Source organism: Serratia sp. 2C06, assembly GCF_050037615.1.
Taxonomy (GTDB): domain Bacteria; phylum Pseudomonadota; class Gammaproteobacteria; order Enterobacterales; family Enterobacteriaceae; genus Serratia; species Serratia ureilytica.
In genome coordinates this window covers 3181855-3239525 of record NZ_CP188299.1, presented here as the reverse complement: position 1 = coordinate 3239525, position 57671 = coordinate 3181855, and the positions used below count along the sequence as shown (strand labels likewise).

51 protein-coding genes (2 of these 51 only partly in view) are annotated in these 57671 nt (G+C 61.1%); 28 read left to right on the top strand and 23 right to left on the bottom strand.

Features of this window, described 5'->3' with window-relative positions; all coding sequences use genetic code 11:
* On the bottom strand, positions 1-1713 hold the 5' portion of the coding sequence (kup, locus tag ACP3TA_RS16065) for a low affinity potassium transporter Kup (protein ID WP_206195931.1). 156 nt of this gene lie to the left of the window's left edge; only the first 1713 of its 1869 coding nucleotides appear in the window; it begins with the start codon at positions 1711-1713; its stop codon lies beyond the left edge, outside the window.
* Positions 1714-2044: 331 nt separating this feature from the next.
* Between kup and hflD the strand changes: the two genes are divergently transcribed.
* A complete protein-coding gene (hflD, locus tag ACP3TA_RS16060; RefSeq protein ID WP_033642780.1) occupies positions 2045-2671 on the top strand; it encodes a high frequency lysogenization protein HflD in 627 nt (208 codons plus the stop codon).
* Positions 2672-2693: 22 nt separating this feature from the next.
* A complete protein-coding gene (purB, locus tag ACP3TA_RS16055) occupies positions 2694-4064 on the top strand; it encodes an adenylosuccinate lyase (protein WP_033642779.1) in 1371 nt (456 codons plus the stop codon).
* 51 nt (positions 4065-4115) lie between these two features.
* Here the strand turns inward: purB and ACP3TA_RS16050 are convergent, their stop codons facing one another.
* The 3 genes from ACP3TA_RS16050 to ACP3TA_RS16040 form a co-directional block, all read right to left on the bottom strand.
* Complete coding sequence (locus ACP3TA_RS16050; protein ID WP_033642778.1) at positions 4116-4820, bottom strand: GNAT family N-acetyltransferase; 705 nt, start codon at positions 4818-4820, stop codon at positions 4116-4118.
* 15 nt (positions 4821-4835) lie between these two features.
* Positions 4836-5288 (bottom strand): GNAT family N-acetyltransferase, encoded by a 453-nt coding sequence (locus ACP3TA_RS16045; protein WP_033652064.1) that lies wholly within the window; start codon positions 5286-5288, stop codon positions 4836-4838.
* Positions 5289-5404: 116 nt separating this feature from the next.
* Positions 5405-6919 (bottom strand): PLP-dependent aminotransferase family protein, encoded by a 1515-nt coding sequence (locus tag ACP3TA_RS16040; RefSeq protein WP_069100058.1) that lies wholly within the window; start codon positions 6917-6919, stop codon positions 5405-5407.
* Between the two features lie 139 nt (positions 6920-7058).
* On the opposite strand from ACP3TA_RS16040, the gene ACP3TA_RS16035 reads away from it, so the two are divergent.
* The gene (locus ACP3TA_RS16035) at positions 7059-7823 is read left to right on the top strand and encodes a GntR family transcriptional regulator (RefSeq protein ID WP_426784374.1); all 765 of its coding nucleotides are present in this window, start codon (positions 7059-7061) and stop codon (positions 7821-7823) included.
* 21 nt (positions 7824-7844) lie between these two features.
* On the opposite strand, the gene ACP3TA_RS16030 is transcribed toward ACP3TA_RS16035, so the two are convergent.
* The gene (locus ACP3TA_RS16030; RefSeq protein WP_308342717.1) at positions 7845-8864 is read right to left on the bottom strand and encodes an ADP-ribosylglycohydrolase family protein; all 1020 of its coding nucleotides are present in this window, start codon (positions 8862-8864) and stop codon (positions 7845-7847) included.
* 377 nt (positions 8865-9241) lie between these two features.
* On the opposite strand from ACP3TA_RS16030, the gene phoP reads away from it, so the two are divergent.
* The 3 genes from phoP (at position 9242) to ACP3TA_RS16015 (ending at position 12582) form a co-directional block, all read left to right on the top strand.
* On the top strand, positions 9242-9913 hold the full coding sequence (gene phoP, locus ACP3TA_RS16025; protein WP_004941169.1) for a two-component system response regulator PhoP: 672 nt from the start codon (positions 9242-9244) through the stop codon (positions 9911-9913).
* Between the two features lie 5 nt (positions 9914-9918).
* Complete coding sequence (gene phoQ, locus ACP3TA_RS16020) at positions 9919-11376, top strand: two-component system sensor histidine kinase PhoQ (RefSeq protein ID WP_060440708.1); 1458 nt, start codon at positions 9919-9921, stop codon at positions 11374-11376.
* An 84-nt stretch (positions 11377-11460) separates the two neighbouring features.
* Entirely contained in the window at positions 11461-12582 is a 1122-nt protein-coding gene (locus ACP3TA_RS16015) for a JmjC domain-containing protein (RefSeq protein ID WP_426784373.1), read from the top strand.
* Positions 12583-12623: 41 nt separating this feature from the next.
* On the opposite strand, the gene ACP3TA_RS16010 is transcribed toward ACP3TA_RS16015, so the two are convergent.
* Both ACP3TA_RS16010 and pepT read right to left on the bottom strand, forming a co-directional pair.
* Positions 12624-13712: a malate/lactate/ureidoglycolate dehydrogenase gene (locus ACP3TA_RS16010; protein ID WP_426784372.1), complete on the bottom strand. Its 1089-nt coding sequence runs from the start codon at positions 13710-13712 to the stop codon at positions 12624-12626.
* Between the two features lie 90 nt (positions 13713-13802).
* Complete coding sequence (gene pepT, locus ACP3TA_RS16005) at positions 13803-15032, bottom strand: peptidase T (protein ID WP_342121277.1); 1230 nt, start codon at positions 15030-15032, stop codon at positions 13803-13805.
* A gap of 57 nt (positions 15033-15089) precedes the next feature.
* On the opposite strand from pepT, the gene ACP3TA_RS16000 reads away from it, so the two are divergent.
* From ACP3TA_RS16000 to potD, 5 genes are all read left to right on the top strand, one after another.
* Positions 15090-15362 (top strand): hypothetical protein, encoded by a 273-nt coding sequence (locus ACP3TA_RS16000; RefSeq protein WP_126179550.1) that lies wholly within the window; start codon positions 15090-15092, stop codon positions 15360-15362.
* Positions 15363-15387: 25 nt separating this feature from the next.
* On the top strand, positions 15388-16503 hold the full coding sequence (gene potA / locus ACP3TA_RS15995; protein ID WP_060419354.1) for a spermidine/putrescine ABC transporter ATP-binding protein PotA: 1116 nt from the start codon (positions 15388-15390) through the stop codon (positions 16501-16503).
* Positions 16487-17347 (top strand): spermidine/putrescine ABC transporter permease PotB, encoded by an 861-nt coding sequence (potB, locus tag ACP3TA_RS15990; RefSeq protein ID WP_049272004.1) that lies wholly within the window; start codon positions 16487-16489, stop codon positions 17345-17347. The genes potA and potB overlap by 17 nt, the downstream gene beginning before the upstream one ends.
* On the top strand, positions 17344-18126 hold the full coding sequence (potC, locus tag ACP3TA_RS15985) for a spermidine/putrescine ABC transporter permease PotC (protein ID WP_033642769.1): 783 nt from the start codon (positions 17344-17346) through the stop codon (positions 18124-18126). Before potB ends, potC begins: the two co-directional genes overlap by 4 nt.
* Positions 18127-18352: 226 nt before the next feature.
* The gene (gene potD / locus ACP3TA_RS15980; protein WP_033642768.1) at positions 18353-19396 is read left to right on the top strand and encodes a spermidine/putrescine ABC transporter substrate-binding protein PotD; all 1044 of its coding nucleotides are present in this window, start codon (positions 18353-18355) and stop codon (positions 19394-19396) included.
* 44 nt (positions 19397-19440) lie between these two features.
* On the opposite strand, the gene cobB is transcribed toward potD, so the two are convergent.
* From cobB to lolC, 5 genes are all read right to left on the bottom strand, one after another.
* Positions 19441-20277 (bottom strand): Sir2 family NAD+-dependent deacetylase, encoded by an 837-nt coding sequence (cobB, locus tag ACP3TA_RS15975; RefSeq protein WP_069100062.1) that lies wholly within the window; start codon positions 20275-20277, stop codon positions 19441-19443.
* Between the two features lie 91 nt (positions 20278-20368).
* On the bottom strand, positions 20369-21286 hold the full coding sequence (gene nagK / locus ACP3TA_RS15970) for an N-acetylglucosamine kinase (RefSeq protein ID WP_047575741.1): 918 nt from the start codon (positions 21284-21286) through the stop codon (positions 20369-20371).
* A 53-nt stretch (positions 21287-21339) separates the two neighbouring features.
* Positions 21340-22587, bottom strand: a complete 1248-nt coding sequence (gene lolE, locus ACP3TA_RS15965; protein ID WP_004941124.1) for a lipoprotein-releasing ABC transporter permease subunit LolE — start codon at positions 22585-22587, stop codon at positions 21340-21342.
* Positions 22587-23291, bottom strand: a complete 705-nt coding sequence (gene lolD, locus ACP3TA_RS15960; RefSeq protein ID WP_004941120.1) for a lipoprotein-releasing ABC transporter ATP-binding protein LolD — start codon at positions 23289-23291, stop codon at positions 22587-22589. Before lolD ends, lolE begins: the two co-directional genes overlap by 1 nt.
* Positions 23284-24486 carry a lipoprotein-releasing ABC transporter permease subunit LolC gene (gene lolC, locus ACP3TA_RS15955; protein WP_033642764.1) on the bottom strand — a complete coding sequence of 401 codons (1203 nt, stop codon included), beginning with the start codon at positions 24484-24486 and terminating at the stop codon, positions 23284-23286. The genes lolD and lolC overlap by 8 nt, the downstream gene beginning before the upstream one ends.
* 38 nt (positions 24487-24524) lie before the next feature.
* Here lolC and ACP3TA_RS15950 point away from each other — a divergent pair, with 38 nt between their 5' ends.
* Both ACP3TA_RS15950 and mfd read left to right on the top strand, forming a co-directional pair.
* Positions 24525-24785, top strand: coding sequence for a hypothetical protein (locus ACP3TA_RS15950; protein ID WP_033642763.1), 261 nt, complete (start codon positions 24525-24527; stop codon positions 24783-24785).
* Positions 24786-24795: 10 nt separating this feature from the next.
* Complete coding sequence (gene mfd / locus ACP3TA_RS15945; protein ID WP_426784371.1) at positions 24796-28269, top strand: transcription-repair coupling factor; 3474 nt, start codon at positions 24796-24798, stop codon at positions 28267-28269.
* A 34-nt stretch (positions 28270-28303) separates the two neighbouring features.
* Here the strand turns inward: mfd and ACP3TA_RS15940 are convergent, their stop codons facing one another.
* A complete protein-coding gene (locus ACP3TA_RS15940; protein WP_089196952.1) occupies positions 28304-29404 on the bottom strand; it encodes a GGDEF domain-containing protein in 1101 nt (366 codons plus the stop codon).
* Positions 29405-29604: 200 nt separating this feature from the next.
* Here ACP3TA_RS15940 and ACP3TA_RS15935 point away from each other — a divergent pair, with 200 nt between their 5' ends.
* Entirely contained in the window at positions 29605-30090 is a 486-nt protein-coding gene (locus ACP3TA_RS15935; RefSeq protein ID WP_047567963.1) for a heme-degrading domain-containing protein, read from the top strand.
* Positions 30091-30322: 232 nt separating this feature from the next.
* Positions 30323-32011, top strand: a complete 1689-nt coding sequence (gene dauA / locus ACP3TA_RS15930; RefSeq protein WP_033642760.1) for a C4-dicarboxylic acid transporter DauA — start codon at positions 30323-30325, stop codon at positions 32009-32011.
* Positions 32012-32057: 46 nt separating this feature from the next.
* Here the strand turns inward: dauA and kdsA are convergent, their stop codons facing one another.
* Genes kdsA through hemA form a run of 6 tightly spaced genes read right to left on the bottom strand, consistent with a single transcriptional unit; the run spans position 32058 to position 37432 of the window.
* The gene (gene kdsA, locus ACP3TA_RS15925; RefSeq protein ID WP_004941087.1) at positions 32058-32912 is read right to left on the bottom strand and encodes a 3-deoxy-8-phosphooctulonate synthase; all 855 of its coding nucleotides are present in this window, start codon (positions 32910-32912) and stop codon (positions 32058-32060) included.
* A 58-nt stretch (positions 32913-32970) separates the two neighbouring features.
* Positions 32971-33780 carry an invasion regulator SirB1 gene (gene sirB1 / locus ACP3TA_RS15920; RefSeq protein WP_033642759.1) on the bottom strand — a complete coding sequence of 270 codons (810 nt, stop codon included), beginning with the start codon at positions 33778-33780 and terminating at the stop codon, positions 32971-32973.
* A complete protein-coding gene (locus tag ACP3TA_RS15915; RefSeq protein WP_033642758.1) occupies positions 33777-34175 on the bottom strand; it encodes a SirB2 family protein in 399 nt (132 codons plus the stop codon). The genes sirB1 and ACP3TA_RS15915 overlap by 4 nt, the downstream gene beginning before the upstream one ends.
* Positions 34176-34219: 44 nt before the next feature.
* The gene (prmC, locus tag ACP3TA_RS15910; RefSeq protein WP_060659644.1) at positions 34220-35053 is read right to left on the bottom strand and encodes a peptide chain release factor N(5)-glutamine methyltransferase; all 834 of its coding nucleotides are present in this window, start codon (positions 35051-35053) and stop codon (positions 34220-34222) included.
* Entirely contained in the window at positions 35053-36138 is a 1086-nt protein-coding gene (prfA, locus tag ACP3TA_RS15905) for a peptide chain release factor 1 (RefSeq protein ID WP_033652048.1), read from the bottom strand. The genes prmC and prfA overlap by 1 nt, the downstream gene beginning before the upstream one ends.
* Before the next feature lie 31 nt (positions 36139-36169).
* Positions 36170-37432 (bottom strand): glutamyl-tRNA reductase, encoded by a 1263-nt coding sequence (gene hemA / locus ACP3TA_RS15900; RefSeq protein ID WP_019454778.1) that lies wholly within the window; start codon positions 37430-37432, stop codon positions 36170-36172.
* A 468-nt stretch (positions 37433-37900) separates the two neighbouring features.
* On the opposite strand from hemA, the gene lolB reads away from it, so the two are divergent.
* The 3 genes from lolB (at position 37901) to prs (ending at position 40509) form a co-directional block, all read left to right on the top strand.
* Positions 37901-38524 (top strand): lipoprotein insertase outer membrane protein LolB, encoded by a 624-nt coding sequence (gene lolB / locus ACP3TA_RS15895; RefSeq protein WP_096242154.1) that lies wholly within the window; start codon positions 37901-37903, stop codon positions 38522-38524.
* Positions 38521-39387 carry a 4-(cytidine 5'-diphospho)-2-C-methyl-D-erythritol kinase gene (gene ispE, locus ACP3TA_RS15890; RefSeq protein ID WP_096242153.1) on the top strand — a complete coding sequence of 289 codons (867 nt, stop codon included), beginning with the start codon at positions 38521-38523 and terminating at the stop codon, positions 39385-39387. Before lolB ends, ispE begins: the two co-directional genes overlap by 4 nt.
* Before the next feature lie 174 nt (positions 39388-39561).
* A complete protein-coding gene (prs, locus tag ACP3TA_RS15885; RefSeq protein WP_004941061.1) occupies positions 39562-40509 on the top strand; it encodes a ribose-phosphate diphosphokinase in 948 nt (315 codons plus the stop codon).
* 185 nt (positions 40510-40694) lie between these two features.
* Here the strand turns inward: prs and ychH are convergent, their stop codons facing one another.
* The gene (ychH, locus tag ACP3TA_RS15880) at positions 40695-40973 is read right to left on the bottom strand and encodes a stress-induced protein YchH (protein ID WP_033642754.1); all 279 of its coding nucleotides are present in this window, start codon (positions 40971-40973) and stop codon (positions 40695-40697) included.
* A gap of 301 nt (positions 40974-41274) precedes the next feature.
* Between ychH and pth the strand changes: the two genes are divergently transcribed.
* Positions 41275-41865, top strand: a complete 591-nt coding sequence (gene pth / locus ACP3TA_RS15875) for an aminoacyl-tRNA hydrolase (RefSeq protein WP_004941053.1) — start codon at positions 41275-41277, stop codon at positions 41863-41865.
* Between the two features lie 37 nt (positions 41866-41902).
* Here pth and ACP3TA_RS15870 read toward each other — a convergent pair whose 3' ends face one another.
* Entirely contained in the window at positions 41903-43432 is a 1530-nt protein-coding gene (locus tag ACP3TA_RS15870; protein WP_096242152.1) for a SulP family inorganic anion transporter, read from the bottom strand.
* A gap of 334 nt (positions 43433-43766) precedes the next feature.
* Between ACP3TA_RS15870 and ychF the strand changes: the two genes are divergently transcribed.
* From ychF to ACP3TA_RS15850, 4 genes are all read left to right on the top strand, one after another.
* Positions 43767-44858: a redox-regulated ATPase YchF gene (gene ychF / locus ACP3TA_RS15865; protein WP_025302489.1), complete on the top strand. Its 1092-nt coding sequence runs from the start codon at positions 43767-43769 to the stop codon at positions 44856-44858.
* Between the two features lie 298 nt (positions 44859-45156).
* Entirely contained in the window at positions 45157-45741 is a 585-nt protein-coding gene (locus tag ACP3TA_RS15860) for a TetR/AcrR family transcriptional regulator (RefSeq protein WP_033642752.1), read from the top strand.
* 917 nt (positions 45742-46658) lie between these two features.
* Positions 46659-47825 (top strand): efflux RND transporter periplasmic adaptor subunit, encoded by a 1167-nt coding sequence (locus tag ACP3TA_RS15855; protein WP_232094503.1) that lies wholly within the window; start codon positions 46659-46661, stop codon positions 47823-47825.
* 10 nt (positions 47826-47835) lie between these two features.
* A complete protein-coding gene (locus tag ACP3TA_RS15850) occupies positions 47836-51162 on the top strand; it encodes an efflux RND transporter permease subunit (RefSeq protein WP_103682115.1) in 3327 nt (1108 codons plus the stop codon).
* Positions 51163-51216: 54 nt separating this feature from the next.
* On the opposite strand, the gene ACP3TA_RS15845 is transcribed toward ACP3TA_RS15850, so the two are convergent.
* Positions 51217-51645 carry a tautomerase family protein gene (locus ACP3TA_RS15845; RefSeq protein ID WP_426784370.1) on the bottom strand — a complete coding sequence of 143 codons (429 nt, stop codon included), beginning with the start codon at positions 51643-51645 and terminating at the stop codon, positions 51217-51219.
* Positions 51646-51811: 166 nt separating this feature from the next.
* On the opposite strand from ACP3TA_RS15845, the gene ACP3TA_RS15840 reads away from it, so the two are divergent.
* The gene (locus tag ACP3TA_RS15840; RefSeq protein ID WP_069100075.1) at positions 51812-52312 is read left to right on the top strand and encodes a winged helix-turn-helix transcriptional regulator; all 501 of its coding nucleotides are present in this window, start codon (positions 51812-51814) and stop codon (positions 52310-52312) included.
* Position 52313: 1 nt separating this feature from the next.
* On the opposite strand, the gene ACP3TA_RS15835 is transcribed toward ACP3TA_RS15840, so the two are convergent.
* Positions 52314-52997 carry a helix-turn-helix transcriptional regulator gene (locus tag ACP3TA_RS15835; RefSeq protein ID WP_226773005.1) on the bottom strand — a complete coding sequence of 228 codons (684 nt, stop codon included), beginning with the start codon at positions 52995-52997 and terminating at the stop codon, positions 52314-52316.
* Positions 52998-53372: 375 nt separating this feature from the next.
* Here ACP3TA_RS15835 and ACP3TA_RS15830 point away from each other — a divergent pair, with 375 nt between their 5' ends.
* From ACP3TA_RS15830 to ACP3TA_RS15815, 4 genes are all read left to right on the top strand, one after another.
* Positions 53373-53906 carry a fimbrial protein gene (locus ACP3TA_RS15830; RefSeq protein WP_033642747.1) on the top strand — a complete coding sequence of 178 codons (534 nt, stop codon included), beginning with the start codon at positions 53373-53375 and terminating at the stop codon, positions 53904-53906.
* A gap of 89 nt (positions 53907-53995) precedes the next feature.
* Entirely contained in the window at positions 53996-54718 is a 723-nt protein-coding gene (locus tag ACP3TA_RS15825; protein ID WP_273865495.1) for a fimbrial biogenesis chaperone, read from the top strand.
* Between the two features lie 20 nt (positions 54719-54738).
* Positions 54739-57273, top strand: coding sequence for a fimbria/pilus outer membrane usher protein (locus ACP3TA_RS15820; RefSeq protein WP_342179095.1), 2535 nt, complete (start codon positions 54739-54741; stop codon positions 57271-57273).
* A gap of 27 nt (positions 57274-57300) precedes the next feature.
* Positions 57301-57671 carry the beginning of a fimbrial protein gene (locus ACP3TA_RS15815; protein WP_033642744.1) on the top strand. The gene runs 970 nt beyond the window's last position, so 371 of the gene's 1341 nt are visible here — the first part of the coding sequence; the start codon lies at positions 57301-57303; the stop codon falls past the right edge of the window.

Genomic DNA, 57671 nt, shown 5'->3' with positions numbered 1-57671 from the left:
CATGAAGAACGAGGTCTCGTTCATGGTGAAACTCATCCCCTCCAGGCCGCAGCGATAAAGGATATCCGTCACGTTGGGCGTTTCGCGCCAGCCGTAGCTCGCCACCACCCGCCAAAAGCTCGTCGACAGCTGTTCGATCGCCACCCGCTGCACGTTGTGCACATACGGCATGTCGGTAGTCACGATAGTCAGCAGCACCACGCGCTCATGCAACACCTTGTTGTGCTTCAGGTTATGCAGCAGCACCAGCGGCACCGCATGCGGCGTGCGCTCCATAAACACCGCGGTGCCCGGCACCCGCTTCGGCGGCGCCTTCTCCAGCGACTCGATCAGCGCGGTCAGCCCTTCCTGGTTGTCGCGCAGCCGGCGGATCAGGCGCGAGCGCTCGGTCTTCCAGGTCAGCATGATCAGCAGAATGATCAACCCCAGCGCCACCGGCAGCCAGCCGCCGGTCGCCAGTTTGATCAGGTTGGCGCCGAACAGCGGCACGTCGATGCACAGCATGGCAAGCAGCATCAGCCCACCCAGATAGCGCGGCCAGCCCCAGTTTTTCACCGCCACGATGCTCAGCAAAATCGACGACAGCAGCATGGTGCCGGTCACCACGATGCCGTAAGCCGAGGCCAGGTTGCTGGAGTGTTTAAAACTGATAATCACGATCAACACCGCCGCGAACAACAGCCAGTTCACCACCGGAATGTAGATCTGCCCGGACTCCTGATCGGAGGTATAGATGATGCGCATCGGCGGCAGGTAGCCCAGCCGCACCGCCTGGCGCGTCAGGGAGAAGACGCCGGAGATCACCGCCTGCGAGGCGATCACCGTCGCCAACGTGGCGATCACCAGCAGCGGGATCAGCGCCCAGGTGGGCGCCAGCAGGAAGAACGGGTTATTGATCGCCGCCGGGTTGGCCAACAGCAGCGCCCCCTGGCCGAAGTAGTTCAGCACCAGCGCCGGCGCCACCAGCGTAAACCACGCCAGGCGGATCGGTTTTTTGCCGAAGTGGCCCATGTCGGCGTACAGCGCTTCGGCGCCGGTGACCGACAGCACCACCATGCCCAGCGCGAAGAACGACACGGCCTTGTACTCGAGGAAGAAATTCACCGCCCAGTAAGGGTTCAGCGCCCGCAGCACGCCGGGGTGATGCAAAATGCCGCCGATGCCGAGCAGCGCCAGCGTCAGGAACCAGATGACCATCGCCGGGGCGAACAGTTTGCCGACGCTGCCGGTGCCGTGTTTCTGGATCGCGAACAGCGCGGTCAACACCAGCAGCGACAGCGGCACGATAAAGCTGTCCAGCTCGGGGGCAATAATCTGCAGGCCTTCGATAGCCGAGAGCACCGAAATGGCCGGGGTAATCACCCCATCGCCATAAAAGAAGCTGCCGCCCACCAGCCCGACCAGCACCGCCGCCGGCACCCAGCGCGCATCCAGCTTGCGGATCGCCAGCGACATCAGCGTCAGAATTCCCCCTTCACCGTCGTTGTCGGCACGCATCACGAAGCAGACGTATTTGATCGACACCACCAGCGTCAACAGCCAGAAAATCAATGACAGAAAGCCGTAGATCGACGTCGGCGTCAGGGTGATCCCTTCTTCCGCCGTCAGGCATTCGCGCAGGGTATACAGCGGGCTGGTGCCGATATCGCCGTACACCACGCCGATGGCCGCCAGCGTCACCGCCGGCAGCGGCTGCTTGTTTTTTACGTGCATATAAAGGTCTTTATTTGAGGGGTCACGTTGGCAGTATAGATGCAGCCGCCGCACTTTATTTGCCGCCGCAACAATAAGTTCGTGCCGCGCCACCGGCGATTTTCGCCGTCTATTTGCGCAGTTCTGCGCCGCACGGCGCATCCGCCTCGCCACAGGCGTATTAGACGCTGGGTTTACCCTCAATTTTATGGCATGATCCGCGGCATTCGTTGTCATCGTTGTTACAGCCACGCCCGATCGTTACCGTTCGCGGCCGCCGCCGTTACCCTGGCGATACGCACAACCTTATACAGTAAGCCATGTACCGTTCACCGCGTTTACAGGAGTCATCGTGGCGAAGAATTATTATGACATCACGCTGGCCATGGCGGGTATCAGCCAGTCGGCGCGTTTGGTTCAGCAATTGGCCCATGAAGGGCAATGCGACCGCGAAGCGTTTCACACCTCGCTGAAAAGCCTGCTGCAGATGGACCCACCCTCTACGCTGGCGGTGTTCGGCGGCGAGGAGCGCAATTTGATGGTCGGCCTCGAAACCCTGATGGGCGTGCTTAACGCCAACAACAAAGGGCCGGGCGCGGAACTGACCCGCTACACCATCAGCCTGATGGTGCTGGAGCGCAAGCTCAACGCCAACAAACAGGCGATGAACACGCTCGGCGAACGCCTCGGCCAACTCGAGCGCCAGCTGGCGCACTTCGATCTTGAGTCGGACACCATCATCAGCGCGCTGGCCGGCATTTATGTCGACGTGGTCAGCCCGCTCGGGCCGCGCATCCAGGTGACCGGCTCACCGGCGATCTTGCAGAACCCGCAGGTGCAGGCCAAAGTTCGCGCCACGCTGCTGGCCGGCATTCGCGCCGCCGTGCTGTGGCAACAGGTCGGCGGCAGCCGCCTGCAGTTAATGTTTTCCCGTAATCGTCTGTTCAAGCAGGCGCAAAATATCGTTGCTCATTGTTAATCGATCCCAGGAGTTGCTACCGATGGAATTATCCTCACTGACCGCCGTTTCCCCCGTTGATGGACGCTACGGTGATAAAGTCAGCGCACTGCGCCCCATTTTCAGCGAATACGGTCTGCTGAAATTCCGCGTACAGGTTGAAGTACGTTGGCTGCAAAAACTGGCCGCCTGCGCAGAAATCAAGGAAGTTCCCGCTTTTGACGCCGACGCAAACGCTTTCCTCGACAAAATCGTCGCTGAATTCAACGAAGAAGACGCTCAGCGCATCAAAACCATCGAGCGCACCACCAACCACGACGTGAAAGCGGTCGAGTATTTCCTGAAGGAAAAAGTGGCGGCGGTGCCTGCGCTGCACGCGGTGTCCGAGTTCATCCACTTCGCCTGCACCTCCGAAGACATTAACAACCTGTCGCACGCGCTGATGCTGCAAAGCGCTCGTCAGGACGTGGTGCTGCCTTACTGGCGTAAAATCATCGATGCGCTGAAAGGGCTGGCGCTGGAATACCGCGATATCCCGCTGCTGTCGCGCACCCACGGCCAGCCGGCTACGCCGTCGACCGTCGGCAAAGAGTTCGCCAACGTGGCTTACCGCATGGAGCGCCAGTACCGCCAGCTGGAGCGTGTGGAGATCATGGGTAAAATCAACGGCGCGGTCGGCAACTACAACGCCCACATCGTCGCCTACCCGGAAGTGGACTGGCATCAGTTCAGCGAAGCGTTCGTGACCTCGCTCGGCGTCACCTGGAACCCGTACACCACCCAGATCGAACCGCATGACTACATCGCTGAGCTGTTCGACTGCGTAGCGCGTTTCAACACCATTCTGATCGACTTCGACCGCGACATCTGGGGCTACATCGCCCTGAACCACTTCAAGCAGAAGACCATCGCCGGGGAAATCGGCTCCTCCACCATGCCGCACAAGGTCAATCCGATCGACTTCGAAAACTCCGAAGGCAACCTGGGCCTGGCCAACGCCGTGCTGGGCCACCTGGCGGGCAAACTGCCGGTCTCCCGCTGGCAGCGTGACCTGACCGACTCCACCGTGCTGCGTAACCTGGGCGTGGGCCTGGGCTATGCGCTGATCGCCTATCAGGCCACCCTGAAGGGCATCAGCAAGCTGGAAGTGAACCAGGCGCACCTGCTGGACGAACTGGATCACAACTGGGAAGTGCTGGCCGAACCGATCCAGACCGTGATGCGCCGTTACGGCATCGAGAAGCCTTACGAGAAGCTGAAAGAGCTGACCCGCGGCAAGCGCGTGGACGCCGCCGGCATGCAGGCGTTCATCGACGGTCTGGCGCTGCCGGAAGAAGAGAAAACCCGTCTGAAGGCGATGACCCCGGCCAACTACATCGGCCGCGCCACCACCCTGGTCGACGAGCTGAAGTAAGCGCGTTAGACCCACAACGACAAGGCGGCCCGCGGGCCGCCTTGTTGCTTATTATTCGCCGCGCAACACCTGCAGCCGGGCTATCTGCCGCCCCTGCGCATCGAAGTTCTCGGCACTCAGCCAACGCGCCAGCGCCTGCCGCACCGTCGGCCAACGGTCAGCGGTGATGGCGAACCAGTCGGTATCCCGGCTGCGCCCCTTGACGATCACCGCAAAGCGGAAGTTGCCCTCGTAACGGAAACCAAAGCGCAGCGCGGCCTGGCGCGACGGCGCGTTGTGGCTGTCGCACTTCCATTCGCAGCGGCGGTAGCCCAGCGTATCAAAGGCGTAGCGCAGCAGCAGCGCGATGGCTTCGGTGGCGCTGGAGCGCTGTTTCATCAACGGCGACCAGCTGACGTGGCCGATCTCCAGCACGCCGTTGGCCTCGTCGATGCGCATCAGCGCCACCGTCCCCACCGGCGCGTCGCTGGCGGCGTCGAACACCGTCAGGTTGACCAGCGTCGGGTTGGCCTGCAGCGTCTCCAGATGCTGCAGCATCGCCGCCGGCGTATCGGGCCGTTCGATAGACAGATAGGTCCAGTCGCGGCCGTCCGGCGCCAGCTGGAAAGCATCGTACAGCGCGGCGTAATCCCGCTGCGGCTCGAGCGGCGCCAGTGAACAGAAACGCCCGCCGAGCGTTGCGCCGCCCGGGCGGCGAGCCGGCTGCCAATCCGGCATCGGTTCGCCAATCGGCTGACCATAACGATTCATTGCCATACGCGCCTCCTGCGGTTAACGGGTATAAACGATAAACGAACTTCTTCTGCCGATTTTGTCGTACAGCGAACGCGCCGGCGCGTTGTACTCCTGAGTCATCCAATAGACCCGATCGCTGCCGCGCGCCTCCGCCAGCCGATACGCCTGTTCGAACAGTTTTTCCGACACTTTATGGCCGCGCGCCTGCGGCGACACATAAAGATCTTCGATATAACAATAGCCCACCGCGCTCCAGGTGGACGGATGGAATACCAGGTTCATCAGCCCCAGCAGCCGGCCGTCGGCATCCTCCGCCACCAGCCCGTACACCTGTTCATCCTGCCCCAACCGTTCGAAGGTGCGATCGGTCACCTGCGGCGCCACGTCGGCGCGGTAGAAGTCGAGATAGCCCTGCCACAACGCCAGCCATTGCGCTCTGTCGTCGCCATTGATTCTGCGGATAGTCACTTCACGATTTGATGGGTTCATAGCACCTCACGGGGTTAAGATATTATTTCCATTAGGGAAATAACCGAATAGCGGCAGGATACACCGCGCAGCGACGGTGTAATACGGACCAATTCAAAACGCCGAGCAGACCAATTTTAACCGCCGTTTTCCCGCGGCAGCGCGTTGAACACCTGCGCCAGCGTGGCGATAAAGCGCACGATCTCGTCCGGCGCATAGGCCGAGAAACCGAGCACCAGCGCCCCGCGCTGCGGCGCGCCGGTGTAGAAATCCGCCAGGCCGTACAATCGTATTCCCCGCTCGGCCGCCGCCGTCACCAGCCGCCGCTCCGTCGCCGCATCCGCCAGCGGGCAAACCAGCTGCAGGCCACCCTGCGGCAAGGCCGGGCGCGTCCAGGGCGCGAGATGGCGATGTACCGCGTCGTACAGGACGTCCAGCCTCGCCTTGTACAGCGTGCGCATATTGCGCAGATGCTCGGCGTAGCCGCCCTCGTGCAGGCAGTGGAACAGCGTCATCTGCGCCAATGCCGACGTGTAGCCGTCCTGAAACTGCCTGGCGGCGACCAATGGCCGCACCAGCTGCGGCGGCGCGATCATGAAACCGATGCGCAGCCCCGGAAACAGCGTCTTGCTGAAGGTGCCGATGTACAGCGTGCGCCCGCCGCTGTCCAGCCCCTGCAGCGCCGCCTTGGTTTGTCGATCGTAGTTGAACTCGGCGTCGTAATCGTCTTCGATGATCCAGGCCCGCCGGCGCTGGGCCCACTGCAACAGCGCCAGGCGCCGCTCGAGGCTCAGCGAGTATCCCAGCGGGTAATGATGGGAAGGCGTGATGTAAACGCCCCGCCCGCCCCCCGAAGCCTGCATCAGTTGCCCGACGTCCAGCCCCTGCTCATCAATGCCGATCGGCCGCGCCTGCAGCCCCGCCGACTGCACCAGTTTTTTCGCCCCCTGGTAACCCGGCTCTTCGACGAATACCGCATCGCCGGGATCGAACAGCACCTGCGTGCACAGCGCCAGCGCCTGCTGAGAGCTGGTGACCACGATCACCTGCTCCGCCGTCGCCTTGACGCCCCGCTCCCGCTGCAAATAGTGCGCGATCTCCGCACGCAGCTCCGGCAAGCCCTGCGGATCGGCATACCCCAACAGCCGCTCGCCGTGCCGCCGCAGCGCCTGCTTTTCCCACTGCAGCCACGAATCGATGGGAAACGCCCGCAGATCAGCCAGCGAGGGCGTCAGCGACGCCTGACGGCTGGTGTGCGGCGTATGGCTGACCGCCAGCAACGCCCGGCCGCGATCGCTTAGCTCGCGTTCCGCCAGCCGCGCCTCCTGGCCCGCCTGCGTCGCCAGCAGTTCACGGCCGAGCAACGTATCGCAGCGATAGCGAACATAGCTGCCTCGCCCCACCGCCCGGCTGATGTATCCCTCCGCCTCCAGCCGCGCGTAGGTCTGCTCCACCGTATCGCGCGCCACCCCCAGCCGGGGCGCCAATGCGCGGCTTGGCGGCAGCTTCGCCCGCCACGGCAGTTCCCCGGCGGTGATGAGCCGCAACAGGGCCTGATGCAGCGCCGAACGTCGGGTCAGCCCCTGCTGACGCTGCTGGGTGAAGGCCGCCAGGATTGCCGCGTCGTCCGCGCAGGATGGGTGGTCACTCATGGGCTGTCTGTTTCTCCAAACTCGGGGCGATTGCACACTACTCTACCTTATTTCATCCCCTCGGCGGCGGCAGTTGCGCTGCCCGGCGAAATCCCCTTAAATAAGCCATTGCATTGAGGCTACAGGATTTCCGTCGGCTATGAGCAAGGAGACCAACCAGCGTCTGCTGGAAAAACTGCTGCAGGATCTGGCCAGCGCGGGCGCGATGCCGCTGTATCTGCGCTTTAACGCCTCGGTGCGCCAGGCCATAGAGCAAGGATTGCTGAACGCGGGGGATTTCCTGCCCAGCGAGCGTCTGTTTACCGAACGGCTCGGCATCTCGCGCATCACGGTGCGCAAAGCGCTGGCCTGCCTCGAACAGGACGGCATCATCGGCCGTTCGCGCGGTTACGGCACCTTTATCCAACCGCAACGGCCCGAGCCGAAGCTGTTCTATTCATTGGCGGACGTCAAAGGATTCTCGCGCGAGGTGATACAGCAAGGGCGCCGGCCGGACACGCAATGGATCAGCCGCGAACGGATGCCCGCCGGCGCTGAACTGGCTGAAAAGCTCCAGCTGGCGGCCGGTACGCCGATCTACAAACTCAAACGCATTCACTTGATCGATCGGCGGCCAATGTCGGTGGCGGTGTCCTACGTGGTGGTGACGGCAATTGCCAACGTCGACGAGATCGGCATTTCGCTGTACGACTACTTCCGGCGCAATAAGGTCGAGATGGGATCGCTGCGCAGCCAGGTCAGCGCGGCGATGGCCGACGACGATATCCGTCAGGCGCTGCGGCTCTCGGAGCCGATGCCGCTGCTGATTGTGCGCCAGACGCTGTTCGACCACCATAAAAAGCCGATCGAATACAGCGAAAGCTTCTGCCGCAGCGACATGTACGAATTTACCAGCGAAAGCTGATCCGTTGCGCCACGCGCTCGCTTACGCCTCGCCCTGTCGGCGGCGGCGAAAACGCGCGAACGCCTGAACGTAAGCCTCGATATCCAGCGGATTCACCCGTTTTAACTCCGCCAGCAATCCGGGTTCGATCGCTTCTGCGCCGTGCAGCGCGCCGCAAATCGCGGTGGCCATCGCGCCGATGGTGTCGGTGTCGCCGCCCAGATTGGCGCACAGCACGGCGCACCGGGTAGGATCGGTTTGCGCCAGCTGCACCATCGCCAGCGCCGCGGGCACCGACTCGATGGTGCTCACCCCGGCGCCGATCAGCTGATACACCCGTTCGGAGGCCTGCTCGGTGTCAGCGGCTTCATTCACCACCTGAAACGCCAGTTCGATGCGCGCCGCCAACGAAGGGCTGAACGTCGTCTCCTGCCGGCGCTGGGCATACTCCGCCACCTCCGGCAACGCCAAGCGAATCGAGGTCCAGTCCGCCCCCTCCACCGCCCGCGCGACGGCCCAGGCGATCGCCACGGCACCGGCGACGGCGATGTCGGATTTGTGCGTCGGGCTGGAAGCCAGCCACACCTGCTGGCAAAAATCCTCCAGCGGCGCGGAAGGCAGCACGCAGCCCAAAGGCGAAATGCGCATCGCCGCACCGTTGGTGATGCCGTTGTTTTCCAACTCGGCGATCGGCGTGCCCGCTTTCTGCTCGCTCAGCGCCAGTTTGGAACTGGGGCCGAGAATGTTCTTGTTGAAGGCGTCAAAACCGTCCACCCAGCGGATCACGTTGCGGGCTATCAGTTCCGGCACCACCTCGCCTTCCGCTTCCAGCAGCGCATCGGCCAGCGCCAATGCCATCGCGGTATCGTCGGTATATTGCCCGGCCTTGAAGTAGCAGGCGGCGGTGTTCTCCTTCGGCCCATCGAGAAAGCCGTCTATCCAGCCGAAGTGGCGCTTAACCCGCTCGCGCGGCCACAGCTCGGAAGGCATGCCGAGCGCGTCGCCCAGCATCTGTCCGTAAAGTGCGCCCGCTATGCGTTCTGCCTGGGTTAACTGCTTCATCCGTCGCTCCTGAAAAGTGTGCCGATACATCCATAATACCTTATTAGTACCTTTAAAGCTTTTCAAGCGGTCCGGTTCACCCTTCCGCCTACCGGCAATGCCCACCGCGTTTAAGGTGCGTTTAACGTTTCCCCGCCGCTGTTTATCCGACGTTTATCAGAGCTTGCCGATAATGTCGGCGAACAAATTGATAACGCTTATTTTAATACATTGCTTCGGCTCTCTTGCGGGCCGAGCGGGTTATACCTACCATAACCTCAGCATTTTTTGCCAAAATGGTTCAGGTGGCCGCGTTATCCCCTGACACGCCGCAGAGCGTGTTCCCTTTTATCGCGTGGGTGACAGGACGTTCACCCGCACAGTCACAGGAGTTCGCCATGCGAGTACTGGTTGTTGAAGATAATGGTTTGCTGCGCCACCACCTTTCCGTTCAGATGCGCGAGATGGGCCATCAGGTCGACGCGGCCGAAGACGCCAAGGAAGCCGATTACTTCCTGCAGGAACACGCGCCGGATATCGCCATCGTCGATCTCGGCCTGCCGGGCGAAGACGGCCTGAGCCTGATCCGCCGCTGGCGCGCACACCAGACCAAGCTGCCGATCCTGGTGCTGACCGCCCGTGAAAGCTGGCAGGACAAAGTGGCGGTGCTGGAAGCCGGCGCCGACGACTATGTCACCAAGCCGTTCCACCTGGAAGAAGTGATCGCCCGCATGCAGGCGCTGATGCGCCGCAACAGCGGCCTGGCTTCGCAGGTGATCGTGCTGCCGCCGTTCCAGATCGATCTGTCGCGCCGCGAACTGAGCGTTAACGATCAGCAAATCAAGCTGACCGCTTTTGAATACACCATCATCGAGACCCTGATCCGCAACGCCGGCAAGGTGGTGAGCAAGGATTCATTGATGCTGCAACTCTACCCGGACGCCGAACTGCGCGAAAGCCACACCATCGACGTGCTGATGGGCCGCTTGCGTAAAAAGGTGCAGGCGGAATACCCGCATGAAGTGATCACCACGGTACGTGGCCAGGGCTATCGTTTTGACGCGAAGTGAACATGATGTTCAACAAGAATAAAAAACCGTTTTCGCTGCGCGCCCGCTTCCTGATGGCGACCGCCGGGGTGATCCTGGCGCTGTCGCTCTCTTACGGTTTGGTGGCGGTCGTCGGCTACATCGTCAGCTTCGACAAGACCGCCTTCCGCCTGCTGCGCGGCGAGAGCAACCTGTTCTTCAGCCTGGCGCAGTGGAAAGACAACAAGCTCACCATCGCCATTCCCCCCGATATCGATCTCAACTTCCCGACGCTGGTGTTTATCTACGACGATAAAGGCAACCTGCTGTGGAGCCAGCGCAAAGTGCCGGAGCTGGAGAAACTGATCAACAAGGAGTGGCTGGAGGAGTCCGGCTTCTACGAAATCGACACCGACACCCGCGTCAGTAGCGAAGTGCTGGGGGACAACCCCAAAGCGCAAAACCAGCTGAAAGATTACGACGATACCGATCAGAACGCGCTGACCCACTCGGTGGCGGTCAACACCTATGCCGCCACGCCTCGGCTGCCGGCGCTGACCATCGTGGTAGTCGACAGCATTCCGCAGGAGCTGCAGCGATCCGACGTGGTGTGGGAGTGGTTCAGCTACGTGCTGTTGGCCAACCTGCTGCTGGTGGTGCCGCTGCTGTGGCTGGCGGCCTACTGGAGCCTGCGGCCGATCAAGGCGCTGGTCACTCAGGTGGGCGAGCTGGAGAACGGCGAGCGCGATCAGCTCGACGAAAATCCGCCCAGCGAGCTGCGCGGGCTGGTGCGCAACCTGAACATTCTGGTGCGCAACGAGCGCCAGCGTTACACCAAGTATCGCACCACCCTGTCGGATCTGACCCACAGCCTGAAAACGCCGCTGGCGGTGCTGCAAAGTACCCTGCGTTCGCTGCGCAGCGGCAAGCAGACTACCATCGAAGAAGCCGAGCCGATCATGCTGGATCAGATCGGCCGCATCTCGCAGCAGATCGGTTACTACCTGCACCGGGCCAGCATCAACTCCGGCCAGACGGTGTTGACGCGCGAGATCCACTCGGTGCCGGCGCTGCTCGACAGCCTGGTGGTGGCGCTGAACAAGGTTTATCAGCGCAAAGGGGTGGTGATCACACTGGACATCTCGCCGGAGGTGACCTTTATGGGCGAGAAGAACGACTTTATGGAAGTGATGGGCAACGTGTTGGAAAACGCCTGCAAATACTGCCTGGAGTTCGTTGAGATCACCTCGCTGCACTCCGAGAAAAACCTCACCATCGTCATCGACGACGACGGCCCGGGGATCCCGGAAAGCAAGCGCCAGCTGATCTTCCAGCGCGGCCAGCGGGTGGATACCCTGCGCCCCGGCCAGGGCCTGGGTTTGTCGGTGGCGGCGGAGATCATCGAGCAGTACGACGGCGAAATCGTCATCAGCGACAGCCCGCTCGGCGGCGCGCGCATGCAGGTGACTTTCGCCCGCCAGCACGACACCCACCACAACGAGTAAATTATGCCTTTGCGGCCCCGATCCACGGGGCCAAACTTCCGTTATAATCGCACTCAGGCTCACTCCTCTCTCCTGGAATAGAACATGGATTATCAATTAGACCTGGACTGGAACGATTTTTTGCAACGTTATTGGCAAAAGCGTCCGGTGATTCTGAAGCGCGGCTTCAAAAACTTTATCGATCCGATCTCCCCGGATGAGCTGGCCGGGCTGGCGATGGAAAACGAAGTGGACAGCCGCCTGGTCAGCCACCAGGACGGCCGTTGGCAGGTTGCGCACGGCCCCTTCGAGAGCTTCGACCACCTGAGCGAAAACAACTGGTCGCTGCTGGTGCAGGCGGTGGACCACTGGCATGAGCCTTCCGCAGCGCTGATGCGCCCGTTCCGCCAGTTGCCGGACTGGCGGATGGATGACCTGATGATCTCCTTCTCGGTACCGGGCGGCGGCGTCGGCCCGCACCTCGATCAGTACGACGTGTTCATCATTCAGGGCACCGGCCGCCGCCGCTGGCGCGTCGGGGAAAAAACGCCGCTGAAACAGCACTGCCCGCATCCGGATCTGCTGCAGGTGGAACCGTTCGACGCCATCATCGACGAAGAGATGGAACCGGGCGACATTCTCTATATTCCGCCGGGCTTCCCGCACGAAGGCTACGCGCTGGAAAACGCGCTCAACTACTCGGTGGGCTTCCGCGCACCGAACGGCCGCGAGCTGGTGAGCGGCTTCGCCGACTACGTGCTGGCGCGCGAGCTGGGCAGCAAGCGCTACGGCGATCCGGACGTTAAACTGCGCGAACACCCGGCGGAGATCCTGCCGCAGGAAGTGGACGCCTTACGGCAGATGATGCTGGATCTGGTGCAACAGCCGGAACACTTCCAGCACTGGTTCGGCGAGTTCATCTCCCAGTCGCGCCACGAGCTGGATCTGGCGCCGCCGGAGCCACCGTATCAGGCCGGGGAAATCTACGAGCTGCTGCAACAGGGTGAAGCGCTGCAGCGCCTGGGTGGGTTGCGCGTGCTGCGCGTCGGCGATCGCTGCTTCGTCAACGGCGAGCTGATCGACACCGACCAGCTGCAGGCCGCAGACGCCCTGTGCCAAAACTTTAGCGTCGATGCCGCCCTGCTCGGCGACGCGGTGGACGACCTGTCGTTCCTGGCGCTGCTGACCGCGCTGGTCAACAGCGGGTATTGGTACTTTAACGACTGATTGCCGTCACACGAACAAGCCACCCTGCCGGGTGGCTTTTTTTATGCCTGCCGCGCCTGCGCGCGATAATCCGCCAGTTCACCCGCCGCCATGCCCGCCTGCTCCGCCGCCGCACAAATCTGCCGCCAGGTATTGGCATCGATCGGGATGCCCTGCTCCAGCCGCGCCGCGCGGTTGGCCTCTTCCCACTCTCCCGGGACGGCGATCGGCTGTTCGCCGCTCGGCGGCGAAGCTTTCACCCAGCCTATAAAGGCTTCGGCCTCGGCCTGCATTTGCGGGGCGTCGAAGGCCTGAGGATCGAGGATCAGGGTCGTCATGCAGTTGAAGATGGCGTCGCTGTCGGCTTTCAGCGTGGCGTCGTGGGTGGTGCGGCCGCCGGAGAGCGCGCCGCCGAGGATTTCGCACATCGCCGCCAGCGCATAGCCTTTGTGCAAGCCGAACGGCAGCAGCGAACCGAACGGCGCTTCGTGCATCACTTTCGGTTCGGTGGTCGGCTGCCCGTGTTCGTCGATCAGATAGCCCGGCGCCACCGACAGCCCTTTGTTATAGGCCACCCGGGTCTTGCCGAAGGCGATACCGCTGGTGGCAAAATCCAACAGCAGCGGCGTGCGGCCCGGCCGCGGGAAAATGGCGCAGAACGGGTTGGTGCCGAAGCGACGATCGCTGCCGCCGAACGGCGCCACCATCGGATCGCCCACCACGTTGACGAAGTGAATCGAAATGAAACCGGCGCGAGCGCACTGCTCCGCCCAATGGCCGATACGGCCGATATGGTGCGCGTTGTGCAGCGCCACCGCCGCCAGGCCCAGCTTGCCGGCGCGTTCAATGCCCAGCGCCATTGCTTCGCTGGCCACCACCTGACCGAAACCACGCGCACCGTCGAGCGTCAGCACCGCGCCGGCGTCGCGCACCACCTCGGCATGCTGATTGAGCTGCAATTGCCCCTGCGCCAACGACGCCATGTAGCTGGGGATCATGCCGACGCCGTGCGAGTCGTGCCCGGCCAGATTGGCCTGCACCAGATGTTCGGCCACCAGCTCGGCTTCACGCGCCGTGCTGCCGGCCTGGCGCCAAATCTCCTGAACGAACTGCGCCAAATGCGGGCTGGCGATACGGTATTCGGTGCTCATCATGCGGTCCTTATGCGTGGGGAATAGGCTTCCACACTATGAGCAACGCCTTGTTACGGCAAGCGATTATGCCGATCGCAAGCGTCCCGTTTACCGCGCCCGCTCGGCGGCCAGCGCCGCGATGCGCATGATCACCGCCACCGCTTGCTCCATGCCTTCCAGGGTCACGAATTCGTGCTTGCCGTGGTAGTTGTAGCCGCCGGTGAACAGGTTCGGGCACGGCAGGCCGCGGAACGACAGCTGCGCGCCGTCGGTGCCGCCGCGGATCGGCTTCATCACCGGTTCGATGTCGCAGTCGCGCATCGCCTGCTGCGCCAGCGCGATCACATGCGGGTGCTCCGCCACCTGTTCGCGCATGTTGTAATAGCTGTCTTCGATGCTCACTTCGATATAACAATCGCGCGGCAGGCCTTTGCCGACCTCGCGGGCGATGTCCACCATCTTGCGCTTGCGCGCTTCAAACCCCTCGCGCTCGAAGTCGCGCAGGATATAGTGCATTTCGGCGCGCTCTACGCTGCCCTTGATGCTGCTGAGATGATAAAAGCCCTGGTAGCCTTCGGTGGTCTCCGGCGCTTCGTCCGCCGGCAGCGCCTGATGAATGCAGGTAGCCAGCGACAGCGCGTTGACCATCACGCCCTTGGCGCTGCCGGGATGCACGCTGTTGCCGAGGATTTTGATCGTCACCGAGGCGGCGTTGAAGTTCTCGCACTCCAGCTCGCCGACGCCGCCGCCGTCCACGGTATAAGCCCATTCGGCATTGAAGGCCGCCACGTCGAACAGCTGCGCCCCCTTGCCCACCTCCTCGTCCGGGGTGAAGGCCACGCGGATGTCGCCGTGCGGGATTTTGCGCGCACGCAGGCGCACCATGGCGGTGAGGATCTCGGCGATGCCGGCCTTGTCGTCGGCGCCCAGCAGCGTTTTGCCGTCGGTGGTGATCAAGGTCTGCCCCAGCATCTGGTGCAGGATCGGGAACATCACCGGCGACAGCACTTCATCGCCGATGCCGAGCGCGATGTCGCCGCCGCGATAGTTCTCGACGATCTGCGGATTGACGTGTTTGCCGCTGAAATCCGGCGAGGTATCCAGATGGGCGATAAAACCGACCGCCGGCACCGGCCAGGCGACGTTGCCCGGCCAGGTGCCCATCACGCAGCCGTGTTCGCTGAGCGACACCCGCTCGAAGCCGAGCGCGATCATTTCCTGCTGCAACGCACGCGCCAGCTTCAACTGCCCGTCGGTGCTCGGCACATGCTTTACGTTCGCTTTGGACTGGGTGTCGAAAGAGACGTAGTTGAAAAAGCGGTCAAGTAATTTGTCCATGGTAGCGGCCCCTCAGAATATCGCGTTTCATTATGCGGAACCGATCAGGATCAAATATTGCGTCAGGTCATTTTTAACCAGAATTCGCCAATATCATTAATCTTTGTGATGATTTCTGAGGGAAATAACACTGTCATCACAGGGTCATTTGTCGCTATCATGATGAAAAACGCGGCATCTGGGCCGGATCGGCTTTCAATTCCGGCATTCAGCGTCTATCATGCGCGCTCGAAAAATTTCCATTGGCGCAACTGGTTTGAGCTTCATTTGATCAGCGGGCATTCCGCAAGCTCCGGCAGTCTTTTCCAGTTGCGGTTCTATCTGCATTAGCCCACGGGATAGAGTAATACGATAAATGACTGAGACATCCTCTCTGACTCCCCTTGTTGAACTGCATGCCCTGAGCAAAGCGTTCGATGGCAAAACCATCATTGCCGATCTCGAACTGGCGATTAACCACGGCGAATTCCTCACCATTCTCGGCCCCTCCGGCTGTGGCAAAACCACGGTGCTGCGCCTGATCGCCGGTCTTGAAGACGCCGATCGGGGCCGCATCGTGCTCGACGGCCAGGACATCACCGCCATTCCGGCCGAACATCGCCACGTCAACACCGTGTTTCAGAGCTATGCCCTGTTTCCGCACATGTCGGTGTTCGACAACGTCGCCTTTGGCCTGCGCATGCAAAAGGTGCCGGCGGCAGAACTGACGCCGCGCGTCGAAGAGGCGCTGCGCATGGTGCAGCTGGATGCGTTCGCCAAGCGGCGGCCGGGCCAGCTCTCCGGCGGCCAACAGCAGCGCGTGGCCATCGCCCGCGCAGTGGTCAACAAGCCGAAGGTGCTGCTGCTGGACGAATCGCTGTCGGCGCTGGACTACAAGCTGCGCAAACAGATGCAGAACGAGCTGAAGGCGCTGCAGCGCAAGCTGGGCATCACCTTCGTGTTCGTCACCCACGATCAGGAAGAAGCGCTGACCATGTCGGATCGCATCGTGGTGATGCGTGAAGGCCGCATCGAGCAAGACGGCACGCCGCGTGAGATCTACGAAGAGCCGAAGAACCTGTTCGTCGCCAGCTTTATCGGCGAGATCAACATCTTCGACGCGGTGGTCTTGCAGCGCCTCGATGCGCAGCGGGTGCGCGCCAACGTCGAAGGCCGCGAGTGCGACATCTATGCCGATCTGCCGGTAGAGCCGGGCCAAAAGCTGAAGGTGCTGCTGCGCCCGGAGGATCTGCGGGTAGAAGAAGTGAACGACAGCGCGCAGCACGACGGGCTGATCGGCTACGTGCGCGAACGCAACTACAAAGGCATGACGCTGGAGTCGGTGGTTGAGCTGGAGAGCGGTAAAACGGTGATGGTCAGCGAGTTCTTCAATGAAGACGATCCGGACGTCGACCACTCGCTCAACCAGAAGATGGCGGTGACCTGGGTTGAAAGCTGGGAGGTGGTGCTGGCCGATGAAGAAATCGCGTAAAGTCTTCCAGAATGTGGTGATCGTCGGCGTCGTCGCCTGGCTGCTGCTGTTCGTGTTCATGCCGAACCTGATGATCATCGCCACCAGCTTCCTGACCCGCGACGACGCCAACCTGGTGCAGATGGTGTTCACGCTGGATAACTACCGGCGCTTGTTCGATCCGCTGTATGCCCAGGTGCTGCTGCACTCGCTGAACATGGCGCTGATCGCCACCCTGTGCTGCCTGGTGATCGGCTATCCGTTCGCCTTTATTCTGGCGCGCTTGCCGCAGAAGGTGCGGCCGCTGCTGCTGTTTCTGCTGATCGTGCCCTTCTGGACCAACTCGCTGATCCGCATCTACGGCCTGAAGCTGTTTCTCAGCACCCGCGGCTATCTCAACGACGCGCTGCTGTGGATCGGCGTTATCGACAAGCCGCTGCGCATCATGTACACCTCGGAAGCGGTGATCCTCGGCCTGGTATATATCCTGCTGCCGTTTATGGTGATGCCGCTCTACTCCAGCATCGAAAAGCTCGATAAATCCTGCCTGGAGGCGGCGCGCGATCTCGGCGCCAGCAAGCTCCAAACCTTTATCCGCATCATCGTGCCGCTGACCATGCCGGGCATTATCGCCGGCTGCCTGCTGGTGGTGCTGCCGGCGATGGGGCTGTTCTTCGTCGCCGATCTGATGGGCGGAGCCAAAAACCTGCTGATCGGCAACGTGATTAAAAGCCAGTTCCTCAATATCCGCGACTGGCCGTTCGGCGCGGCCACCAGCATCTGCCTGACGCTGGTGATGGGGCTGTTGCTGCTGGTCTATTATCGGGCCGCCCGCCTGCTGAACAAGAAGGAGGATCTGGCATGATCGGACGTCTGCTGCGCGGCGGCTTTATGACGCTGGTATACGCCTATCTGTATATCCCGATCGTCATCCTGATCGTCAACTCCTTCAACGCCTCGCGCTTCGGCATCAACTGGCAAGGGTTCACCACCAAGTGGTACAGCACGCTGCTCAACAACGACAGCCTGTTGCAGGCGGCGGGCCACTCGCTGACCATGGCGGTGCTCTCCGCCACCTTCGCCACGCTGATCGGCTCGCTGACCGCAGTGGCGCTGTACCGCTACCGCTTCCGCGGCAAACCGTTCGTCGGCGGCATGCTGTTTGTGGTGATGATGTCGCCGGACATCGTGATGGCCATCTCGCTGCTGGTGCTGTTCATGTTGCTGGGCATTTCGCTCGGCTTCTGGTCGCTGCTGTTCTCGCACATCACCTTCTGCCTGCCGTTCGTGGTCGTGACCGTCTACGCGCGCCTGAAAGGCTTCGACGTGAAGATGCTGGAAGCCGCGCGCGATCTCGGCGCAAGCGAGTTCACCATCCTGCGCAAAATCATCCTGCCGCTGGCGATGCCGGCGGTGGCGGCCGGTTGGCTGCTGAGCTTCACCCTGTCGATGGACGACGTGGTCGTCTCCTCCTTCGTCACCGGGCCGAGCTACGAGATTTTGCCGCTGAAGATCTATTCGATGGTGAAAGTCGGCGTCTCGCCGGAGGTTAACGCGCTGGCCACCATTTTGCTGCTGCTGTCGCTGACGCTGGTGATCGCCAGCCAGTGGGTGATGCGCGATCGCTCGCCCAAGGCCGAGTAATCCTTCCCGCCGGGCGCTGCGGCGCCCGTCTCTTTCATTGACCACAATGATATGAAAGCGGCCTTTGGTGATGGCTCTGACTCGGTTAACCCGCTGATTTGCCGCTGGGATAACCGCCTTTACCCACCCCGCCCCGGCCCCTATAATGGCCCCTTTCTGGGGTATGGCGCGGCCGAAAACGGCGGCTCATACGGGTTCGGCTCACTACTGCTGAAGGATACACTGCATGAAAAAGTGGTCACATCTGCTCGCAGCCGGGATGATGGCGCTGAGTTTCTGCTCTGCAAACGCCTCTGACGGCAAAACGCTGTATTTCTATAACTGGACTGAATACGTCCCGCCGGGGCTGCTGGAGCAGTTCACCAAAGAAACCGGCATCAAGGTGATTTATTCCACCTATGAATCCAACGAAAGCATGTACGCCAAGCTGAAGACCTACAAGGACGGCGCGTACGATCTGGTGGTGCCTTCCACTTACTTCATCGCCAAGATGAGCAAGGAAGGCATGCTGCAAAAAATCGACAAGAGCAAGCTCAGCCACTTCAAGGATCTCGATCCTACCCTGCTGAACAAGCCGTTCGATCCCAACAACGACTACTCCATCCCTTACATCTGGGGCGCCACCGCCATCGGCGTTAACAGCGACGCGCAGGATCCGTCCACCGTCACCTCCTGGGCCGATCTGTGGCAGCCGCAGTACAAAGGCCGTCTGCTGCTGACCGACGATGCGCGCGAAGTGTTCCAGATGGCGCTGCTCAAGCTGGGCTATTCGGGCAACACCACCGATCCGAAAGAGATCGAAGCCGCCTACCGCGAACTGCAAAAATTGATGCCGAACGTGCTGGCCTTCAACTCCGACAACCCGGGCAACCCGTTTATGGAAGGGGAAGTCAACGTCGGCATGGTGTGGAACGGTTCGGCCTTCGTGGCGCGCCAGGCCGGCACGCCGCTGGAGATCGTCTGGCCGAAGGAAGGTGGGATCTTCTGGATGGACAGCCTGGCCATTCCGGCCAACGCGCGCAACGTCGAGGGGGCGCTGAAGCTGATCGACTTCCTGCTGCGGCCGGAAATCGCGGTGCAGGTGGCGGAAACCATCGGTTACCCGACGCCGAACCTGGCGGCGAAGAAGCTGCTGTCGCCGGAGATCGCCAACGATCCGTCTCTCTACCCGGATAAGACGGTGATTGAGCACGGCGAGTGGCAAAACGACGTCGGCGACGCCAGCACGCTGTACGAAAGCTACTTCCAAAAGCTGAAAGCCGGGCGCTAACACGCCCGCCATCCCATCAGGGCGCGCATTGTGCCCTGATGTCTTTAGGGCTTATCGGCCCGCGCCACCTTGCCCACCAGGAATTTGTGCACAAAACGCGGCACCACTTCGCTGGCCAGGCCGTAGTGTTTCTCGTCGAACTGGCTTTCCACCTGACTCGGCTCCAGGTTCAGCTCCATCGCGTAGGCGCCGCCCAGCCGCGCCTCATGCACGAACCCGGCCGCCGGATAGACATGGCCGGAGGTGCCGATGGCGACGAAGAAATCGGCCTTGCTCAGCGCCTGGTAGATGTCGTCCATGCCCAGCGGCATCTCGCCGAACCACACCACGTGCGGCCGCAGCGGCGCCGGGAACTGGCAGCAGTGGCAACGCTCATCGACGCTGAGATCGCCGGGCCACTCGAACACCTGGTCCGACTGGGTGCAGCGCACCTTCAGCAATTCGCCGTGCATGTGCAGCACCCGCTTGCTGCCGGCGCGCTCATGCAGGTTATCGATGTTTTGCGTGACCAGCAGGAAGTTGTCCCCCAGCCACTCTTCCAGATCCGCCAGCGCGCGGTGCGCGGCGTTCGGGGCGATGTCCTCGGTCTGCAGCTGGCGGCGACGTTCATTGTAAAACGCCTGCACCAGCGCCGGATCGCGCTGAAAACCTTCCGGCGTGGCGACGTCCTCCACCCGGTGCTCTTCCCACAGCCCATCCGCAGCGCGGAAGGTGCGAATGCCCGACTCGGCCGAAATGCCGGCCCCGGTCAACACCACCACAAACGGCTTTTTCAGCTCGGCCGCCGCCATGGTGTCACGGTGAAAAATGCGTGAACGAAAGCGCTGATGCAGCACATGCTTACTCTTGCGAAACTGACACAGCCGATGGCGAGTGTGCATTAACTCTCTCCTTACTTTTCCCTGTTTACCCTTCTTACTGAACGTTGCGGCGTTGTTGGCTGTATACATTCACGCCTGGCCGCAACGCCCATTACGTTGGGCGAGTCAAATTGAGAAACGCTGCGCCGCGCACGCCGCCGGCGTCGCCATAGCGCGCCTTCTCGATGCGCGGCAGCCGAGCCACCCGCAGCAGGTGCGCCGGCAGCCGCTGCGGCAACGCCTGGTAAATGGCGTCGAAGTTCGACAGCCCGCCGCCGATCACCACCAGGTGCGGATCCAGCACCGTCAGCAGGTTACCCAGGCAGATCGCCAGCACGTCCATAAAGCGATCGACATGCGCCACGGCCTGCGGCTCACCCGCCTGATAATGCGCAATGATCTCGGTGGCAGGCAAGCGCCGGCCATAAAAATGGGCGTACATCCATTCGAAACCGCGGCCCGATATGTAATTTTCAATGCAACCCTGATGGCCGCACCCGCAGGCGACGCGAGGCACATCACGCCCCAGCACCTCGAGCGCGTCCACCGGCAGGCGCAAATGGCCGAACTCGCCGGCGATATAGTTGCGCCCGGGCATCGTCTTGCCCTCGACGATCAGGCCGCCGCCTACGCCGGTGCCGAGGATGATGCCCAGCACCGTCGGGTAGCGGCGGAACTCGTCGTCCCAGGCCTCCGACAGCGCAAAGCAGTTGGCGTCGTTATCGACCCGCACCTCGCGCCCGATCAGCGCCGCCAGATCGCGCGGCAGCGGCCGCCCCATCGCCGCTGGCACATTGGCGGTAAACAGCGTGCCATCATCGTCGTTGGGCAGGCCCGGAATGCCGATGCCGACGCTGCCGCGCCGGCCGCAAAACGCATCCGCCTCAAGGGTCAGCTCGCACAGCGTAGCCAGCAGTTGCCGATAATCGTCGCGCGGCGTCGGCACCCGCTTTTGCCAAATGCGCTGCAGGCTGTCGTCGAACACCCCCAGCTCAATCTTGGTGCCGCCCATATCGAAACCGTAGTACATAACCCATCCCCAGGCTAAAAAAACGGGGCGGCATCGCTGCCTCCCCGTGGGTTTTATTGTCCGCTCAGCACCCGCGCCGGATCGATGCGGCTGGCGCGCCTCGCCGGATACCAACTGGCCAACAGGCTCAGCACGATGGCGGTCGCCAGCACGATCAGCACATCCAGCCAGTGCAGCTCGGAAGGCAGGAAGTCGATGAAGTAAATATCGCCCGACAGGAAGGAGTGGCCGACCAGTTTCTCGATGCCCCGGATGATGTTGGTCAGCTGCAGCGAGGCGATCACCCCGATCACCACGCCGCTCAGGCTGCCCAGCAACCCGGCCAGCAGCCCATACCAGATGAAAATGGCGCGGATAAAGCCGTCTTTGGCGCCCAGGGTGCGCAGCACCGCGATGTCGGCGCTTTTGTCTTTCACCGCCATCACCAGCGTGGAGACGATGTTGAAGCAGGCCACGCCGATCACCAGCACCATCGCCAGGTACATGATGGCGCGGATCATCTGGATGTCGCGGTACATGTAGCCGTACTTGCCGATCCAGCTCTTGATATAGATGTAAGCGTTGGTCACTTCGCCGGCGTCGCGCACCAGCTTGTTGGCGGCGAACACGTCGTTCATCTTGAGAGCGATGCCCGTGACGCTGTCACCCATGTCGAGATACTGCTGCGCATCGGCCAGCGGCACCAGCGCCAGGCTGTGATCGAGCTGGCCGCTGAGCTGCAAAATGCCGGTCACGTGCAGGCGAATGCGCTTCGGCTGCAGCAGCTTCATCTCAGGGTCGCTGTTGGGGATCATCACCGTGACATAGGCGCCCTGCTTGACGCCCAGCGCGTCGGCCACGCCCTTGCCGAGGATCACCTGCTGCTCGCCGGGCTTGAAGTTGGCCCAGGCGTCGCCCTGCACATACTGCGGCAGCGCGCTCAGTCGGCTCTCCTGCTGCGGATCCACGCCTTTGACTTCCACCGCGCGCAGCTGCGCGCCGTTTTCCATCAGGCCGGTAAAGTTGATGTACGGCGCGGCGGCCAAGATGCCCGGCACCTTTTCCACCCGCTGCAGAATCGACGGCCAGCCGCTGAACGGCTGATTGACCGGCTCGAGCTCGCCGTGCGGCACCACCGCCAGAATGCGGTTCTTCAGCTCGCGCTCAAAGCCGTTCATCGCGCTCAGACCGACGATCAGCACCGCCACCCCCAGCGCGATGCCAATGGTGGAGATGACCGAGATCAGCGACACCATGCCGCCGCGTTTACGGCCGCGGCTGAAACGCAGGGCCGTCAGGAAGGACAGTGAGGCTCCCGCCATTACTCGGCCCCCATCAGGGTCAGCTGCGCCTGCAGGTGGCCGTCGGCCATTTCCAACTGGCGGCTCAAGCGCTTGGCCAGCTGCAGATCGTGCGTTACCACCAGGAAAGCGGTGCCCTGACGCACGTTCAGCTCGCCGAGCAGATCGAAGATGCTGTCCGCGGTGCGCTTGTCGAGGTTGCCGGTCGGTTCGTCCGCCAGCACCAGCGCCGGGTTATTGACCAGCGCGCGCGCGATCGCCACGCGCTGACGCTCGCCGCCGGAAAGCTCGGACGGACGGTGTTTGCTGCGCTTTTCCAGCCCGACCGCCGCCAGCATCTCCCGCGCTTTCTCCTGCGCCTGCGCCGGTTTGGCGCCGCCGATCAAGAGCGGCATGGCGGCGTTTTCCAGCGCGGTGAAGTCCGGCAACAGGTGGTGGAACTGATAGATGAAGCCCAGCTGGCGGTTGCGCAGCTCAGCCTTGGCCGCCGAAGACATGGCGTTCAGCGATTCGCCCTTGAAGATCACCTCGCCGGAGGTCGGCGAGTCCAGCCCGCCCAGCAGGTGCAGCAGGGTGCTCTTGCCGGAACCCGAGCTGCCGACGATCGCCATCATCTCGCCCTGCTGCATGGCAAAGCTGACGTTGCGCAGCACGTCGGTGTGCAGGTTGCCTTCCTGATAGGTCTTGCACAGGTTGTCACACTGCAGCAAAAGATGGTTACTCATAACGTAAAGCCTCAGCGGGTTGTACGGCGGCAGCGCGCCATGAAGGATAGAGCGTGGACAACAGGGAAACCGCCATCGCCACCACGGCGATGATCGTCACCTGCAGCGGATCGACCGCCACCGGCAGCGAAGCGCCGTCGATCAATGCGCCGAGGATCGGCATCAGGTTGTTCAGGTTGGTGGCCAGCAGCACGCCGAGCAGCGTGCCGAGCAGTGAACCGATGATGCCGGCACTGGCGCCCTGCACCATAAATACCGACATGATCTGGCGGCGGGTCAGCCCTTGAGTCTGCAGAATGGCGACCTCGCCCTGCTTCTCCATCACCAGCAGGCCGAGCGAGGTAATGATGTTAAACGCCGCCACCGCCACGATCAGGCTGAGCAGCAGCCCCATCATGTTCTTCTCCATGCGCACCGCCTGGAACAGCTCGCCCTTGCGATCGCGCCAGTCTTTCCAGACGGTGCCCGCCGGCAGCGACTGCTGGCTGAGGGTATCGACCGCCAGCGGCTGTTGCAGGAACAGACGCCAGCCGGTGATGTTGCCGGCCGGGTAGCGCATCAGGCGCGAAGCATCCTGTTGGTTGACCAACAGCTGATAGCCGTCCACCTCGCTGTTGGCGTGGAAGGTGCCGATGAGGGTGAACAAACGCTGGCTGGGAATGCGGCCCATCGGCGTGAACTGGCTGGCGCTCGGCACCATCACGCGCAGCGAATCGCCGCGCTTGACGCCGAGTTGCCCCGCCAGCTGTTCGCCGATGATGATGTTGTATTGGCCCGGCTGCAGCTGTTGCTGCTTGACGTTGACCAGATACGGGGTCAGCGGATCGGCCTCGTCGGGATTCACGCCGAGCATCACCCCGACCGCCACGCTGCGAGCGCTTTGCAGCACCACGTCACCGGTGGTCAGCGGCGCAACGCGCGTGACGCCCTGCAGCTTCTGCACCTCGGAGGCCGGCAGCTGCTGCGGGTTGACCGATCCTTGCGGACTGGTGACCAACGCCTGCGGCATCAGGCCGAGAATGTTGTTCTCCAGATCCTTTTCGAAACCGTTCATCACCGACAGCACGGTGACCAACGCCATCACCCCCAGCGTAATGCCGATGGTGGAAAGCCAGGAAACAAACCGCCCGAAGCGGTCTGAGGCTCGCCCGCGCATGTAGCGCAGGCCAATGAATAACGCGACAGGTTGATACATGAAATCCGTTTGATAGCCGTGGCTTAAGCAAAGTGATCATGGATAATAAAGGCTCTCCCTCGTTTAGGGAACACCCGAGGGCCTTTTATTGCGTGGCGGCGAAGAGGGAGATGGCGGCAGCTTCGCGCGTTATTTATCCTCAGCCGCAAAAAACAGACGGCATTAACCGGTTAAATAACCGGCAGAAAATTGATGGGCAGCGCTTTTTGCTGTGTCAGTTTGCCGGCCGCTGGGCTACTATAAACAGCATAAAGGCGCTGGGTTATCCGTGCCGGGACGCCATCCAACACATTGATTAAAGATACCTGAATGAGCACTTCCGATAGCCGTAACCGTTCCTCATCCCCCCGTTATTCTCTGCCCGATCGCGCGGGCGATCTCCGCCAGCTGGGGCAACTGACCGGCGCGGCCTGCGCCGTGGAGTGCGCCGAGATCGTCGAGCGTCACCCTGGCCCAGTGATGCTGATCGCGCCGGACATGCAAAACGCCCTGCGGCTGCGCGACGAGATCCAACAGTTCACCGATCAGATGGTGACCACCCTGTCCGACTGGGAAACCCTGCCGTACGACAGCTTCTCGCCGCACCAGGAAATCATCTCCGACCGTTTGTCGAGCCTGTATCACCTGCCGACCATGGCGCGCGGCGTGATCATTCTGCCGGTCAATACCCTGATGCAACGCGTCTGCCCGCACGAATTCCTGCACGGCCATGCGCTGGTGATGAAAAAAGGCCAGCGCCTGTCGCGCGACAAGCTGCGCGCGCAGCTGGAACAGGCCGGCTACCGCAGCGTCGATCAGGTGATGGAGCACGGCGAATTCGCCACCCGCGGCGCGCTGCTCGACCTGTATCCAATGGGCAGCGATGAGCCTTACCGCATCGACTTCTTCGATGACGAGATAGACAGCCTGCGCATCTTCGACGTCGACACCCAGCGCACGCTGAGCGAAGTCGAGGCCATCAATCTGTTGCCGGCCCACGAGTTCCCTACCGACAAAAACGCCATCGAGCTGTTCCGCAGCCAGTGGCGCGAGCAGTTTGAGGTGCGTCGCGACGCCGAGCACATCTATCAGCAGGTCAGCAAAAGCGCCTGGCCGGCCGGCATCGAATACTGGCAGCCGCTGTTCTTCAGCCAGCCGCTGCCGTCGCTGTTCAGCTACCTGCCGGCCAATACGCTGATCGTCAACACCGGCGATCTGGAGGGCGCCGCCGAGCGCTTCTGGCAGGACGTCAACCAGCGTTACGAAAGCCGCCGCGTCGATCCGATGCGCCCGCTGCTGGCGCCGGATACGCTGTGGCTGCGCGTCGACGCGCTGTTCGGCGAGCTGAAGGCCTGGCCGCGCATCGCGCTGAAAACCGATGAGCTGCCGGCCAAGGCCGGCAATACCAATCTGGACTACCATGCCCTGCCCGATCTGGCGGTGCAGGCGCAGCATAAATCCCCGCTGGATAACCTGCGGCGCTTTATCGAAGGCTTCGACGGCAGCGTGATTTTCTCCGTCGAGAGCGGGGGGCGGCGTGAAACGCTGCAGGATCTGCTCGGCCGCATCAAGCTGGCGCCGGCGCTGATTCAGCGCCTCGATCAGGCGGAAACGGCGGGCCGTTACATGATGGTCGGCGCCGCCGAACACGGCTTCCTCGACGGCCTGCGCCAGCGGGCGCTGATCTGCGAAAGCGATCTGCTCGGCGAGCGCGTCAGCCGCCGCCGGCAGGACAACCGGCGCACCATCAACACCGATACCCTGATCCGCAACCTGGCGGAACTGCATCCCGGCCAGCCGGTGGTGCACCTGGAGCACGGCGTTGGCCGCTATGTCGGCCTGACCACGCTGGAAGCCGGCGGCATCAAGGCCGAATACCTGATCCTCTCCTACGCCGGTGAGGACAAGCTGTACGTGCCGGTTTCTTCGCTGCACCTGATCAGCCGCTACGCCGGCGGCGCGGACGAAAACGCACCGCTGCACAAACTGGGCGGCGACGCCTGGACGCGCGCGCGGCAGAAAGCCGCCGAGCGGGTGCGCGACGTGGCGGCCGAGCTGCTGGATATTTACGCCCAGCGCGCCGCCAAGGCCGGTTTCGCCTTCAAACACAACCGCGAGCAGTACCAGCTGTTCTGCCAGAGCTTCCCGTTCGAAACCACGCCAGATCAGGAACAGGCGATCAATGCGGTGCTGAGCGACATGTGCCAGCCGCTGGCGATGGACCGCCTGGTGTGCGGCGACGTCGGCTTCGGCAAAACCGAAGTGGCGATGCGCGCCGCCTTCCTGGCGGTGGAAAACGGCAAGCAGGTGGCGGTGCTGGTGCCGACGACGCTGCTGGCGCAGCAACACTTCGACAACTTCCGCGATCGCTTCGCCACCTGGCCGATCCGCATCGAGATGATGTCGCGCTTCCGCAGCGCCAAAGAGCAGCAACAGGTGCTGGACGACGCGGCCGAAGGCAAAGTGGACATCATCATCGGCACCCACAAACTGCTGCAGAGCGATCTGCGCTGGAAAGACCTGGGGCTGCTGATCGTCGATGAAGAGCACCGCTTTGGCGTGCGCCACAAGGAGCGCATCAAGGCGATGCGCGCCGATGTCGATATCCTGACGCTGACCGCCACGCCAATCCCGCGGACGCTGAACATGGCGATGAGCGGCATGCGCGATCTGTCGATCATCGCCACTCCGCCGGCACGCCGCCTGGCGGTGAAGACCTTCGTGCGCGAATACGACAGCCTGGTGGTGCGCGAGGCGATCCTGCGCGAAGTGCTGCGCGGCGGCCAGGTTTACTACCTTTACAACGACGTGGAAAACATCGAGAAAGCGGCGCAGCGTCTGGCTGAGCTGGTGCCGGAAGCGCGCATCGCCATCGGCCACGGCCAGATGCGCGAACGCGATCTGGAACGGGTGATGAACGATTTCCACCACCAGCGCTTCAACGTGCTGGTGTGCACCACCATCATCGAAACCGGCATCGATATCCCCAGCGCCAACACCATCATCATCGAGCGGGCCGATCGCTTCGGCCTGGCGCAGCTGCATCAATTGCGCGGCCGCGTCGGGCGTTCGCACCACCAGGCTTACGCCTATCTGCTGACGCCAAACCCGAAAGCCATGGGCACCGACGCCCATAAACGGCTCGAGGCCATCGCCTCGCTTGAAGACCTCGGCGCCGGTTTTGCGCTGGCGACCCACGATCTGGAGATCCGCGGCGCCGGTGAGCTGCTGGGCGAAGACCAGAGCGGCCAGATGACCACCGTCGGCTTCTCGCTCTACATGGAGCTGCTGGAAAGCGCCGTCGACGCGTTGAAAAACGGCCGCGAACCGTCGCTGGAAGATCTTACCAACAGCCAGACCGAGGTGGAGCTGCGCATGCCGGCGCTGCTGCCGGAAGATTTCATTCCCGACGTCAATACCCGCCTGTCGCTGTATAAGCGCATCGCCAGCGCGAAGAACGACGGTGAGTTGGATGAGCTGAAGGTCGAGCTGATCGACCGCTTCGGTCAACTGCCGGACGCGGCGCGTAACCTGTTGCAGTGCGCAGCGCTGCGGCTTCATGCGCAGAAGCTGGGGATCAAACGCATCGAGAGCAACGAGCGCGGCGGCTTTATCGAGTTCGGCGACAACAACCGCGTCGACCCGGGTTATCTGATCGGCCTGTTGCAGGGCAATCCGCAGGTTTACCGCCTGGATGGCCCGAGCAAGCTGAAGTTCACGCTCGATCTGGCCGATCGCCAGAAACGCCTGACGTTCACCGAAGAGCTGCTGAACGCGTTCCGCGAACACACGCTGGCGGCCTGAACCAACGCTTCCCGCCTGCACGGCGGGAGGCGGCTTATTCGCGCGGAAAACCGGCCCCCAGCGGCGCCAGCTGCATCACGCGGCTGGTCACCACCCGGTTTTTGCCGCTGCGCTTCGCCTCATACAAGGCCTCGTCGGTCATGGCGATCGCCTTGTCCAGCGTCATGCCGGGCAGATACAGCGACACGCCGATCGACAGCGTGATGTGCGCTTCGTCGTGCGCATTCAGCAAAAACGTCGAGCTTTCCACCGCGCTGCGAATGCGCTCCGCCACTCCGCCGATGATCTGCGGATCGTAGCTGGCGGTGATCACCATAAACTCCTCGCCACCGTAGCGCCCGACGAAGTCCTCGTTACGCACGCTGTTTTGCAGCAGCCGACCGACGCTGGCCAGCAGCACGTCGCCGGCCGGATGACCGTAGGTATCATTGATGCTTTTGAAATTATCCAAATCGAGGATCATCAACCCGCACGGGCGGCGCTCGGCACGCTGCAGCATCAGCTGATAATCGACGCTGGCGCGGTTGTTGATGTGGGTCAGGCTATCGGTCGTGGCGCGCGCGCGCATCGCGAAATAGGCGTAGATATGTCGCTCTTTGAAATTCAGCGCATGATAGCAAATCGCCAGGCAGAGCGCGGAAACCGCCTGGTACAGCAACACATCCGGCCACAGCCCGCTCAGGTCCACCAGCAGCCACACCACCGCGATGCGATACAGCGCGATGATGCCGATCGTCAGGTAAAACGTCCGATGGGATTTCTTCAGCCACACCCGTGACAGCAGCAGCGGCGCAATGATTGAAGCGATGAACAGGTTATCGACGGTGAAGCCGCCGGTCAGCGCCATGGCGAACAGAAAACTCACCAGCCCGCTGACGGCACCGCCGAAGAACATCACCAATATCATCGGGATCATCGCAAAGCTGTAATGCACCTTATCGGTCAGCTCCAGCCGATCCTGACTCAAATACAGCACCGCCACTCCGGCCAACAGGCCGAAAACGACGCGCTTCCACAGTGCGGAACGGTAGGAAAATGGGGCACTCTTGCTGAGAACGAAATAGCTTACCGACAGCGTGGCGTAGGTAATGCAAGCGTCGCTGTAAAGGGTGGAAATGGACGCAATGTAAGTCATAGATAGTCAGCGCGCTCCTCGGTGTCGCCAGGGGGGTAATATGCAGACGTTGAATAACGCATCCCTGTCGTTTCCGCTTCAGCGGCGGCCATGTTACACGGTCTATTAATAGAGTAGCAGTTCTATCTTATCGCCAAGCCGTCTATCTCACGACGCACGCTTCAGGCTACTCTGTCCTTTGTATATCGGGGGAGAAACGCATGAATATCGACGATGAACTGCAGGCGCTCAGTGAACAGGAAGCGACGCTGGCCTTTACCCATTTTGACGCCGCCACCGCCTGGGAACTGGGCGCGGCGCTGAAAACCGCCGCCGAGCGACGTGGCCTGAGCATCGCCATCGAGATCCAACTGGCCGGGCAAACGCTGTTTTATTACGCCATGCCGGGCGCCACGCCGGATATCGCCGACTGGGTGCGGCGCAAGCGCAATCTGGTGAACCATTTTCACAAAAGTTCGTACGCCATCGGCCTGCGTCTGCAGCAGCGGCAAACGTCGCTGGAGGAGCGCTACGGGCTGAGCGTGCGCGACTATTCGGTGCACGGCGGCGCCTTCCCGCTCACCCTGACCGGCCTCGGCTGCGTCGGCAGCATCAGCATTTCCGGCGCGCCGCAGAAGGAAGATCACCAGCTATTGGTAAGCACTTTAGCCCACTTTCTCGGCTTATCCCTACCCGCTCTGCACTAACCGCCAAAACCTTGATTATTCCTTTCTTTTTCAGCCGCAGAATCTGCGGCTGACTTACCTATTAACGGCATTTAGCGCCGGATAAAACGACGACTCTCTGATTTCCTGTGCCAAATTGACACAGGTCTGGTAATCCGCTGAACAAAAGGCGTATGGTATCTGTCACGTGACAAGACGGACCTCATCGGGCCCGCCATTCCTTTCACTTTTGAAGATTTGGTACGCACCGTAGATGAAAACGCATGAAATAAACAAAATTCGCCCCTTCAGCGCGCTGATAGACGCCTGCTGGCGGGAACCTTATAGTCTGGCGCGGTTGCTGAAAGACGCTATCGCCGGGGTGACGGTCGGCATTATCGCCATTCCGCTGGCGATGGCGCTGGCGATCGCCAGCGGCGTGCCGCCGCAGTACGGCCTGTATACCGCCGCCATCGCCGGCATCGTCATCGCCGTCAGCGGCGGTTCGCGCTACAGCGTCTCCGGCCCCACCGCCGCCTTCGTGGTGATCCTCTATCCGGTCTCGCAGCAGTTTGGCCTGGCCGGCTTGCTGGTCGCCACGCTGATCTCCGGGGTATTTTTGCTGCTGATGGGGCTGGCGCGCTTTGGCCGGCTGATCGAATACATTCCGCTGCCGGTGACGCTGGGCTTTACCTCCGGCATTGCCATCACCATCGCCACCATGCAGATCAAGGACTTTTTCGGCCTGCAGCTGGCGCACACGCCGGAAAATTACGTTGGCAAGCTGTACGCCCTGCTGCAGGCGCTGCCAACGCTGGATCTCGGCGATACCCTGATCGGCGCCGTGACGCTGCTGATCCTGATCTTCTGGCCCAAGCTCGGCCTGCGGGTGCCCGGCCACCTGCCGGCGCTGCTGGCGGGCACCGCGCTGATGGGGCTGCTGACGCTGTTTGACCACCCGGTGGCGACCATCGGCTCTCGTTTCAGCTACCTGCTGGCCGACGGCAGCAGCGGCCAGGGCATCCCGCCTATCTTGCCGCAGCTGCTGCTGCCCTGGGATCTGCCGGGCGGCGGCGGGCAACCGTTCAGCCTCAGTTGGCAAACCGTCTCCGCCCTGCTGCCGGCGGCGTTTTCGATGGCGATGCTCGGGGCGATTGAATCGCTGCTGTGCGCGGTGGTGCTCGACGGCATGACCGGCAAGAAGCATAACTCGAACAGCGAACTGATCGGCCAGGGCGCGGGCAACATCATCGCGCCGTTCTTCGGCGGCATCACCGCGACCGCCGCGATTGCCCGTTCGGCCGCCAACGTGCGCGCCGGCGCCACCTCGCCGGTATCCGCCATCATCCACGCGCTGCTGGTGCTGCTGGCGCTGCTGGTCCTGGCGCCGTGGCTCTCTTATCTGCCGCTGGCGGCGATGGCGGCGCTGCTGTTGATGGTCGCCTGGAACATGAGTGAGGCCCACAAGGTGGTTTACCTGCTGCGCCGGGCGCCAAAGGACGATATTTTGGTGCTGCTGCTGTGCATGTCGCTGACGGTGCTGTTCGACATGGTGATCGCCATTACCGTAGGCATCGTGCTGGCGTCGCTGCTGTTTATGCGCCGTATCGCCCGCATGACGCGGCTAAGCGAACTGAGCGCCGACGATGGCCGCCTGGTGCTGCGAGTGAACGGCCCGCTGTTCTTCGCCGCCGCCGAGCGCATCTTTACCGAACTGCTGGCGCGCAGCGAGGGCTATCGGACGATCGTGCTGCAATGGGATGCGGTGCCGGTGCTCGACGCCGGCGGCCTGAGCGCCCTGCGTCGCTTTATCGACGCGCTGCCGGCGGATAAAAAGCTGGTGATCACCGACGTGCCGTTCCAGCCGCTGAAAACCCTGGCGCGCGCGCGGGTGCAGCCGATCGAGGGCCGGCTGCAGTTCTACCCGACGCTGCCGGAAGCGCTGGCGGCTACCGGCGCCTAAACGTAAAAAAGCCCGACAAGTCGGGCTTTTTTTTGGCGATGAGCGCTTAGTTGCTGGTATCCAGCTCCGGGAAGCTCTTCACCAGGTCGTCGATGGCTTTCATCTGCGCCAGGAACGGCTCCAGCTTGTCCAGCGGCAGCGCGGACGGGCCGTCGCACTTGGCGTTGTTCGGATCCGGGTGCGCTTCGAGGAACAGCCCTGCCAGGCCAACCGCCATGCCGGCGCGCGCCAGCTCGGCCACTTGAGCGCGACGGCCGCCGGACGCGGCGCCGAACGGATCGCGGGTCTGCAGCGCGTGGGTCACGTCGAAGATTACCGGATGGCCGCCGGTCACGTTCTTCATCACGTTGATGCCCAGCATGTCGACCACCAGGTTGTCATAACCAAAGTTGCTGCCGCGATCGCACAGGATCACCTGGTCGTTGCCACCTTCTTTGAATTTGTCGACGATGTTGCCCATCTGTCCCGGGCTGACGAACTGTGGCTTCTTGACGTTGATTACCGCGCCGGTTTTCGCCATCGCTTCCACCAGATCGGTCTGACGCGCCAGGAAGGCCGGCAGTTGGATCACGTCAACCACTTCGGAAACCGGCTGCGCCTGCGCCGCTTCGTGAACGTCGGTGATGATTTTCACGCCGAAGGTTTTCTTCAGCTCTTCGAAGATCTTCATCCCTTCTTCCAGGCCCGGACCACGGTACGAGTGGATGGAAGAACGGTTGGCTTTGTCGAAAGAGGCTTTGAAAACGTAAGGAATGCCCAGTTTTTGCGTCACGGTGACGTAGTGCTCGCAGATGCTCATCGCCAGATCGCGCGATTCCAGCACGTTCATACCGCCAAACAGCACAAACGGCAGGTCGTTTGCTACGTCGATGTCGCCAATGCTAACCACTTTCTGTTTCATGCTTTCGCCTTTGTTAAGGTTGTAACCGTCGCCTTGCAAACTGCACGGAGTCATTGAATTAATGCAGCGTCACCTGTTTCGGCTCAATCGAATGGATCTGCACTTTGATCACTTCGCTGACCGGGTCTTCAGGACACTGCTCGACAAAATAGTTGAGATCGGAAATCGCGATATGGTTGCACTCCAGCTGGGCGTAAATCAGCCCACGATCGCGGATCTCGTACGGATCTTCCGGATCGAAGCACAGCACCGTTTCGCTGGTGCGCAGCGCCATTTCCAGCTGCTTTTCTTCCATCAGGGCGGCCTTCAGCGTATCCAGCATCTTGCGCACCACCATGATGTTCTCGGATTCGTCGAGATCGTCGTCTTCCAGCTCGGCGCCCAGCCCCAGGTTGCCCTTGATCCACACTTCCAGCTGGTGTTCGCTCAGGGTTTCGCCGTTCAGCGGGTTGATCAGCCACAGCTCTTCATCCAGCCAATCGGCGCGCAGGATCAGCTGAGTGGGGAAAATCACCGGCAGCAGCGGCAAATCCAGCGCGTTGGCGATATGCAGGAAGATGGTGCCGAGCGAAACCGGCGTGCCCTGCCGCCCCTCCAGCACCTTATCCAGCCAGATGGCGTCCGACAGGCGATAGACGCCGCTGGCGCCGCCGAATCCCCAGGTTTTGTAGAACAGTTCGATGAGCGCATCCAGTTGCTGCTCCTGTGTGATGTCGGCCGGCACCGCCGCGCGCGCTTCGTCCACCAGCTGTTGCAGCTTGCGCTCCACGTCGGCGGCGGGGAAATCACGCCTTACCGACTGCGACACCAGGATCACCCCTTCGCTCAGCGGCGAGGTGTTAAATTCAAAATCAGCAATGCTACTCATAGGTATCCCATCAGAAACGGTATTTTCGTCGTGGCAAGTTTAATTATCAGATACAGACAGCCCAACGCCAGCACGAACGCCACGGTTCGCAGCCGCTGACTTTTGGTCTTCTTGCCCAATGCGACGTAGCCAAGCAGGATATAGATAATAACGCCAAACAGCTTCTCGGTCAGCCATGAGTCCATACCCAGCAGCGGATAAAACCCGAACGTCACCACCAGCGCGATGCCGCTGACGAACAGCAGCGTGTCGTTCAGGTGCGGCGCTATCTTGACCCAGCGGCGCCCCACGATCGGCGAGCGGCGCCACTGCCAGTAAAAACGCAGCACAAACAAGGTAATACTGATGGCGACCGTCAGCAAATGGAAATGTTTCAACGCGGTGTATGCAGTCATGATGCTCCCTTAGATGGCCCGGACGTCGTTATTATGAGGGGCGCTTATCCCGGCCATTGGCCGAGCGTCACACGATCGTTGTCGCCGTAATCACGGTGGGTGGCGACAGCGGAAAATCCGGCGGCCTGCAGCAGCGCGCGCACGCTCTCACCCTGCTGCCAGCCATGTTCCAACAGCAGCCAGCCCTGTGGCTGCAGATAGTGCGGCGCCTGGCGCACGATGGCGGCCAGATCGGCCAGCCCGTGCTCGGCGGCCACCAGCGCGCTGCCCGGCTCGAAGCGCACGTCGCCCTGCGACAAATGCGGATCGGCGGCGTCGATATAGGGCGGATTGCTGGCGATCAGCGCAAAGCGTTGCCCGGCCACGGGCGCAAACCAGCTGCCCTGTAAAAATCGAACGTTGTCGATCTTCAGCTTGTGCGCATTGTGCTGCGCCAGCGCGACCGCGTCCGGCTGCACATCGACGCCGATTGCCGAACAATCCGGGCGCTCGCTGGCCAGCGCCAGCGCGATGGCGCCGGTGCCGGTGCCGAGATCGAGGAAGTGGCAGGGTTGCGGCGGCAGGCGTGTCAGCGCCAGTTCCACCAGGCATTCGGTATCCGGGCGCGGGATCAGCGTCGCGGGCGAGACCGACAGCGGCAGCGACCAAAACTCGCGCTCGCCCACCAGATAGGCCACCGGCTCACCGCGTTCGCGGCGCGCCAGCAGCGTCTCCAGCTGCTGTTGCTGCGGCGGCGTCAGCAGGGTTTCCCCGAACGCCATCAGGAAGGTTCTGGCCTTGCCGGTCACGAAACCCAACAGGATTTCCGCGTCGCGCCGGGCGCTGTCGCTGTGGGTCAAACGCGCGGCGGCGGCTTTCAGCCAGTGTTGATAATCCATCACTCTTGCTCGGCGGACAGCGCAGCCAGCTGATCGGCCTGATACTCCTGCACGATCGGCTGGATCAGCATGTCCAGTTTGCCTTCCATCACTTCGTCCAGGCGGTAAAGCGTCAGGTTGATGCGGTGGTCGGTCACCCGCCCCTGCGGGAAGTTGTAGGTGCGGTTGCGATCGGAACGATCGCCGCTGCCCAGCAGGTTGCGGCGAGTGGACGCCTCGGCTTGCTGGCGCTTGGCCATCTCGGCGGCGCGAATGCGCGCGCCCAGCACCGACATCGCCTTGGCTTTGTTTTTGTGCTGTGAACGTTCGTCCTGGCACTCCACCACGATGCCGGTCGGCAGGTGGGTAATGCGGATCGCCGAGTCGGTGGTGTTAACGTGCTGGCCGCCGGCGCCGGAGGAGCGGAAGGTGTCGATTTTCAGATCGCCCGGGTTGATGTCCGGCAGCTCGGCTTCCGGCACTTCCGGCATCACCGCCACGGTGCAGGCGGAGGTGTGGATGCGCCCCTGGGATTCGGTTTCCGGCACGCGCTGCACGCGATGGCCGCCGGATTCAAACTTCAGCTGGCCGTACACGCCGTCGCCGGAAACTTTGGCGATCACTTCTTTGAAGCCGCCGTGCTCGCCTTCGTTGGCGCTCATCACCTCGACGCGCCAGCGGCGGCCTTCGGCGTAACGGCTGTACATGCGGAACAGATCGCCGGCGAAGATCGCCGCCTCATCGCCGCCGGTGCCGGCGCGCACTTCGAGGAAGCAGCTGCGCTCATCATCCGGATCTTTCGGCAGCAGCAACACCTGCAGCTGCTGTTCCAGCTCTTCGCTGCTCGCCCGCGCCTGTTTCAGCTCTTCCTGCGCCATCTCGCGCATCTCCGGATCGTCCAGCATCATTTCCGCCGTCTCCAGATCCTCCTGCACCTGACGCCATTCCAGGAAGCAGCGGCTGACGTCGGTCAGCTGCGCGTATTCTCGCGACAGCGCGCGGAACCGGTCTTGGTCGGCGATGACGCCGGCATCGCCGAGCAGCGCCTGCACTTCTTCATGGCGCTCTTGTAACGCTTCCAGTTTGGCAACAATAGAAGGCTTCATGCGTGGTAATAAACCCTGTTAATAGAGAAAACTAATGCTGATCCAGCCCGAGGCTGTCGCGTAATAACTGCAACCGCTCCACGTCGCCGTCGCCGGCGGCCTGCTGGAGGGATTTGGTGGGGGCATGAATAAGACGGTTGGTCAGTTTATGGGCCAGCTCGTGAATAACCTGCTCCACGTTGGCGCCCTGCGCGATGGCGGCCAGCGCTTTGGCCTCCATTTCTGCGCGGATCTGGTCGGCCTGCGAACGGTAGTCGCGGATGGTTTCCACCGCGCCCTGCGAACGCAGCCAGGCCATGAAGTTGGTGCTTTCCTGCTGCACGATCGACTCCGCCTGCACCGCCGCCGCTTTGCGCTGCGCCAGGTTGCTTTGAATGATGGCGTGCAGATCGTCCACGCTGTACAGATAGGCGTTGGCCAGTTTGCCGACCTCCGGCTCGATATCGCGCGGTACGGCGATATCCACCAGCAGCATCGGCTGGTTGCGGCGCGCCTTCAGCGCGCGCTCCACCATCCCCTTGCCGATGATCGGCAGCGGGCTGGCGGTGGAACTGATGATGATGTCGGCGTCCGCCAGGCGTTCGTCGATCTCCGGCAGGGTGATCACCTCAGCGCCGACCTCGTCCGCCAGCAGCTGCGCGCGCTCGCGGGTGCGGTTGGCGATGATCATGTGCCGCACTTTGTGTTCGCGCAGGTGGCGCGCCACCAGCTCGATGGTTTCACCGGCGCCCACCAGCAAGACGTTGAGATCGGCCAGCGATTCGAAGATCTGCCGCGCCAGCGTACAGGCGGCGAAAGCCACGGAGACCGCGCTGGCGCCGATTTCGGTTTCGGTGCGCACGCGCTTGGCGACGGAGAAGGATTTCTGGAACAGCCGCTCCAGCTCGCCGGACAGCGACTGGCCGCGTTGCGACTCGGCGAAGGCCTTTTTCACCTGGCCGAGGATCTGCGGTTCGCCCAGCACCAGAGAGTCCAACCCGCTGGCCACCCGCATCAGATGGCTGACCGCGTCGTTGCCCTGATGCCAGTACAGGCTTTTCTTCACCTCTTCCGGGCGCAGGTTGTGATACGCGCACAGCCAGGCGACCAGCTGCTCGTGCATGTGTTCCTGTTGCTCTACGCTGAGGTACAGCTCGGTGCGGTTGCAGGTGGACAACACGACGCCGCCCTGCACCAACGGTTGTTGGAGCAAGCTGGTTAGCGCCTCATCGATGGACTCTGGCGAGAAGGTCACCCTTTCACGCAGAGAAACCGGAGCGGTTTTGTGATTTATACCTAACGCCAGCAGGGTCATTGCTTCGAGTAATACTTATCTTGGTACGGGTTCTCGTTGAACGGCATTCTACTTGATGCGCGGGATCAATAAAAGTAACAACCGCATCTTCCGTTCAATCGCTGTCATAGATGACATCAATTAATGAATAAGCAATAAATACAGCAGGATAAATAGTCATAGGGCAGGTTAATTGCTTAAATTTTAGCGCAGTTTGCGATAACGCGCACGCTATTCGGCGTACGCAGCGGCGGCGTTTGCGCAACTCCGGCACCGCTTATCGGGCGCGCCTCCCCCGCCTTCGGCCGATTGTGTTAATCTTAATGGCGACCCCGACGCGCGCGCCGGGTTGGCATTGCGCCGGCAAAAGCGGCAAGATTCAACGCGATGCAGCAAAAAATTGACGCGTCGCCGCCGCCCCGTTAGCGTGAGCGCTGAATCCGGGTTTCGTCGCGCATGCCCGCAAGGACAAAAGGACAAGAGAAAGTTATGCCAATACGCAAAGTTAGTTTGCTCCGTCTGATCCCGCTGGCCAGCCTGGTGCTGGCCGCCTGTACCACCACCAAGCCGACCGGCCCGGCCACCAGCCCAACCTCACCGCAGTGGCGCGCCCATGAGCAGGCGGTGCAACAGCTCAGCACCTATCAGACCCGCGGCTCCTTCGCCTACTTGTCTGATCAGAAAAAAGTCTACGCCCGCTTCTTCTGGCAGCAGTTCTCGCCGGAACGCTACCGCCTGCTGTTGACCAACCCACTGGGCAGCACGGAAATGGATCTCAACGTGCAGAAAAACGTGGTGCAGCTGACCGACAACCAGGGCAAACGCTACGTCAGCGACAACCCGGAAGAGATGATCCGCAAGCTGACCGGCATGGCGATCCCGCTGAACAACCTGCGCCAGTGGATGCTCGGCCTGCCGGGCGAAGCCAGCGATTTTGCGCTGGACGATCAATATCGCCTGAACAAGCTGACCTATCAGCAAGGCGGCCAGACCTGGAAGGTGGATTACCAGGGCTACAGCAACGACGTGCAGCCGACGCTGCCGAACCGTCTGGAGCTACAGCAGGGCGACCAGCGCATCAAGCTGAAGATGGATAACTGGACGCTCAAATGATCCGTCAGTGGCCCTCCCCCGCGAAACTTAACCTGTTTTTGTACATCACCGGCCGTCGTGAAGACGGCTATCACCTGCTGCAGACGCTGTTCCAGTTTTTGGACTACGGCGACACCCTGACCATTGACCCGCGCCCGGACGACCGCATTCACCTGCTGACGCCGGTCGAGGGCGTGCCGGACGAGCAGAACCTGATCGTGCGCGCCGCCCGCATGCTGCAACGCTATTGCAATGAACGCGGCCTGCAGACCGCGCCGCGTGGCGCCGACATCAGCATCGACAAACGCCTGCCGATGGGCGGCGGTTTGGGCGGCGGTTCCTCCAACGCCGCCACCGTGCTGGTGGCGCTGAACGAATTGTGGCGCTGCGGTCTTGGCGACGACCAACTGGCAGAGCTGGGGCTCAGCCTCGGCGCCGACGTGCCGGTGTTCGTGCGCGGCCACGCCGCCTTCGCCGAAGGCATCGGCGAGCGCCTGCAGCCGGCCGAGCCGCAGGAAAAATGGTATCTGGTGGCGCATCCCGGCGTCGGCATCCCGACGCCGGTTATCTTCGGCGACGCCGAATTGAAAAGAAACACCCCGGTTCGCTCCTTAAGTGAGCTGTTGCAGGCGCCGTACGCAAATGATTGCGAACCGATCGCAAGAAAACGTTTTCGCGAGGTTGAACAGCTTCTTTCATGGCTGTTAGAATACGCCCCGTCACGCCTGACTGGCACAGGTGCTTGTGTGTTTGCTGAATTCGACACAGAAATCGCCGCCCGTCAGGTGTTAAATCAAGCCCCGGAGTGGTTGTGTGGTTTTGTAGCGCGCGGCGTTAACGTCTCCCCACTACATCGCATCCGTTCCGGGCGGTTTGAGTCGTAGCTCAACGTTTCGCTGCGCAGGGTCATGCACACCTGGCCCTGTTATCCCTGCGCTGCCTGCGGTCTCAATTTTAGTTTTACATACCCGTATGTATATTGCGCCGGCGTCGCCGACTGCCCCTTGGCGATGTCGCATGACAATATCTTCTCTGGACGCAAGCCTGAGGTTCTTCTCGTGCCTGATATGAAGCTTTTTGCTGGTAACGCCACCCCGGAACTAGCACAACGTATTGCCAACCGTTTGTACACCAGCCTTGGTGACGCCGCTGTAGGTCGTTTTAGCGACGGCGAAGTGAGCGTGCAAATCAACGAAAATGTACGCGGCGGTGATATTTTCATCATCCAGTCCACCTGTGCCCCGACCAACGACAACCTGATGGAACTGGTTGTGATGGTCGACGCCCTGCGTCGCGCCTCCGCAGGTCGTATTACCGCCGTTATCCCTTACTTCGGCTATGCCCGCCAGGATCGCCGCGTGCGTTCCGCGCGTGTGCCAATCACCGCCAAGGTTGTCGCCGATTTCCTCTCCAGCGTAGGGGTTGACCGCGTTCTGACGGTGGATCTGCATGCTGAGCAGATTCAAGGCTTCTTCGACGTACCGGTAGACAACGTGTTCGGCAGCCCGATCCTGCTGGAAGACATGCTGCAGCAAAATCTGGAAAACCCGATCGTGGTTTCTCCGGATATCGGCGGCGTGGTGCGTGCCCGCGCTATCGCCAAACTGCTGAACGACACCGATATGGCCATCATCGACAAACGTCGCCCGCGCGCGAACGTTTCTCAGGTGATGCACATCATCGGTGACGTGGCAGGCCGCGATTGCGTGCTGGTCGACGACATGATCGACACCGGCGGCACCTTGTGTAAAGCGGCTGAAGCGTTGAAAGAACGCGGTGCCAAGCGCGTATTCGCCTACGCGACGCACCCGATCTTCTCCGGCAACGCCGTGGACAACATCAAGAACTCGGTGATTGATGAAGTGATCGTCTGCGACACCATTCCGCTGTCGCCGGAAATCAAGGCACTGAAAAACGTTCGCACTCTGACCCTGTCCGGCATGCTGGCTGAAGCCATCCGCCGCATCAGCAACGAAGAGTCGATCTCTGCGATGTTCGAGCATTGATTCGTCGTCTTTCCGGTGCGGCGCCCACTGCGCCGGAAAGATAGCGAGCCCGACAGCAGAAAAAGAAAAACCCGTTGGTGCGCGAGCAACAACGGGTTTTCTACTTGTAGTCCGACATGACCTCAAACCTTAATGCACGGCAGATGTTCCCTTGCCCTGCTCTTGCTTCCCTTCTGCTTTTTTAATCAATGCGACGAACGATGTTGATCGTTGCGGCACCGTTTATCAAAGTGTTTTACCCACCAGTAGCGATCCGCCACCTGCTCGCGGCCGCCGATACGCGCGCCCACCAGCCACAACAGCGCGCCGACGAAGATGCTCATGATGGCGCCGTGGGCGAAAAATTGCGGTAAATTGAACTGCGATACTTCAGCAAGAATGGAGTATCCGACGCCGCCGATCATCACGACCAGGCCCAGCCCCATAAAAAAGTTGCCCATTCTGTCCGCGTTTCTACGTTTCATATGCCACCTCCATGATTGCCATGTGCCAACCGGGATAACGCTGCAACTTGTTAACCCACTTTGATAAGTTAAGTATAGCCCTTGCTGCGGCAAGGGGATTGCGGAGGCGATCACAAATGGTAAAGAATTATTGACACTTCTTAACACACGGCTGAAAATTAGCGGACAAATTGAATTATTCAGCTAATGAATCATTCGTCTTTGTTACCTGCGACGACGGCGGAGATCGGATTTTGTCATTCGCCGCCCCGACAGGTAGACTAACTCCCTTTCCATTACCCTGATCATAGCGAATCACTCAGTGAGCAGTATTAAATTGATAGTCGGCCTGGCTAACCCGGGCGCGGAATACGCCCAGACGCGCCACAACGCCGGCGCCTGGTACGTCGATCTGCTGGCCCAGCGCCACAATCAGCAGTTGAAAGAAGAGAGCAAGTTCTTTGGCTACACCGCCCGTTTGAACCTGGCGGGCAACGACGTGCGCCTGCTGGTGCCGACCACCTTCATGAACCTGAGCGGCAAAGCGGTGCTGGCGATGGCCAATTTCTACCGCATCGAACCCAACGAGATCCTGGTGGCGCACGACGAGCTGGATCTGCCGCCCGGCGTGGCCAAAATCAAGCTCGGCGGCGGCAACGGCGGCCACAACGGCCTGAAAGACATCCAGAACAAGTTCGGCAACAACCCGAACTTCTACCGCCTGCGCATCGGCATCGGCCATCCGGGCGACAAGAACAAGGTGGTGGGCTTCGTGCTCGGCAAGCCGCCTGCCAGCGAGCAGAAGATGATTGACGAGGCGATCGACGAGTCGCTGCGCTGCACCGAGATGCTGATGAAGGACGGGCTGGAAAAAACCGTTCAGCGCCTGCACAGTTTCAAGGCGCAGGCCTGAACCTTGCCGCAGCGGGCGCCCTGCCCGCTGCTGGCGTCTAGCCGCGTGGGTTGAAGGTCTCCTCGCTCACGCGGCGGTCATCGGCGGCGAACCCCTCTTCCGCCACGTAATACTGCGGATCGTCCAGCTCATGGCTGCAAAACGGCCCGGCGCGCTTGAGCAGGCGCACGCAGTCACCGCTCAGGTGGCGCAGCCGAATGCTTTTCCCGGCCGCCAGATAACGCGCCGTCAGCTTATCTATCGCCTCTACGCCGCTGGAATCCATCACCCGGGTGCCGGCAAAATCCAGCACCACGTTCTGCGGATCGCTTTGCGGCTCGAACAGCTCGGCGAAAGCCGCGGCAGAGCCGAAGAACAGCGGGCCATCCAGTTGATACACCGCCACGTCGCCCGTCACCTGCCGCTGGCGCACGCGGATGCGCGCCTGCTGCCAGGCGAACACCAGCGCCGAGATAATCACCCCGCTGATCACCGCCACCGCCAGATCGGTAAAGATGGTGATCAACGTGACGGCGACCATCACCAGCGCGTCTGCCTTCGGCATACGGCGCAAACGGCGCAGCGAACTCCATTCGAAGGTGTTGTAACACACCACCAGCATGACCCCGGCCAGCGCCGCCACCGGCAGCAGGCCGATATAGCGCGACAGGCTGACCACGAACAAAATCAGCAGGATGGCGCCCACCGTGCCGGAGAGGCGCCCGCGCCCACCCGAGGTAAAGTTGATGATCGACTGGCCGATCATCGCGCAGCCGGCGAAACAGCCGAACAGGCCGCACACCGCGTTACCGGCGCCCTGCGCGATGCTTTCGCGGTTACCGTTCCCCTTCTTGCCGCCCATTTCATCCAGCACCGTCATGGTCAACAGCGATTCGATCAAACCGACCAAGGCAATCACCACCGCATAGGGCAACACCACCCGCACCATCTCCAGGGTAAACGGCGCCGTCGGCAAACTGAAGTGCGGCAGCGCGCCGGAAATGTCCGCCAGATCGCCCACCCGCAGCGTGTGCAGGTTGAGGCCGATCGCCAATGCCGAGACCACCAGCAGCGCCGCCAGCGAAGACGGAATGGCTTTGGTCAGGCGCGGGAACAGCACCACCACCGCAATCGCCAGCGCTACCAGGCCGTACATCAGCGGCCCCTGCCCGGCGATCATCTTCAGCTGCGCCAGCATGATGACGATCGCCAGGCCGTTGACGAAGCCGTGGATCGCCGGCAGCGGCACCAGACGAATGAACTTGCCCAGCCGGAAGGCGCCGATCAGGATTTGGATCCCCCCGGCAAACAGCGTGGCCCACAGCACGTAACCCATACCGTACTGCGCCGCCAGGCTCATCAGCACCACCACAATGGAGCCGGCGGCGCCGGAAACCATGCCCGGCTTGCCGCCGAACAGCGCCGTGACCAGGCCGATAATAAACGCGGTATGCAAACCGACGATCGGCGAAAGACCGGCGACCAGCGAAAAGCCGACCGCCTCGGGGATCATCGAAACCGCCACCACAAAGCCCGCCAGGACTTCATTTTTAACGTCCGCGATCCTGACGTTACTCAGGTTAAACATGCATTATTCACTTATGACAGATGACATCATCTCCCCGCGTAGCGGGTATGGGGTACCGCAAGGCGCGGCAGACTGCAGGCGGGCATAGCTCAGGGTGGCGTAGGCAAGAAATACATCCGGCGCGTTTCCTGTCGGTTAATCGGAACGGCCAGTATGGGTAAATGTGATCCAAATCTCAATCAAAAACCGGTCGCCCGTACGGCACTCGCCCCCGCCAAGCAAGTCTGATCGAGATAAACGCCCATTACGTGTATAATGGCGGCATTATTTTGCCATTTATGCAGTCGGTTAAACCTAACCAGCTGATAGTTAAGATATTTAAGGTGATTACAACATGGGATTCAAATGCGGTATCGTCGGCCTGCCTAACGTAGGCAAATCCACCCTGTTCAACGCGTTGACCAAAGCGGGCATTGAAGCAGCCAACTTCCCGTTCTGCACCATTGAACCGAACACCGGTGTGGTGCCGATGCCCGATCCGCGTCTGGATAAGCTGGCCGAGATCGTCAAGCCGCAGCGCATTCTGCCGACCACCATGGAATTCGTCGACATCGCCGGCCTGGTGAAAGGCGCGTCCAAAGGTGAAGGCCTGGGCAACCAGTTCCTGACCAACATCCGCGAAACCGAAGCCATCGGCCACGTAGTGCGCTGCTTCGAAAACGACAACATCATCCACGTCAACAACAAGGTCGATCCGGCCGAAGACATCGACGTGATCAACACCGAGCTGGCGCTGTCCGACCTGGACACCTGCGAGCGCGCCATCCACCGCGTGCAGAAGAAAGCCAAAGGCGGCGACAAAGACGCCAAGGCCGAGCTGGCGGCGCTGGAGAAATGCCTGCCGCACCTGGAAAACGCCGGCATGCTGCGCGCGCTGGATCTGACCGATGAAGACAAGGCGGCGATCAAATACCTGAGCTTCCTGACGCTGAAGCCGACCATGTACATCGCCAACGTCAACGAAGACGGCTTCGAGAACAACCCGTACCTGGACACCGTGCGTAAAATCGCCGACGCCGAAGGCTCCGTGGTGGTCGCCGTGTGCGCCGCCGTGGAATCCGACATCGCCGAGCTGGAAGACGAAGAGCGTGACGAGTTCATGGCCGAACTGGGCCTGGAAGAGCCGGGCCTGAACCGCGTGATCCGCGCCGGTTATGAACTGCTGAACCTGCAAACCTACTTCACCGCCGGCGTGAAAGAAGTGCGCGCCTGGACCATCCCGGTGGGCGCCACCGCCCCGCAGGCGGCCGGCAAGATCCACACCGACTTCGAGAAAGGCTTTATCCGCGCCCAAACCATCTCCTATGACGACTTCATCACCTACAAAGGTGAGCAAGGCGCCAAAGAAGCCGGCAAAATGCGCTCCGAAGGTAAAGACTACATCGTCAAAGACGGCGACGTAATGAACTTCTTGTTCAACGTCTAAGCCTCTCTCCGCAGCGCTTTTCTCCGCTGCCGGAAACGGAAAAATCCACGCTTCGGCGTGGATTTTTTTGTCTCCAGGGCCTGCGTTTTGGCAACCTGGACGCTGTCTCACCCTCCCGGTTCTTTCCCACTGAACGATCTTCGCCGTACGTTTTATTACGCCCTTCATGACGGCATTATCCGCATCGCTGCACGAAAAATGGCTCTCGTGTTGATACTTTGTCCTACAGGAAAAAGCTTGTCATCTTCCGTTACAGTCTTATAATGAGTATTTACTCACTTATTAAAGGAGCCGCAAAGTGGCCCGTCCCCGCAGTGAAGAAAAGCAGCAGGCGCTCTTGCAGGCCGCCACCGACATTTTTGCCGAACAAGGATTAGCGGCGCCCACATCGGCCATCGCCAGGAAGGCTGGCGTCTCGGAGGGTACGCTGTTCCGCTACTTTGAAAATAAGGACGTACTGCTGAGCGCAGTCTGCGATTACCTGCTTGATGAAATGGAGTGCCTGCTGACGCAAAGCTTGCAGGACGTTTCGCCTGGTAAAGATAACATGCAGGCCGCCTGGGATGCCTACATTGACTGGGCGCTCGCCAATCCCGCCGCGTATGCGACAGGAAACAAATTGATGGTCTCCGGCAAGTTATCCAGCGCACAGAGGGAAAGAAGCGTACGGTTCGGTGATATTTCCCAACTGGGTATTCCGTTGGTCCAGGGGCTGGATTTACCGCAGTCGAGCGAGTTTCAGGGCATGATTTGCACGGTAATGGCCAATGGCGTTATCGATATGGCCGTTCAAAAACCTCACCTGCTGGATATTTACAAACGCGCAGGTTATGAAGCCATGATGCGAGCCATTGAGCTTCCTGACGCTCATACAGCCATCTAGCTTCTTTTTTTAATTATATAATGAGTGCGTACTCACGCATTAAAAAGACACGACAATCATGCCACCCGTTTCAAAACTAAAAATGCTGCGAACACGGGCCTATCCAAGGCTCCGCCGACTCATATTCGTTTCTCTTATTCTCAGCGTGTCTTTGATCCTCTGCGCTTGCGCAACCGCACCTGCATCAGACCGTTTGTCAGGAACCCAGCATGTTCCAACAAAATGGCGGGCCTCCCTGCCTGGCTCGGCGCATGTGTCTGTGTGGAATGCATGGCCCCCCGCCCGAAATGAATCCGGCGCCCGGCGCTTGCGCGCTCCGGCCGGCAAGCCCAGTCACTTGGAGAATGAGCGCGGAGCACAAACGTCGGTTGCGCGCGCAAATTTGGAGTGCGTTCAAGCGTTATGGAATGACGCCCGCAAACTGGTTGCGACAGAGGCTGCGGCACTCTATTACGCATCGCGTACCTGCCGGCGACAACACGCGTTCTCTACCCAAAGCGCGCCATTGCCTGAATCCTTCGAACGGGCGATACAAACGCCCCCTCGCCGGGCGTCTCAATCTGCTCAGAAGGAAGTCGCCGAGCGTGGCAAGACCGCTGCCGATGGAAGCGGGATCAACCGCCACACAACCAAGCATTCTGTTCCCTGGACGTTGGATCTATCGAGCGTGGATACCGACCCCGGCGAAAGCGCGGCGGATTGGCAGGCTGAACCGCCTGAGCATCATAGCCGCGTGCGATCGACAGTGCGGAAGTGGATACGGCGTTTGTTCACTTCGTCAGAGCGAACAAGGATTCAACGCCAGGCTGAACCGCTGCAGGACAGCGCCGTATTCGTTTGAAATTCAATACAGAGCAATACATCGCCGCGCCGCTGGCGACAGGTTCGACAAATCATTCACCTTATGGGTTCTCCCGATGACACAACTGATAGCTAAAAACACGCGTCCCCGCTTTTGGTCTTTGCGGAGCCTGCATGCAGCCGTGCTGGCGATGCCGATTGCCGCCGCCTTATCGGCCTGCGATACGCCGGCGGACAAGGTTGCCCCACCGGCAGATAAACCGACGCTGACAGTGACCCTGACAACGCCGGCAAGACAGTCCCTTTCCCGCACCGTCACGGCCAATGGCTCTGTTGCGGCCTGGCAAGAGGCGATCATCAGCCCGGAAGCCAATGGGCTGCGCGTGCAAAAACTGTTGGTGCAGGAAGGGGATGTGGTGCGCCAGGGCCAACCGCTGGCGGAATTTACACGCGACTCCGTGATGAATGACTGGCTGCTGGCGAAAGCCGATCTCAACGAAGCGAAAGCGGTCACTCTGAATGCGCAAGCGGATGGAAAACGCGCGCGATTGCTGCGCGGTGTCGGCAGCCTGAGTGAACAGGATATCCAAAAACTGTTAACCCAGGAAAAGACGGCGCAGGCGCGTCTGGAATCGGCGAAAGCACGCATGTCGGCCCAGCAGTTGCGACTGGACCAGACGATATTGCGCGCCCCCGATGACGGCATCATCTCCGCGCGATCGGCCACGATCGGTTCAGTTCCTATGCAAAGCACCGAGATGTTCCGTCTGATCCGCCAGGGAAAATTTGAATGGCGAGCGGAATTGTCAGCGCAGCAGCTGGAACAAATCCAACCGGGGCAAAAAGCGCAGATCGCCTCACCTGGCGGTAACACCTGGGAAGGCGTCGTGCGCCTGGCCGCACCGACGGTCAATTCGACCTCGCGCCGCGGGATTGCCTATGTGGACATCCTCCCATCGACAGCGAAGAACGCCTCTCCCATTCGGCCCGGCACGTATGCCAGCGGCCTGATTACGGTCGGCGATCGGCAAGGGCTGACCGTGCCGCAATCCGCCGTCGTGGCGCGCGACGGTTTTCACCTGGTGTTCACCGTAGATGACGAGCTGCGTGCACATCCGCTTAAAGTCGCGATAGGCCGTCTGGTGAATGACCAGCAGGAGATCCTGTCCGGTCTTCAAGGCGCGGAACGCATCGTCGCCAGCGGCGGCGTATTCCTCAATGAGGGCGATAAAGTCCAGTTGGCCAACACCACCGATGCTTCCCACTCATCGGAAGCGCGCTAAGAGGCCCATCATGAATATCTCTACCTGGTCCATTCGCAACCCCATTCCGTCTATCTTGCTCTTTGTCATCTTGAGCGTTGCCGGCTTTTATTCTTTCAAATTGATGAAGATCCAGAGCTTCCCGGACATGGATGTGCCTACGGTCACCGTGTCCGCTTCGCTTCCGGGCGCGGCGCCGCCCCAGCTCGAAACGGAGGTGGCGCGCAAGCTGGAGGACACCGTCTCTTCGGTACAGGGGTTGAAGAACCTGCGCACCACGATCCAGGATGGGCTGGTCGATATCTCAGCGGAGTTTCGTCTGGAAAAACCCGTTCAGGAAGCGGTGGATGAAGTCCGGTCAGCCGTGCAAAGCATTCGCACCGAGTTGCCGACGGATTTACGTGATCCTATCGTTCGCAAGCTCAACATCACGGGCAAACCTATCCTGGCCTTTTCCATCAGCGCCAGCAAGATGGATGAGAATGAACTGTCCTGGTTCGTGGACAATACCCTGTCGCGGCGTCTGAGAGGCGTCGCCGGCGTAGGGTCGGTCACCCGTGTGGGCGGCGTGAACCGCGAGGTTCAAGTCGAACTCGATCCGGTCAAACTGGAGGCGATTGGCGCCACCGCCGCCGAAGTTTCCCGCCAGTTGCGCGATGTACAGATGGACGCGACGGGCGGGCGAGTCGATCTGGGGCGGGGAAAACAGCCGCTGCGTTTGGTCGCCCGCGTCAAGAACGTGGATGAACTAGCCGCGGTGGAACTGTCGTTGCCCGGCGGGCAACGTTTTCGCCTGGACGACGTGGCGACGCTGAAAGACACCATTGCGGAACGCAGTGCACTTGCGCTCCTCAACGGCAAGAAGGTAGTTGGCTTTGAGATCACGCGCGCCAAAGGCGCCGGTGAAGTCGAGGTCGGCAACAAGGTTGAAAAAGTTCTGGCGCAGTTGCGCACGGAGCGGCCTGATTTGCACATCACGCAGGTCTTCGACTTTGTCCGGCCTGTGCAGGAGGAGTTCGACGCTTCCATGCACATGATCTATGAAGGCGCCATTCTCGCCATCCTGGTGGTCTTCATGTTTCTGCGCGATATCCGGGCGACGTTGATCTCGGCGGCGGCGTTGCCTCTGTCGATTTTACCGGCCTTCATCGGTATGGACATGATGGGCTTTTCGCTCAGTATCGTCACGCTGCTGGCGCTGTCGCTGGTGATTGGCCTGTTGGTGGATGACGCCATCGTCGAAGTGGAGAACATCGAACGCCACATCGGCATGGGTAAACCGCCGTACCAGGCCGCGATGGATGCCGCATCGGAAATCGGCCTGGCCGTCGTCGCCACGACGTTTGCCTTGATCGCCGTTTTCCTGCCGACGGCCTTCATGTCCGGCGTTGCCGGAAGATTCTTCACGCAGTTTGGATGGACGGCGGCGCTGGCGGTGTTTGCCTCGCTGGTTGTGGCACGCTTGCTGACGCCGATGATGGCCGCCTACCTGATGAAACCGCATACGCGCCCTCAGCGCGATCCTTTCTGGATGGCGATCTACCTGCGCGCCTGCCGGTGGACGCTGCGGCACCGCGGGCTCACCCTGGCGCTGGCCGGCGGGTTCTTTATTGGCTCTCTGATGCTTATCCCTCTGCTGCCCCAGGGCTTTTTCCCTGCAGATGACAACTCCCAGACGCAGGTGACGTTGGAGCTGCCGCCAGGGAGCACGCTGGAACAAACCCAGGCCATGGCAGAACTCGCTCGGCATCGCCTGGCGCCCATACCGCATATCCGTAACATCTATACCACCCTCGGTGGCGGTGCAACGGGCGGCGATGTCATGGCTTCCGATGGGAAAACCGACGTTCGCATGGCAACGCTGACGGTGTTGTTGGATGCGCGTCAAGCGCGCCCGAAGAAGCAGGTCATCGAAGGCGAGATACGCACGGCAATGGCAGCACTTCCGGGGGTTCGCAGCAAAGTGGGGTTTGGCGGCTCAGGTGAAAAATACCAATTGGTGTTGGCCGGTGATGATCCTCAGCTGCTGGCTAAGGCGGCCGATTCAGTATTAAGTGACCTGCGGCAGCTCCCCGGCCTCGGTAACATTACCTCCAGTGCCGGGCTGGCGCGCAGCGAAATCCTCATGCAACCCAATTTCGCCAAAGCGGCCGATCTGGGGGTATCGGGCGTCGCGATTGCCGATACTTTGCGTATTGCAACTGTAGGTGACTACGATCAGTTTCTGTCTAAATTCAACGTGGAGCAGCGCCAGATCCCGATCGTCGTCAAGCTGTCAAAGGACATCCGTGAAGATATGGGGCTACTTGAACGTTTGACCGTACCCGGCGCCAGAGGCCCGGTGCTGCTCAATCAGATCGTCAATATTGAGCAAGGCAGTGGGCCGGCGCAGATTAATCGCATCAATCGCACACGCAGCGTGACCCTTGACGTGGAACTGTCGGGCACCCAACTCGGGGATCTGGCCGCTCAGGTGGCGAAGCTGCCGTCAATCCAGAATCTGCCGGTCGGCGTGCACCAGGTTGTGCAGGGTGATGACGAAATGATGAAGGAACTGTTTGCCGGTTTCGGCACGGCTATGGTCGCCGGCATCCTGGCCATCTATGTCGTGCTGGTTCTGCTGTTCAAAGACTTCTTCCAACCGATCACCATCCTGGCTGCGCTCCCGCTGTCATTGGGCGGCGCATTCGTTGGGTTACTGCTGGCGGGCCAGTCGTTCACGATGTCATCCCTGATCGGGTTAATCATGTTGATGGGGATTGCGACCAAAAACTCGATACTGCTGGTCGATTATGCGATCGAGTCACGGCGCGGCCATTACGGCCCGAATGGCGAAGTGCTGAATAAACCCATGAGCCGGACAGAGGCGCTGATTGATGCCTGCCACAAACGTTCCCGCCCCGTCATCATGACGACGTTAGCGATGGGGGCGGGCATGTTGCCCGTGGCTCTGGGTTTCGGCAGTGCCGACCCCAGCTTCCGCAGCCCGATGGCGGTGGCCGTCATCGGAGGATTGATCACCTCCACCGTGCTGAGCCTGCTGGTTATCCCTGTCGTTTATACCCTGATTGACGATCTTGAAAACTGGCTGCGCAAGTTGCCCAGCCTGCTGGCACGCAGCAAGAACCTGAGCGGGAGGAAGAAAGCCGGGTTTGCCATGCTTATCGTAGTTCTGCTGTATTGGCTGGCATTTCCTGTCATTCCGTTCCTCGACATCCCCTACAAGATTGTCGTTGTCTCTACGCTTGTTGTGGTCGGTGAAACCTTGTTTGTCATTGCCATCGCCCTGCTGGGCAAAGAGTATTGGGGCCAGATCAAACACTGGCTGCGGCAGAAGGTCTTTAAGCGAAAAGGCTAAGCGCTGATAACGGTTCGCGGTGGCGAATAGCGTTTTGCCGCCGCCGCTCCCCCATCAACTTCCCTCCCACGCCGAAGGCCGGTTCTCCTTGCGCCACCTCTCCCCCGCCGCCGTCCCGGGCGCCGGCGGTTTCAATCCGTCTATCGTCCACAGCGAGAACGGCGTTTCGTCGACGTGCAATTCCCAGCGCAACCCGCGGGCGGCGATGTAGGGGTGCAGGATGAGGGTGCAGGCCGCCAGGAATTGCTGCTGCTCTGCGTCGTTGTCCATGGCGCGCGCGATATGGTCGATGGTCACCCGCACGAAATCATCGGCCGGTTCGCCGCCGAGATAGGCCGAACCTGGCGGCAGCGCGTGGAAGAACACGTTGACGTAAAAGCGCGGCAAAAAGTCCTGATACAGGGCAGTGACCTTCTGCGCAATCGCGCGTTTATCGGCGGTGCTGAAGGCCGGCTCAGGGTGGTAAATCTGCCACAGTGGCATAACGTTTTCTCCTCGGTGAAGGCGCGGGTTTCGGGCCGGCGTTCAGGCCATCAGCCGCTGTTAATGATAAACTCCAATAATAAGAGTAATAGCTCCAATTATTGAAGTTATCAAGCCGAGGCGATAACATTCTCGGCAATCAGGCGGCAAGCGGAGGTAAAGCAACGTGAAAGCAAAAGGGTTTGAAGGCATGACGTGCTCGGTGGCGCACGTGCTGTCGGCATTGGGCGATCGCTGGGGCGCTATTCTCATGCGCGATCTGCTGCTGGGGCTCTCGCGCTATGACGATCTGCGCCACTCGACCGGCATCACCAACAATACGCTGGCCGACCGGCTCAAGGCCCTGGAAAGCCACGGCCTTATCGAAAAGCGGCAATACCAAACGCGCCCCGCTCGTTATGAGTATCTGCCGACGGAGAAAGGAAAAGATCTCGGGCTGCTGGTGATGGCGATGATTCAGATTGGCGACAAATGGAATCTGTCCGAGCTGGCCGGGCCGCCGCTGCGCGTGGTTGACCGCGTAACCGGCCACCCTGCCACCCTGCGCGCGGTGGATGCCGTGACCGGCGAATCGCTGCCGGCGCAAAACCTCGCGCTGGCGGCCGGGCCGGGCGCCGACGAAATGACGCAATGGCGGCTGGCCGTCGGCCAAGCCCGTTCGTTGTGATCTACAGCAGCGCAATCATCTTCAGCAATTCCACCCGATTGCGGATGCCGAACTTCTTGCCTGCATTGTTGAGGTGCGAATAAACGGTTTTCGGGTGCAAATTCAGCCGCCGCGCGGTCAGGCGGATATCTTCCGTACGGGCCGTTTCACACAGCACCGCCGCCTCACCGGGCGTGATCGCCGCCGCCCGATGCCTGTTCAGCGCGCGCCGTTCGCCCGCCTTTTCCCGGCGGCTCAGCGCCGCGCAGGTCTCCCGCACCACCTGCAACGCTTCCCGTTTGTGCAAAATCGCATCCGGCTGCGCCGCCGCGATAAACGCCAGGATCAGCGGCGAAGTCTTATCGACGAAGAACAGTATCCGGACGCCTTCATATTCAGCACGTGAGGCGTGAATAAATCGCAAATACGCTTCGAACCGATAAATTTCATGGGGAAAATCCATGATAATTAAATCAGGCGCAGGGCTTATATTTTTAATAATATTAATATTAGGCGAGGATAAGGTTATCACTCCTTCTCCCAATAATGTTTTCATCCCCAAACGGCACAGCGGTGAACCGTCGATATAAATCACTCTCACTTTAATTCTCCTTATCAGCGTAAAAGTATGCTTCCACACCTCAGGCGGCTTGTCGCTGCTCTTTTTTGGGGTAATTCGCCTGCAAAGCACACCGATATAAAACATCTTGATAACATGTTTTTCAAATAATCACGCAACAGCCAGCGCTTTGATTAATACGCAAAAAAAGCATGAATGTTTCAAATTATTTCATTCACAAAAACTGACAATTCAATAAAAATGCAACGCAATGATATAGATCTATTTTCTATTTTGTATGATATAAGCGAAAATGAAAGAAAATGTAACAACAGGAGCCATCGCCTTATTGCCTTATTCAAAATATCTATAGGGAAAATTCTTAGTTTGTTAGGATGAAAATCCATGTTTGCCGACGCGTTTAAAAAACAATTGCGCAACATGATTAATCAACAACCGCACGTCAGTAAATTATTACTGTCAGGAAAGCTTTTCTCTAAAGTAAATTAAAGGGCATTTCACATGAATGTTAAATTAGTCGCATTATCCATGCTGGCTCTCTCCGGCGCCTGTGCGGCCGCCTCGTCCAATACGGTGCAATTTAAAGGCGAAGTCAGCACGCAAACCTGTTCGGTGAATATTAACGGCAACCAATCCAACCCGGTTGTTCTGCTGCCGACCGTCGCCGCCAGCCAGCTCGCCACCAAAGGCGCCACCGCCGGCGACACCACCTTTACCGTTAACGTCACGGGCTGTGCGGCGGCAACCAGCGATACGGCGATCAAAACCGTGCTGGCGGGCAACAACCCAACCACCAACGGCAACCTGGGCAACGCGGGCGATGCGGCCAAGGTTTCCATTCAACTGCTGGACAGCGACGCCACTACACCGTTGTCATTCGCCAGCGGCTCTACCGTCACCACGTCGGCGATGACGCTGGCGAAAGACGCCACGTCCACCTCGCAGAACCTGGTGGCTCGCTACTACGCGGAAGATACCGGCGTAGCGGCCGGTTCGGTGATCGCCACCGCACAGTTCGCCATTACCTACAGATAAGCCGGCGTCAGGCGCCATACCTGTTGATGACAGCGCCGTTCCTTAGCGGACGGCGCTGAATGACTCGCTCCCTTTATCGGTTCACGTTTATGCAGCAGATAACCCGTTACGCCCGCCGTTGGGCCGCCCTATCGTTTTGCCTGATGAGTTTTGCCGCCAGCTACGCGTCGGCCAGCGTCACGCTGCTCGGCAATCGCGTGATCTACCCCGCCGAGGCGCGGGAAAAAACGCTGCAATTCACCAATGACGACGGCGCCCCGGCGCTGATGCAGATCTGGCTCGATATCAATAACCCCAAGTCCACGCCGGAAAACGCCGACGCGCCTTTTGTCGCCTCGCCGCAAATCTTCCGCATGAATCCGCACAGCGGGCAGATGGTGCGGCTGTCGTTCGTCGGCCAGCCGCTGCCGCGCGATCGCGAATCGCTGTTCTACCTCAACTTCCTGCAGGTGCCCGCCGTGCGTCAGACGGACAGCGACAAGAACAAACTGCTGCTGGTGGTCACCAATCGCCTGAAAGTGTTCTATCGCCCGGCCGGGCTGGCCGGCGACGCCAATCACGTCATCGATAAGCTCAGCCTGCGCCAGGTCGGCAACGCGCTGCGCGTCGATAACCCTACCGGCTACTACGCCAACGTCAGCCAGGCCGCGATCCTGAGCGGCGCGAAACGCACCGTGATCCCGCAGGCGGATCTGATCCCGCCGTTTTCGCAGGCCAACTGGCCGGTGAACGGGGAGGTGCGGCAGGTCGCACTGCGCGTCATCAATGACTATGGGGTGGAAATCTCACGCACCCTGAACGTCGCGCGCTGAAACCAGACAGGGAGGTTTTCATGTTCGATGTCCGCAAGGCAACGCCGCTGCCCGCGCGCTGGTGTTGCGCGCTGCTGGCGCTGCCGCTGGGCTGCGCAGCCGCCGACGGCTATACCTTCGATCCCGCGCTGCTGCGCGGCAGCGTGCTGAGCAACAGCGCCCTGAGCCAATTCAACCAACAGGACGCCGTTGCTCCCGGCAGCTATCAGATCGATCTGTACCTCAACGGCCAGTTTCTCGAGCGCGACCAAATTCGCTTCGTGCGCGCAGGCCAGCAGGTGCTGCCCTGTTTCGATCGGCCGCAGTTGGCGCGCTTCGGGCTGAAAAATCCGCCGGCGGCCGCCGAAGCAGAATGCCTGCTGCCCGGTCGGGATCTCAAGGACATCGCGGTGAACGCGGACATTTCGCGGCTGCGGCTGGATCTGAGCATTCCGCAGGCGCTGTTGAACGGCCAGCCGCGCGGCAGCGTCAATCCCGCCAGCCTGGACGGCGGCGAATCGATGGTCTTCGTCAATTACAACCTCAACCAGTACCACGTCAGCTACCGACAGGGGCAAACCCGCGACCTCGACTCGACCTACGCCAACCTGAACGGCGGGTTCAACCTCGGGCTCTGGCGCTACCGCCAGCAATCCAGCTACCGCTACGATCGGGAGTTCGGCGGCCACCTGGACACCAGCCGCCGCTACGTGCAGCGCGCGATCTTGCCCTGGCGCAGCGAAATGCTGCTGGGCGAAGGCTTTACCGACGGGCACTTCTTTTCCGGCCTGGGCTTTCGCGGCATTCAGCTCAGCTCGGACGATCGCATGCTGCCGGATTCACAGCGCGGCTATGCGCCGGTGGTGCGCGGCGTGGCGAAAAGCAACGCGCGCGTGACGGTGCTGCAGGGTAAAAGCACGCTGTACGAAACCACCGTGGCGCCGGGGCCGTTCGCCATCAACGATCTGTACGCCACCAACTACGCCGGCGATCTGACCGTGGTGGTGACCGAGGCCGACGGCAGCGTCAGCACCTTCACCGTGCCGTTCGCCGCGGTGCCGGAATCCATCCGCCCCGGCCAGTCGCGCTACTCCGCCATCGTCGGCCGTTCCCGCTACGTCGGCGATAACGATCTGTTCAGCGAACTGACCTGGCAACACGGCCTGACCAACGCCCTGACCTTCAACGTCGGCAACCAGCTGGCGGACGGCTATCAGGCGATGATGCTGGGCGGCGTGTACAGCAGCGAACTGGGCGCCTTCGGCATGGACACCACCTATTCCCACGCCAGCCTGCCGGACGGCGGCGCCTCAGGCTGGATGCTGCATCTCTCTTACAGCCGAACCTTCAGCCCGACGGACACCACCTTATCCATCGCCGGCTACCGTTACTCCACCGAAGGCTTCCGCGATCTCAGCGACGTGCTCGGCGTGCGGCGCGCCGCCGTCACCGGCCAACGCTGGCAGTCCGATTCCTACCGCCAGCGTTCGCGTTTCGAGGTGGCCGTCAATCAGGGCATGGGCGCGTTCGGCAGCTTGACGATGTCCGGCTCGACCCAGGACTACCGCGATCAGCGCGGCCGCGACAATCAGCTCCAGCTGGGCTGGGGGAAAACCTTTGGCAACGGCGTGGCGCTTAACCTCTCCGTCACCCGCACCCGCAGTCTGGGCTACAGCAACGGCGACTATCGCGGCTACGGGCCGTTGGATAACGTCTACAGCGCGCCGCTGGCGCAGAACACGCAAACCGTCACCGCCCTGTCGCTCAGCTTCCCGCTCGGGCGTTCGTCATCCGCCCCCAGCGTCTCGCTGCTGGCCAACCACAGCCAAGGTCAGGGCGGCAACTATCAGGCTGCGCTGTCGGGCAGCGTCGGCGACGAACAGCCGGTCAGCTACGGCCTGAACTTCACCACCGACGACGATCGCCAACAAAGCATCTGGGGCGGCAACCTGCAAACCCGCCTGCCTTACGCCAACGTCACCGGCTCGTTCTCCACCGCGCGCCAGTATCGACAAGGCTCACTGTCGCTGCAGGGCGCGGTGGTGGCGCACCGCGGCGGCGTGACATTAGGGCCGTATGTCGGTGATACCTTCGCCCTGATAGAGGCGCCCGGCGCCAACGGCGCGCAGGTGATGGGCGGCCAAGGCGCGCGCGTCGATCGCTTCGGCTATGCGCTGGCGCCGGCGCTGGTGCCCTATCACTACAACACCGTCGCGCTGAACCCCGAGGGCATGAATGATAAAGCGGAACTGGAGGACGGCCAGCAACGCGTCGCCCCGTACGCCGGCGCCACGGTGCGCCTGCGCTTCAACACCGTGCGCGGCCAGGCGCTGCTGATTACCGCACAGCGTCCCGACAACGCGCCGATCCCGATGGGCGCCAACGTGTTGGACAACGCGGGCAACAGCGTGGGCATGGTTGGCCAGGCCAATCAGGTGTATCTGCGCAGCGACCGGAATACCGGCACGCTGACGCTGAACTGGGGCGACGCACCCGGCCAGCAGTGCACGCTGCACTATCGCCTGCCCGCCGCGGAAGACAGCCCGATTCAGCGGCTCAGCGCTCCGTGCCGCTAACCCGTTTAACTTATCTCAGGAGAGACGATGAAACGCATTTCTTATCTGGTCGCCGCCCCGGCGCTGTTCGCCCTGTCGCTGTTCGGCGCGCCCGCGGCGCTGGCGCAATGCACGCGCGTCGCCCCCTGGATCGACTCTGGCTGCGATCCTTGCGGGGTGGGCACGGCGCTGGGTCGGGTCAACCTGACCAGCACCTATCTGCAGCCCGTCGGCACGCCGCTGGGCACCAGCGTGTTCGATCTGACCTCTGGCACCCGCTATCCCGACCCAAACAAGGTGCTGTATGAATGCGATGCCGGCGATGTTGGGCAAATTTATGAAGTCTTCGCCACCAACGGCGACGATCGCGTCGGCGGCTATTACGATCTGGGCGCCAGGGACGGCAACCCCAACTATTA

Excerpts from the sequence above, each read along its gene's own strand:
- purB (WP_033642779.1), top strand. The coding sequence starts at position 2,694 with ATGGAATTATCCTCACTGACCGCCGTTTCCCCCGTTGATGGACGCTAC.
- ACP3TA_RS16050 (WP_033642778.1), bottom strand. The coding sequence starts at position 4,820 with ATGGCAATGAATCGTTATGGTCAGCCGATTGGCGAACCGATGCCGGAT.
- ACP3TA_RS16045 (WP_033652064.1), bottom strand. The coding sequence starts at position 5,288 with ATGAACCCATCAAATCGTGAAGTGACTATCCGCAGAATCAATGGCGAC.
- ACP3TA_RS16040 (WP_069100058.1), bottom strand. The coding sequence starts at position 6,919 with ATGAGTGACCACCCATCCTGCGCGGACGACGCGGCAATCCTGGCGGCC.
- ACP3TA_RS16035 (WP_426784374.1), top strand. The coding sequence starts at position 7,059 with ATGAGCAAGGAGACCAACCAGCGTCTGCTGGAAAAACTGCTGCAGGAT.
- ACP3TA_RS16030 (WP_308342717.1), bottom strand. The coding sequence starts at position 8,864 with ATGAAGCAGTTAACCCAGGCAGAACGCATAGCGGGCGCACTTTACGGA.
- phoP (WP_004941169.1), top strand. The coding sequence starts at position 9,242 with ATGCGAGTACTGGTTGTTGAAGATAATGGTTTGCTGCGCCACCACCTT.
- phoQ (WP_060440708.1), top strand. The coding sequence starts at position 9,919 with ATGTTCAACAAGAATAAAAAACCGTTTTCGCTGCGCGCCCGCTTCCTG.
- ACP3TA_RS16015 (WP_426784373.1), top strand. The coding sequence starts at position 11,461 with ATGGATTATCAATTAGACCTGGACTGGAACGATTTTTTGCAACGTTAT.
- ACP3TA_RS16010 (WP_426784372.1), bottom strand. The coding sequence starts at position 13,712 with ATGAGCACCGAATACCGTATCGCCAGCCCGCATTTGGCGCAGTTCGTT.
- pepT (WP_342121277.1), bottom strand. The coding sequence starts at position 15,032 with ATGGACAAATTACTTGACCGCTTTTTCAACTACGTCTCTTTCGACACC.
- potA (WP_060419354.1), top strand. The coding sequence starts at position 15,388 with ATGACTGAGACATCCTCTCTGACTCCCCTTGTTGAACTGCATGCCCTG.
- potB (WP_049272004.1), top strand. The coding sequence starts at position 16,487 with ATGAAGAAATCGCGTAAAGTCTTCCAGAATGTGGTGATCGTCGGCGTC.
- potC (WP_033642769.1), top strand. The coding sequence starts at position 17,344 with ATGATCGGACGTCTGCTGCGCGGCGGCTTTATGACGCTGGTATACGCC.
- potD (WP_033642768.1), top strand. The coding sequence starts at position 18,353 with ATGAAAAAGTGGTCACATCTGCTCGCAGCCGGGATGATGGCGCTGAGT.
- cobB (WP_069100062.1), bottom strand. The coding sequence starts at position 20,277 with ATGCACACTCGCCATCGGCTGTGTCAGTTTCGCAAGAGTAAGCATGTG.
- nagK (WP_047575741.1), bottom strand. The coding sequence starts at position 21,286 with ATGTACTACGGTTTCGATATGGGCGGCACCAAGATTGAGCTGGGGGTG.
- lolE (WP_004941124.1), bottom strand. The coding sequence starts at position 22,587 with ATGGCGGGAGCCTCACTGTCCTTCCTGACGGCCCTGCGTTTCAGCCGC.
- lolD (WP_004941120.1), bottom strand. The coding sequence starts at position 23,291 with ATGAGTAACCATCTTTTGCTGCAGTGTGACAACCTGTGCAAGACCTAT.
- lolC (WP_033642764.1), bottom strand. The coding sequence starts at position 24,486 with ATGTATCAACCTGTCGCGTTATTCATTGGCCTGCGCTACATGCGCGGG.
- ACP3TA_RS15950 (WP_033642763.1), top strand. The coding sequence starts at position 24,525 with ATGGATAATAAAGGCTCTCCCTCGTTTAGGGAACACCCGAGGGCCTTT.
- mfd (WP_426784371.1), top strand. The coding sequence starts at position 24,796 with ATGAGCACTTCCGATAGCCGTAACCGTTCCTCATCCCCCCGTTATTCT.
- ACP3TA_RS15940 (WP_089196952.1), bottom strand. The coding sequence starts at position 29,404 with ATGACTTACATTGCGTCCATTTCCACCCTTTACAGCGACGCTTGCATT.
- ACP3TA_RS15935 (WP_047567963.1), top strand. The coding sequence starts at position 29,605 with ATGAATATCGACGATGAACTGCAGGCGCTCAGTGAACAGGAAGCGACG.
- dauA (WP_033642760.1), top strand. The coding sequence starts at position 30,323 with ATGAAAACGCATGAAATAAACAAAATTCGCCCCTTCAGCGCGCTGATA.
- kdsA (WP_004941087.1), bottom strand. The coding sequence starts at position 32,912 with ATGAAACAGAAAGTGGTTAGCATTGGCGACATCGACGTAGCAAACGAC.
- sirB1 (WP_033642759.1), bottom strand. The coding sequence starts at position 33,780 with ATGAGTAGCATTGCTGATTTTGAATTTAACACCTCGCCGCTGAGCGAA.
- ACP3TA_RS15915 (WP_033642758.1), bottom strand. The coding sequence starts at position 34,175 with ATGACTGCATACACCGCGTTGAAACATTTCCATTTGCTGACGGTCGCC.
- prmC (WP_060659644.1), bottom strand. The coding sequence starts at position 35,053 with ATGGATTATCAACACTGGCTGAAAGCCGCCGCCGCGCGTTTGACCCAC.
- prfA (WP_033652048.1), bottom strand. The coding sequence starts at position 36,138 with ATGAAGCCTTCTATTGTTGCCAAACTGGAAGCGTTACAAGAGCGCCAT.
- hemA (WP_019454778.1), bottom strand. The coding sequence starts at position 37,432 with ATGACCCTGCTGGCGTTAGGTATAAATCACAAAACCGCTCCGGTTTCT.
- lolB (WP_096242154.1), top strand. The coding sequence starts at position 37,901 with ATGCCAATACGCAAAGTTAGTTTGCTCCGTCTGATCCCGCTGGCCAGC.
- ispE (WP_096242153.1), top strand. The coding sequence starts at position 38,521 with ATGATCCGTCAGTGGCCCTCCCCCGCGAAACTTAACCTGTTTTTGTAC.
- ychH (WP_033642754.1), bottom strand. The coding sequence starts at position 40,973 with ATGAAACGTAGAAACGCGGACAGAATGGGCAACTTTTTTATGGGGCTG.
- ACP3TA_RS15870 (WP_096242152.1), bottom strand. The coding sequence starts at position 43,432 with ATGTTTAACCTGAGTAACGTCAGGATCGCGGACGTTAAAAATGAAGTC.
- ychF (WP_025302489.1), top strand. The coding sequence starts at position 43,767 with ATGGGATTCAAATGCGGTATCGTCGGCCTGCCTAACGTAGGCAAATCC.
- ACP3TA_RS15855 (WP_232094503.1), top strand. The coding sequence starts at position 46,659 with ATGACACAACTGATAGCTAAAAACACGCGTCCCCGCTTTTGGTCTTTG.
- ACP3TA_RS15850 (WP_103682115.1), top strand. The coding sequence starts at position 47,836 with ATGAATATCTCTACCTGGTCCATTCGCAACCCCATTCCGTCTATCTTG.
- ACP3TA_RS15845 (WP_426784370.1), bottom strand. The coding sequence starts at position 51,645 with ATGCCACTGTGGCAGATTTACCACCCTGAGCCGGCCTTCAGCACCGCC.
- ACP3TA_RS15835 (WP_226773005.1), bottom strand. The coding sequence starts at position 52,997 with ATGTTTTATATCGGTGTGCTTTGCAGGCGAATTACCCCAAAAAAGAGC.
- ACP3TA_RS15830 (WP_033642747.1), top strand. The coding sequence starts at position 53,373 with ATGAATGTTAAATTAGTCGCATTATCCATGCTGGCTCTCTCCGGCGCC.
- ACP3TA_RS15825 (WP_273865495.1), top strand. The coding sequence starts at position 53,996 with ATGCAGCAGATAACCCGTTACGCCCGCCGTTGGGCCGCCCTATCGTTT.
- ACP3TA_RS15820 (WP_342179095.1), top strand. The coding sequence starts at position 54,739 with ATGTTCGATGTCCGCAAGGCAACGCCGCTGCCCGCGCGCTGGTGTTGC.